This is a genomic window from Streptomyces sp. NPDC030840 (assembly GCF_055572015.1).
This window is the reverse complement of sequence record NZ_JBVIEE010000011.1, coordinates 57,672-115,042: the sequence shown is the minus strand read 5'-3', so window position 1 is coordinate 115,042 and position 57,371 is coordinate 57,672. Positions and strand designations below refer to the sequence as shown.

At 71.2% G+C, this 57,371-nt stretch carries 49 protein-coding genes, 1 tRNA gene, 1 pseudogene and 1 riboswitch (2 of these 52 cut by a window edge); of the genes and pseudogenes, 31 read left to right on the top strand and 20 right to left on the bottom strand.

What is annotated here, in order from left to right; translation table 11 throughout:
• The 12 genes from ACZ49J_RS23915 to ACZ49J_RS23860 form a co-directional block, all read left to right on the top strand.
• A protein-coding gene (locus tag ACZ49J_RS23915; RefSeq protein WP_467452638.1) for an N-6 DNA methylase crosses the window boundary here: on the top strand, positions 1-1,166 show its 3' portion. The gene continues 949 nt to the left of window position 1, outside the view; the window shows 1,166 of its 2,115 coding nt (coding positions 950-2,115); its start codon lies off the left edge, out of view; its stop codon occupies positions 1,164-1,166.
• A gap of 186 nt (positions 1,167-1,352) precedes the next feature.
• Positions 1,353-1,958, top strand: coding sequence for a hypothetical protein (locus ACZ49J_RS23910; RefSeq protein WP_467452639.1), 606 nt, complete (start codon positions 1,353-1,355; stop codon positions 1,956-1,958).
• A gap of 38 nt (positions 1,959-1,996) precedes the next feature.
• Positions 1,997-3,478, top strand: coding sequence for a protein kinase domain-containing protein (locus tag ACZ49J_RS23905; protein ID WP_467452770.1), 1,482 nt, complete (start codon positions 1,997-1,999; stop codon positions 3,476-3,478).
• A gap of 173 nt (positions 3,479-3,651) precedes the next feature.
• Positions 3,652-4,482 (top strand): glycoside hydrolase domain-containing protein, encoded by an 831-nt coding sequence (locus tag ACZ49J_RS23900; RefSeq protein ID WP_467452640.1) that lies wholly within the window; start codon positions 3,652-3,654, stop codon positions 4,480-4,482.
• Positions 4,483-4,665: 183 nt separating this feature from the next.
• Positions 4,666-5,325 carry a SurA N-terminal domain-containing protein gene (locus ACZ49J_RS23895; RefSeq protein WP_467452641.1) on the top strand — a complete coding sequence of 220 codons (660 nt, stop codon included), beginning with the start codon at positions 4,666-4,668 and terminating at the stop codon, positions 5,323-5,325.
• Between the two features lie 58 nt (positions 5,326-5,383).
• Positions 5,384-6,361, top strand: coding sequence for a nucleoside triphosphate pyrophosphohydrolase (locus ACZ49J_RS23890; protein WP_467452642.1), 978 nt, complete (start codon positions 5,384-5,386; stop codon positions 6,359-6,361).
• Between the two features lie 30 nt (positions 6,362-6,391).
• Positions 6,392-7,684 carry a cytochrome P450 family protein gene (locus ACZ49J_RS23885; RefSeq protein ID WP_467452643.1) on the top strand — a complete coding sequence of 431 codons (1,293 nt, stop codon included), beginning with the start codon at positions 6,392-6,394 and terminating at the stop codon, positions 7,682-7,684.
• 211 nt (positions 7,685-7,895) lie between these two features.
• A complete protein-coding gene (locus tag ACZ49J_RS23880) occupies positions 7,896-8,873 on the top strand; it encodes a transglycosylase family protein (protein ID WP_467452645.1) in 978 nt (325 codons plus the stop codon).
• Between the two features lie 182 nt (positions 8,874-9,055).
• A riboswitch (cyclic di-AMP (ydaO/yuaA leader) is annotated at positions 9,056-9,269 on the top strand.
• 3 nt (positions 9,270-9,272) lie between these two features.
• The gene (locus ACZ49J_RS23875) at positions 9,273-9,980 is read left to right on the top strand and encodes a transglycosylase family protein (protein ID WP_467452647.1); all 708 of its coding nucleotides are present in this window, start codon (positions 9,273-9,275) and stop codon (positions 9,978-9,980) included.
• Between the two features lie 376 nt (positions 9,981-10,356).
• A complete protein-coding gene (gene eno / locus ACZ49J_RS23870) occupies positions 10,357-11,637 on the top strand; it encodes a phosphopyruvate hydratase (RefSeq protein WP_467452650.1) in 1,281 nt (426 codons plus the stop codon).
• Positions 11,638-11,742: 105 nt separating this feature from the next.
• Positions 11,743-12,219, top strand: a complete 477-nt coding sequence (locus tag ACZ49J_RS23865) for an FtsB family cell division protein (RefSeq protein ID WP_467452652.1) — start codon at positions 11,743-11,745, stop codon at positions 12,217-12,219.
• Positions 12,220-12,274: 55 nt separating this feature from the next.
• Positions 12,275-12,796: a DUF501 domain-containing protein gene (locus ACZ49J_RS23860; protein WP_467452653.1), complete on the top strand. Its 522-nt coding sequence runs from the start codon at positions 12,275-12,277 to the stop codon at positions 12,794-12,796.
• Here the strand turns inward: ACZ49J_RS23860 and ACZ49J_RS23855 are convergent.
• Positions 12,747-12,916, bottom strand: a pseudogene (locus tag ACZ49J_RS23855) (cobyrinate a,c-diamide synthase); the annotation flags it as partial. The gene ACZ49J_RS23860 and the pseudogene ACZ49J_RS23855 overlap by 50 nt on opposite strands.
• A gap of 39 nt (positions 12,917-12,955) precedes the next feature.
• On the opposite strand from ACZ49J_RS23855, the gene ACZ49J_RS23850 reads away from it, so the two are divergent.
• The 3 genes from ACZ49J_RS23850 (at position 12,956) to ACZ49J_RS23840 (ending at position 17,279) form a co-directional block, all read left to right on the top strand.
• A complete protein-coding gene (locus tag ACZ49J_RS23850; RefSeq protein ID WP_467452656.1) occupies positions 12,956-13,897 on the top strand; it encodes a Ppx/GppA phosphatase family protein in 942 nt (313 codons plus the stop codon).
• Between the two features lie 460 nt (positions 13,898-14,357).
• Entirely contained in the window at positions 14,358-15,758 is a 1,401-nt protein-coding gene (locus ACZ49J_RS23845; protein ID WP_467452658.1) for an NAD(P)/FAD-dependent oxidoreductase, read from the top strand.
• A gap of 216 nt (positions 15,759-15,974) precedes the next feature.
• On the top strand, positions 15,975-17,279 hold the full coding sequence (locus tag ACZ49J_RS23840; RefSeq protein WP_467452659.1) for a class I SAM-dependent methyltransferase: 1,305 nt from the start codon (positions 15,975-15,977) through the stop codon (positions 17,277-17,279).
• 66 nt (positions 17,280-17,345) lie between these two features.
• Here the strand turns inward: ACZ49J_RS23840 and ACZ49J_RS23835 are convergent, their stop codons facing one another.
• Together ACZ49J_RS23835 and ACZ49J_RS23830 are read right to left on the bottom strand one after the other, a co-directional pair.
• Positions 17,346-19,877, bottom strand: a complete 2,532-nt coding sequence (locus tag ACZ49J_RS23835) for an ABC transporter permease (protein ID WP_467452661.1) — start codon at positions 19,875-19,877, stop codon at positions 17,346-17,348.
• Positions 19,877-20,647, bottom strand: a complete 771-nt coding sequence (locus ACZ49J_RS23830) for an ABC transporter ATP-binding protein (RefSeq protein WP_467452664.1) — start codon at positions 20,645-20,647, stop codon at positions 19,877-19,879. Before ACZ49J_RS23830 ends, ACZ49J_RS23835 begins: the two co-directional genes overlap by 1 nt.
• Before the next feature lie 441 nt (positions 20,648-21,088).
• Between ACZ49J_RS23830 and ACZ49J_RS23825 the strand changes: the two genes are divergently transcribed.
• The 3 genes from ACZ49J_RS23825 (at position 21,089) to ACZ49J_RS23815 (ending at position 24,790) form a co-directional block, all read left to right on the top strand.
• Positions 21,089-21,174 (top strand) — tRNA-Leu (locus tag ACZ49J_RS23825).
• A gap of 466 nt (positions 21,175-21,640) precedes the next feature.
• Positions 21,641-23,491, top strand: coding sequence for a serine/threonine-protein kinase (locus tag ACZ49J_RS23820; RefSeq protein ID WP_467452666.1), 1,851 nt, complete (start codon positions 21,641-21,643; stop codon positions 23,489-23,491).
• A gap of 417 nt (positions 23,492-23,908) precedes the next feature.
• Positions 23,909-24,790: a Bax inhibitor-1/YccA family protein gene (locus ACZ49J_RS23815; protein WP_467452668.1), complete on the top strand. Its 882-nt coding sequence runs from the start codon at positions 23,909-23,911 to the stop codon at positions 24,788-24,790.
• 125 nt (positions 24,791-24,915) lie between these two features.
• On the opposite strand, the gene ACZ49J_RS23810 is transcribed toward ACZ49J_RS23815, so the two are convergent.
• Entirely contained in the window at positions 24,916-25,146 is a 231-nt protein-coding gene (locus tag ACZ49J_RS23810; protein ID WP_467452669.1) for a DUF4287 domain-containing protein, read from the bottom strand.
• Positions 25,147-25,248: 102 nt separating this feature from the next.
• Here ACZ49J_RS23810 and ACZ49J_RS23805 point away from each other — a divergent pair, with 102 nt between their 5' ends.
• Positions 25,249-25,560, top strand: a complete 312-nt coding sequence (locus ACZ49J_RS23805) for a hypothetical protein (protein WP_467452670.1) — start codon at positions 25,249-25,251, stop codon at positions 25,558-25,560.
• 209 nt (positions 25,561-25,769) lie between these two features.
• On the opposite strand, the gene ACZ49J_RS23800 is transcribed toward ACZ49J_RS23805, so the two are convergent.
• From ACZ49J_RS23800 to ACZ49J_RS23790, 3 genes are all read right to left on the bottom strand, one after another.
• Positions 25,770-26,555, bottom strand: coding sequence for a hypothetical protein (locus tag ACZ49J_RS23800; protein WP_467452671.1), 786 nt, complete (start codon positions 26,553-26,555; stop codon positions 25,770-25,772).
• Positions 26,556-26,909: 354 nt separating this feature from the next.
• Positions 26,910-28,130 carry an acetyl-CoA C-acetyltransferase gene (locus ACZ49J_RS23795; RefSeq protein ID WP_467452672.1) on the bottom strand — a complete coding sequence of 407 codons (1,221 nt, stop codon included), beginning with the start codon at positions 28,128-28,130 and terminating at the stop codon, positions 26,910-26,912.
• A 293-nt stretch (positions 28,131-28,423) separates the two neighbouring features.
• Positions 28,424-29,455: an SGNH/GDSL hydrolase family protein gene (locus ACZ49J_RS23790; protein WP_467452673.1), complete on the bottom strand. Its 1,032-nt coding sequence runs from the start codon at positions 29,453-29,455 to the stop codon at positions 28,424-28,426.
• Positions 29,456-29,603: 148 nt separating this feature from the next.
• On the opposite strand from ACZ49J_RS23790, the gene ACZ49J_RS23785 reads away from it, so the two are divergent.
• Complete coding sequence (locus tag ACZ49J_RS23785; protein WP_467452675.1) at positions 29,604-30,998, top strand: cystathionine beta-synthase; 1,395 nt, start codon at positions 29,604-29,606, stop codon at positions 30,996-30,998.
• A 513-nt stretch (positions 30,999-31,511) separates the two neighbouring features.
• Here ACZ49J_RS23785 and ACZ49J_RS23780 read toward each other — a convergent pair.
• The 5 genes from ACZ49J_RS23780 to ACZ49J_RS23760 form a co-directional block, all read right to left on the bottom strand.
• On the bottom strand, positions 31,512-31,943 hold the full coding sequence (locus ACZ49J_RS23780) for a hypothetical protein (protein ID WP_467452676.1): 432 nt from the start codon (positions 31,941-31,943) through the stop codon (positions 31,512-31,514).
• A 110-nt stretch (positions 31,944-32,053) separates the two neighbouring features.
• On the bottom strand, positions 32,054-32,986 hold the full coding sequence (locus ACZ49J_RS23775) for an ABC transporter substrate-binding protein (RefSeq protein WP_467452678.1): 933 nt from the start codon (positions 32,984-32,986) through the stop codon (positions 32,054-32,056).
• 11 nt (positions 32,987-32,997) lie between these two features.
• Positions 32,998-33,660, bottom strand: coding sequence for an ABC transporter permease (locus ACZ49J_RS23770; protein ID WP_467452771.1), 663 nt, complete (start codon positions 33,658-33,660; stop codon positions 32,998-33,000).
• Positions 33,661-33,664: 4 nt separating this feature from the next.
• The gene (locus tag ACZ49J_RS23765; RefSeq protein WP_467452679.1) at positions 33,665-34,309 is read right to left on the bottom strand and encodes an ABC transporter permease; all 645 of its coding nucleotides are present in this window, start codon (positions 34,307-34,309) and stop codon (positions 33,665-33,667) included.
• Positions 34,306-35,487 (bottom strand): ABC transporter ATP-binding protein, encoded by a 1,182-nt coding sequence (locus ACZ49J_RS23760; RefSeq protein WP_467452773.1) that lies wholly within the window; start codon positions 35,485-35,487, stop codon positions 34,306-34,308. The genes ACZ49J_RS23765 and ACZ49J_RS23760 overlap by 4 nt, the downstream gene beginning before the upstream one ends.
• Before the next feature lie 142 nt (positions 35,488-35,629).
• On the opposite strand from ACZ49J_RS23760, the gene ACZ49J_RS23755 reads away from it, so the two are divergent.
• From ACZ49J_RS23755 to ACZ49J_RS23745, 3 genes are all read left to right on the top strand, one after another.
• A complete protein-coding gene (locus ACZ49J_RS23755) occupies positions 35,630-37,201 on the top strand; it encodes an aromatic amino acid ammonia-lyase (protein WP_467452681.1) in 1,572 nt (523 codons plus the stop codon).
• Positions 37,198-38,040 (top strand): MurR/RpiR family transcriptional regulator, encoded by an 843-nt coding sequence (locus ACZ49J_RS23750; protein WP_467452682.1) that lies wholly within the window; start codon positions 37,198-37,200, stop codon positions 38,038-38,040. Before ACZ49J_RS23755 ends, ACZ49J_RS23750 begins: the two co-directional genes overlap by 4 nt.
• A gap of 104 nt (positions 38,041-38,144) precedes the next feature.
• A complete protein-coding gene (locus tag ACZ49J_RS23745; protein ID WP_467452683.1) occupies positions 38,145-38,729 on the top strand; it encodes a hypothetical protein in 585 nt (194 codons plus the stop codon).
• Positions 38,730-38,854: 125 nt separating this feature from the next.
• Here the strand turns inward: ACZ49J_RS23745 and ACZ49J_RS23740 are convergent, their stop codons facing one another.
• From ACZ49J_RS23740 to ACZ49J_RS23715, 6 genes are all read right to left on the bottom strand, one after another.
• Positions 38,855-40,216 carry an APC family permease gene (locus ACZ49J_RS23740; protein ID WP_467452684.1) on the bottom strand — a complete coding sequence of 454 codons (1,362 nt, stop codon included), beginning with the start codon at positions 40,214-40,216 and terminating at the stop codon, positions 38,855-38,857.
• A gap of 289 nt (positions 40,217-40,505) precedes the next feature.
• Complete coding sequence (locus tag ACZ49J_RS23735) at positions 40,506-40,880, bottom strand: roadblock/LC7 domain-containing protein (RefSeq protein ID WP_467452685.1); 375 nt, start codon at positions 40,878-40,880, stop codon at positions 40,506-40,508.
• 16 nt (positions 40,881-40,896) lie between these two features.
• Entirely contained in the window at positions 40,897-41,532 is a 636-nt protein-coding gene (locus ACZ49J_RS23730) for a roadblock/LC7 domain-containing protein (protein WP_467452687.1), read from the bottom strand.
• Between the two features lie 38 nt (positions 41,533-41,570).
• Positions 41,571-42,527, bottom strand: coding sequence for a hypothetical protein (locus ACZ49J_RS23725; protein WP_467452688.1), 957 nt, complete (start codon positions 42,525-42,527; stop codon positions 41,571-41,573).
• Positions 42,524-42,922, bottom strand: a complete 399-nt coding sequence (locus ACZ49J_RS23720; protein ID WP_467452689.1) for a hypothetical protein — start codon at positions 42,920-42,922, stop codon at positions 42,524-42,526. The genes ACZ49J_RS23725 and ACZ49J_RS23720 overlap by 4 nt, the downstream gene beginning before the upstream one ends.
• A gap of 324 nt (positions 42,923-43,246) precedes the next feature.
• A complete protein-coding gene (locus ACZ49J_RS23715) occupies positions 43,247-44,653 on the bottom strand; it encodes a type III PLP-dependent enzyme domain-containing protein (RefSeq protein ID WP_467452690.1) in 1,407 nt (468 codons plus the stop codon).
• 242 nt (positions 44,654-44,895) lie between these two features.
• Between ACZ49J_RS23715 and hutU the strand changes: the two genes are divergently transcribed.
• The 4 genes from hutU (at position 44,896) to hutI (ending at position 50,523) form a co-directional block, all read left to right on the top strand.
• Entirely contained in the window at positions 44,896-46,560 is a 1,665-nt protein-coding gene (gene hutU, locus ACZ49J_RS23710) for a urocanate hydratase (RefSeq protein WP_467452691.1), read from the top strand.
• 233 nt (positions 46,561-46,793) lie between these two features.
• The gene (locus ACZ49J_RS23705) at positions 46,794-47,996 is read left to right on the top strand and encodes an allantoate amidohydrolase (RefSeq protein WP_467452692.1); all 1,203 of its coding nucleotides are present in this window, start codon (positions 46,794-46,796) and stop codon (positions 47,994-47,996) included.
• Positions 47,993-49,330: a formimidoylglutamate deiminase gene (locus ACZ49J_RS23700; RefSeq protein ID WP_467452694.1), complete on the top strand. Its 1,338-nt coding sequence runs from the start codon at positions 47,993-47,995 to the stop codon at positions 49,328-49,330. The genes ACZ49J_RS23705 and ACZ49J_RS23700 overlap by 4 nt, the downstream gene beginning before the upstream one ends.
• A 20-nt stretch (positions 49,331-49,350) precedes the next feature.
• On the top strand, positions 49,351-50,523 hold the full coding sequence (hutI, locus tag ACZ49J_RS23695; protein WP_467452696.1) for an imidazolonepropionase: 1,173 nt from the start codon (positions 49,351-49,353) through the stop codon (positions 50,521-50,523).
• Between the two features lie 19 nt (positions 50,524-50,542).
• Here the strand turns inward: hutI and ACZ49J_RS23690 are convergent, their stop codons facing one another.
• Positions 50,543-52,276 (bottom strand): ricin-type beta-trefoil lectin domain protein, encoded by a 1,734-nt coding sequence (locus ACZ49J_RS23690; RefSeq protein WP_467452697.1) that lies wholly within the window; start codon positions 52,274-52,276, stop codon positions 50,543-50,545.
• Positions 52,277-53,058: 782 nt separating this feature from the next.
• Positions 53,059-53,961, bottom strand: a complete 903-nt coding sequence (locus tag ACZ49J_RS23685; protein ID WP_467452698.1) for an RNA polymerase sigma factor SigF — start codon at positions 53,959-53,961, stop codon at positions 53,059-53,061.
• Between the two features lie 247 nt (positions 53,962-54,208).
• Between ACZ49J_RS23685 and ACZ49J_RS23680 the strand changes: the two genes are divergently transcribed.
• From ACZ49J_RS23680 to ACZ49J_RS23665, 4 genes are all read left to right on the top strand, one after another.
• On the top strand, positions 54,209-54,577 hold the full coding sequence (locus ACZ49J_RS23680; protein ID WP_467452699.1) for an STAS domain-containing protein: 369 nt from the start codon (positions 54,209-54,211) through the stop codon (positions 54,575-54,577).
• 264 nt (positions 54,578-54,841) lie between these two features.
• The gene (locus tag ACZ49J_RS23675) at positions 54,842-55,414 is read left to right on the top strand and encodes an ATP-binding protein (RefSeq protein ID WP_467452701.1); all 573 of its coding nucleotides are present in this window, start codon (positions 54,842-54,844) and stop codon (positions 55,412-55,414) included.
• Between the two features lie 277 nt (positions 55,415-55,691).
• Positions 55,692-56,459 (top strand): LPXTG cell wall anchor domain-containing protein, encoded by a 768-nt coding sequence (locus tag ACZ49J_RS23670; protein ID WP_467452702.1) that lies wholly within the window; start codon positions 55,692-55,694, stop codon positions 56,457-56,459.
• Positions 56,460-56,524: 65 nt separating this feature from the next.
• Positions 56,525-57,371, top strand: partial view of a COG1470 family protein gene (locus ACZ49J_RS23665; RefSeq protein WP_467452703.1) — the 5' portion only. 8 nt of this gene lie beyond the right edge of the window; only the first 847 of its 855 coding nucleotides appear in the window; its start codon is at positions 56,525-56,527; its stop codon lies beyond the right edge, outside the window.

Below are 57,371 nucleotides of genomic sequence, written 5' to 3'. Positions count from 1 at the left end.
TGCGAGAGGGCGGCACCGCCGTCCTGCTGATGCCTCCGGCCGCGGCCAGCCGCCGCTCCGGGCGCCGTATCCGCGCCGACCTGCTGCGCCGGGGCGCCCTGCGCGCGGTCGTCGCCCTGCCCGCGGGCGCGGCGCCCCCGCACAACCTCCCGCTGCACCTGTGGGTGCTGCGCAGGCCCGACAGGGCGCCCGCACAGCCCGAGGTGCTGCTCGTCGACGCCGGACAGCTCGTCGACGGAGGCGGCCCGGCCGCCCCGGCCGAGCGTGGCCGTGATGCCGGTGGCCGTGAACACGGCGGCCGGTGGGGGCACCTCCCACGCCCTCAAGGCAGTGGGGGAGTGCTCGACCGGGAGGAGGTACGCGCCGCCGTCCTGGAGACCTGGCGGTCCTTCGACCGCGACGGCACCGTGCCGGAACAGCCGGGCGTGAGCCGGTCCGTACCCGTCATCGAACTCCTGGACGACGACGTGGACCTGGCGCCGGCCCGCCATCTGCCGCCCCCGGCCTCGCCCGGCGGCACCGCGGACCTGCCGGAGGTCCGCGAACGCCTCAGCCGGACACTGCGCCTGACCGCCGATCTGACGCCCCCGGCCGTCGACGAGGCCCAGCCCGTGCGCTGGCCCCTGACCACCGTCGGTGAACTCGCGCGCGGGGGCGCCCTGTTGTTGCGGACGGGCGGACACGGGGCCCACGCGCGCGTGCTCACCGACCATGACGTCCTCTCCGGCACGGCGCCCTCGGGGACACTGCCCGAGACCGGGGAACCGCCCGTCCTCGTCGAGCGGGGGGACGTCGTCGTGCCCGTACTCGGCGGTGGCGCCGTCGCGCGCGTGGTCGACGAGGCGACCGCCGGCGCGGCCCTCGGCCGCAACCTCACCCTGTTGCGGCCCGACCCCGACGCCCTCGACCCGTGGTTCCTCGCCGGCTTCCTGCGCGGCACCGCCAACCATCGCCAGGCCAGCAGTCACGCCTCCACCGCCACCCGGCTCGACGTGCGGCGCCTGAACCTGCCCCGCCTCCCGCTCGACCAGCAGCGCCGCTACGGCGAACGGTTCCGCGCCCTGGCGGAGTTCGAGGACGCGCTGCGCCTCGCGGGCCGCCTCGGCGAGCGGCTCGTACGCGGCATGTACGACGGCCTGACCGAGGGGACGGTCGCACCGGACTGAACGGATGGTCTCCTTCCGCGCCCCGCCGCGCGCTGACCGACGTCCCCGGCGACCGGCGGCGCGAAAACGGCGGTGTGGAACGGTGCGGCAACGGTTGCCCACAACCCTGGACGGCCTGTCCGTGTCGACCTATACGCTCGACTACGACACAGCACGTCCGCCCTCATCAGGCCACCAGGAGCAGCCATGCACGGCCCCGGCTACGCGCCGCCACCGCCTCACCGCCCCACGCAGGGCGTACGGATCACCCTGCGGGTGGTCTTCGTGGCGCTGGCCGTCCTGAGCTGCGGTTTCTTCGCGTGGCCGAGCATGCTGAGGCTCGCTCTCGTGACCCGGAAGCCGCTCGACTGGGCCCTGCTCGTGCTGTCGATGGTGCACATCTCCGTCGTCATCACGCTGATCGCCCTCGACCCGGGCGACGAGGAGTTCACCTCGACCGGCAACACCGGGATGTGGCTGATGATCAGCGGCATGGTGTTCATCGTCGCGTACTACCTGTTCGCGGACATACGCCACTTCAGCGGGCCCGGTGCGATGGCGTACGCGCAGACCACGGGCGGCTACGCCCAGCCGCAGACGGGCTACGGCTACCCGGGCCCCCAGCCCTTCCCGCCCGCCCCGCCGGTCCAGCAGCAGACGCCCGCCCAGCCGCAACCGCCCGTACCACCCCAGCCGCAGCCGCAGCCGCAGCAGGCGCAGCCCCAGCGCCCGTCACCCGCGCGCATCGACCAGGTGCGCGCCGAGCTCGACGAGCTCAGTGACTACCTGCGCAAGCACGAGGGCGGCAGGTGAGCGGCGGGACGGGACGCGTCGTCGCGGGTCGCTACGAACTGTCCACGCTCATCGGCCAGGGCGGCATGGGCCAGGTCTGGACGGCCTACGACCAGCGCCTCGACCGCCGTGTGGCCGTCAAGCTGCTGCGCCCCGACAGGGTCGCGGGCCACGAGGCCGACGAGCTGCGCCGCCGCTTCCTGCGCGAGTGCCGGGTCACCGCGCAGGTCGACCACCCCGGTCTGGTCACGGTCCACGACGCGGGCAGCGAGGGCGAGGAGCTGTTCCTCGTCATGCAGTACATCGACGGCGCCGACCTCTCCGACCACCTCGCCGAGCACGACCCGTACCCCTGGCAGTGGACGGTCTCGGTGGCCGCCCAGCTGTGCGCCGTGCTGTCGGCCGTGCACGCGGTCCCCATCGTCCACCGCGACCTGAAACCGCGGAACGTGATGGTCAAGCAGGACGGCACGGTCACCGTCCTCGACCTGGGCGTCGCCTCCGTCATGGACACGGACACGACCCGCCTGACGCACACCGGCTCCCCCATCGGCAGCCCCGCCTACATGGCCCCCGAGCAAGCGATGGGCGGCGCCGTCGGCCCGTACACCGACCTCTACGCGCTGGGCGTGCTCATGCACGAACTGCTCAGCGGGAACGTTCCGTTCGCGGGCTCCACCGCCCTCGGCGTCCTCCACCGCCACCTCTACGAGCCCCCGGTCCCGGTCCGCCGCATGCGCCCCGAGGTGCCCGAGCCCCTGGAGGCGCTCGTGCTGCGCCTGCTGGCCAAGGACCCGCAGCACCGGCCCGGGTCCGCGCAGGAGACGTACGAGCAGCTCCTCCCGCTGCTCCCCGCGCGCGGGATGCCCACCGGCGCCCCGCTCGACCCCACCCGCCCGTTCCTGCGCCCGCACGCGCCCTGGCCGGACCGCGCCCGCACGCCCGCGCCGCAGCCCCAGGCCGCGCCCGCCGTCGACAGACCCGATGTCGCGGGCGCCGTCGACGAGGTCAAGCGGCTGCTCGGCGAGGGCCGCATCACCCAGGCCGTCGACATCCTCGGCCAGATCCTCCCGGCGGCGGCCTCCCAGCACGGCGAGCACTCACCCGTCGTCCGCACCCTGCGCAAGCAGTACGCGGCGACTCTCATGGACGACGGCCAGTACCGCCGCGCCCTGCCCGAGCTGCGCCGCCTCGCCGACGAGCGGGCCAAGGAGGCGGGCCAGGCCGACCCCCAGTCCCTGCGCTACCGCTACGACGCCGCCCAGTGCCTGGAGCAGCTCGGCGAGGCGGCCGCCGCGCTCGCCGAGTACCGCTCCCTGCTGCCGTACTACGAGAACCAGTACGTCGCCGGGGACCCCGAGCTCTCCCTGGACGTCCGCCGCCGCATCGGCCACCTCCTCCTCGCCCTCGGTGACCGCGCCGCGGCCCACGACACCCTGGCCCGCCTGCTGCACGACGTGGAACGGCTCAGGGGACCCGGCCACCCCCTGGCCACGGAGGTACGGCGGACGCTCCAGTGGCTGGGCCAGGTGCGCGGCTGAGCGGTTTTTGCGTCACCTTGGCCGAATCTTGTCGTGATCACGGTGCGGGGTTTCCCTGACCCAGGACGGCCGCCGGTTAGCTTACGGTGCGTTGTGCGGCGTTCCCGTTGTCCAACGTTCCGCGTCAAGCCAACAGGCGTACCAAGCCAACAGGCGTACCAAGGGGTGGGGTCATGGCCGGCCATCGGCAGTCGAAGAAGCGCAGATACGCGGCGTGGGCCGCGGCCGGGGCCGTCGTGCTCGCCGGCGCCGGCGTCGCCGCGCAGAACTCCCTCGCCACGACCACGAGCTGGCCGGCCGCCAAGATCTACACGGGCCGCGCCTTCGACACCTGCACGGCACCGTCCCTGTCCGCGATGAAGGCCTGGCACACCGGCTTCTACGGCGCGGCCGCCGTCTACGTCGGCGGGAAGAACCGCGGCTGCTCCCAGCCCAACCTCACCGCCTCCTGGGTGAAGTCCGTCAGCTCCGTCGGCTGGAAGCTCGTCCCGCTCTACGTCGGCGCCCAGCCGCCCTGCCAGAGCGGCTCCAGTCCCGAGGTGATCAGCGCCTCCACCGCCGCCTCCCAGGGCTCCGCGGACGGAACCGACGCCGTGACGAAGGCCTCCGCGCTCGGCATGAAGCCGGGCAGCGCGCTCTACCTCGACATGGAGGCGTACGACATCACGAACGCGGCCTGCGACGACGCGGTCCTCACGTACGTCCGGGCCTGGCAGAAGGCGGTCCACGCCAAGCTGTACCGCACCGGGTTCTACGGCTTCAGCAGCTCCAGCGCCAAGGCCGTCGCCACCGCGACCGACCGCACCAACCTGCCGGGCAACCTCTGGTACGCCAAGTGGGACAAGGTCAACACCACGACCACCGACTGGCCGTTCGACCCGGCGCTGTACACCGGGCACCACCGCGCGCACCAGTACATGGTCAACAGCAGGGAGTCGCGCGGCGGCTACACCATCACCGTGGACCGGGACGCCTGGGACGCACCGGTGGCGGTCACGGGCTGAGAACGGCAGCGGCGGAGCGGCCGAGCGACAGGCGGCGGTGCCCGAAGCCGCGGTGAATCGTTGGTCCTGGGGCATCCCGCGCACGAAGTGCCGGGGGAAGGCTGGCCTGGAGCACGGTCACTGCCTACCATCGATCACCGCAAGACTTTGTGCACCGTCGCACAATCTCCTCGGGAGGCCAACTTGCACCGCCGCCGTCGTACCGCGTTCGTCCTCTCCGCCGTGATCGTCGCCGCGGCGCCCCTTCTCACCGCCTGCGGGAACGACGCGCATCCCGGCGCGGCGGCCGTCGTCGGCGGCCAGCGGATCACCGTCGCGCAACTGGAGACCCGGGTGAACGAGGTGCGCGAGGCACAGCGGGCCGCCACCGTGGACGAGGCCCAGTACGAGCAGATCATCGCCCGCACGGGCGGTCTCACCCGCGACACCCTGCACAGCATGGTCCTGGACAGGGTCCTGGCGGGCGCGGCCGAGGACGCCGGGGCCGACGTCAGCCGCAGGGACGTCCAGGACTTCCGCGCCTCCCTGGAGCAGCAGGCGGGCGGAGCGAAGGCCCTGGAGACGACCTGGCTGCAGCAGTACGGTGTGGCCCCTCAGCGCCTCGACGACAGCCTCCGCACCGAGGTCCTGGCCCAGAAGCTGGCCGCCGCCCTCGGCGCCGACATGAGCACCGACGCGGGCAAGGCCACCTTCTGGAAGGCCCTCTCCGACGCCTCGAAGAAACTCGACGTCGACCTCAACCCGCGCTACGGCGCCTGGGACGTGCAGAAGAGCAGCCGCGTGGACGCGAAGACGCCCTGGGTACGGGAGATCACGGCGGCGGCACAGCCGCAGTCGGCGTGAACCACGCTGCCTGTGGACAACTTCTGGTGGCGGCGGTGGCGTGGGTTACGTTCGATCCGTGAACGCAACCAGCCCAGACGGCGCCACCGGCCGCATCGTCCTGCTCACCACCAGCCACCGCGTAGCACCGGGCCTGCTCTCCTGGCCGGCCTGGCAGGCTCTGCACGGCGCGGACCGCGTCCTGTGCGCCGACGGTGAGCACCCGCAGCTGCCCTACCTCCGTGAGGCGGGCATAGCGGTCGAGGTGGCGGCCCCGACCGCCCAGGAGCTGGTCGACGCCTGCGCGGGCGGCCGCACGCTGGTCGTGGTGGCCGTGGGCGAGGGCGAGCCGCACCTCACCGACGGCCTGGCCCGCCTCGCCGGTTCGGGCCGCGTGGCGATGCCCGAGCTGGAGCTGCTCCCCGCCTCGTACGACCTGCCGGGCGCCCGCCTCCTCGACCTCGTCCAGGTCATGGACCGCATCCGCGCCGAGTGCCCCTGGTCGTCCCAGCAGACCCACAAGGGCCTGGCGAAGTACGGCATCGAGGAGGCGTACGAGCTGGTGGAGGCGATCGAGGAGGGCGATCGCGACGAACTCCGCGAGGAACTGGGCGACGTCCTCCTCCAGGTCGTCTTCCACGCCCGTATCGCCGAGGAGGACCCCGAGGCACCCTTCTCCATCGACGACGTCGCCGGTGGCATCGTCGCCAAGCTCATCCACCGCCACCCCCATGTCTTCGGCGACGAGACGGCCACCACCCCGGAGGAGGTCAAGGCGCACTGGCTGCGCACGAAGGCCTTGGAGAAGCGGCGCGAGTCGGTGACGGACGGCATACCCCTGGGCCAGCCGGGCCTGGCCCTCGCGGCCAAGCTCGCGTCGCGCGTACGGACGGCGGGCCTGGACGTTCCGCTGCCGGCGGGTGAGGGCATCGGGTACGCACTGCTGGCGACAGCCGTCGAGGCCGAGGCGGCAGGCGTCGACCCGGAGGCGGCACTGCGGGTGGCCGCGCGGGCCTACCGGGACGCGGTGCGGGCCGCCGAGGGACTGGAGGCCTAGGAGCCCCCTTGCTGCGGCTACCGTCGAGGAGTGACCAACCAGCCCCACCACCCCGCGATCGACACCGCTCCCGAACTGTTCACCTGGGAGTTCGCCACCGATCCCTACCCCGCCTACGCCTGGCTCCGTGAGCACGCCCCCGTGCACAGGACCCGGCTGCCCAGCGGCGTGGAGGCCTGGCTGGTCACCCGGTACGCCGACGCGAAACAGGCGCTGGCGGACGCGAGGCTGTCCAAGAACCCGGCCCACCACGACGAACCGGCCCACGCCAAGGGCAAGACCGGAATCCCCGGTGAGCGCAAGGCCGAGCTGATGACGCATCTGCTCAACATCGACCCGCCGGACCACACCCGGCTGCGGCGGCTCGTCAGCAAGGCCTTCACTCCCCGGCGCGTCGCCGAGTTCGCGCCGCGCGTCCAGCAGCTCACCGACCACCTCATCGACCAGTTCTCCGGCCGGGGCCAGGCCGACCTCATCCACGAGTTCGCCTTCCCGCTGCCCATCTACGCCATCTGCGACCTGCTCGGCGTCCCCCGGGAGGACCAGGACGACTTCCGGGACTGGGCGGGGATGATGATCCGACACGGGGGAGGGCCCCGGGGCGGGGTCGCGCGGTCCGTGAAGAAGATGCGGGGCTACCTCGCCGACCTCATCCACCGCAAGCGCGAGGCGCTCCCCGACACCCCCGCACCCGGAGAGGACCTCATCTCGGGACTCATCCGGGCCTCCGACCACGGCGAGCACCTCACCGAGAACGAGGCCGCCGCGATGGCGTTCATCCTTCTGTTCGCGGGGTTCGAGACGACGGTCAACCTCATCGGTAACGGGACGTACGCGCTCCTCACCCACCCCGAGCAGCTCATACGGCTCCAGAAGTCCCTCGCCGCCCAGGACAGGGAACTCCTGGAGACCGGTGTCGAGGAACTCCTGCGGTACGACGGCCCCGTGGAGCTCGCCACCTGGCGCTTCGCCACCCGGCCGCTGACCATCGGCGGGCAGGACATCGCCCCCGGCGATCCCGTCCTCGTGGTGCTCGCCGCGGCCGACCGGGACCCCGAGCGGTTCGCCGACCCCGACGTCCTCGACCTCGGCCGCCGCGACAACCAGCACCTCGGTTACGGCCACGGCATCCACTACTGCCTCGGCGCGCCCCTCGCCCGCCTGGAGGGGCAGACCGCGCTCGCGACTCTCCTCACCCGCCTCCCCGACCTCCGACTCGCGGTGGATCCGGCTGATTTGCGCTGGCGCGGCGGGCTCATTATGAGGGGATTGCGCACGCTTCCCGTGGAGTTCGCACCGGTTCGGCCGACAGGTCGGGCATGACACCCGGCGCTCCCCGGTGGAACCGTCAAGCATTCCCGCTCATACGCCGAACGACCCTCTGAGCTGACACTTTCTCAACTCTGTGATCTTCACGTGATCTGCGCTGCATTAACTTGTGACAAGAGTTCGACTGCGGATACGTTCACGCATCAGCGTCACGGCTCGCCACAGCCGTCGCGTTGGTCCCTGCTGTCGCGTGAAAGGCAACCGCATGCTCTCCGGGAACGGTCGTCACCGTCGGCCCCGTCAGGCTCCGGCCCTCCTCGTCGCCGCCGGAGTGACCGGCTCGGCCATCGCCATCCCGCTCCTGGGCGCGACCGGTGCGAGCGCGGCCACCGGGACGACCTGGGACAAGGTCGCGGACTGCGAGAGCGGCGGCTCCTGGAGCGCCAACACCGGCAACGGGTACTACGGCGGGCTGCAGTTGTCCCAGATCGACTGGGAGAAGTACGGAGGCCTCGACTACGCGCCCAGCGCCGACCAGGCCAGCCGTTCCCAGCAGATAGCCGTCGCCGAGAAGATCCTCGACGACCAGGGCGTCGGTGCCTGGCCCACCTGCGGGCTCCTCTCCGGGCTGGGCGATGACTCCGGATCCGCCGACGTGGACACCGGCCTGGCGGGCGATTTGCTCGGCTCGCCCGATTCGTCTGATTCATCCGGTTCTTCTTCCTCCGGCACCTCCGACCGCGGGCTGAGCGACTCCAGTGAGAGCACCTCCCGGGACGCCGACGGTCAGCGCACGGATGCGGCAAGAAGCGGAGAATCGGCTGATTCCGGCCGGACTGACGACTCTTCGGCGAACGCCGACGCCGGCGCCGCCTCCGGTTCCGCCTCCGCCTCCGGTTCTGATTCCGGCTCCGAGGACGCGGCCCCGGGGACCGGCCGCCATCGTGGCGAGACCGCCGACGAGGACGCCTCTGGCGGCCGTACGGACGCGGCCACCGGCTCCACCGGGCGGCACGCCTCGCGGAGCGGTGACTCGGCCCGGGAGGTCGAGCTGCCGGAGGACCCGTACGCCCCGTATCTCGTCCACACCGGGGACAGTCTGTGGGCCATCGCCGACTCCCTTGGCCTGCCGGGAGGATGGGGCGAGCTGTACGCCGAGAACAAGGACACGGTCGGCACTGACCCTGACCTTGTCCGCCCCGGTCAGAGGCTGAACGTCAGTGACGAATCGGACGAAAAGTAGCGAGAGTTAGCGCTACCTTTCGGGGTGAATGCCCGTTTTGATCTCGGTGGGAGATGAGTCACAGAAGCCCTGATCGTCTTTGTAAATCCCCGGATCGCGTGTTTACGGTCGTGATCGCTCGCCACAGCGGGCCCCTGCGGTCGGTACGCCGAATCCTGCCAACCGCCGTACGGGAACAGTCGTCGCGTCAAGCGCCGTAGGCAGGAGCGGGGGACCCAAGGTAGGCGCCGGGCCCGGGAGTCGGGAGACGACCGGGAACGGCTTGGGGTGAAGCCGTGCGGAAGCGGCGGAGGCGGAAGCCATCCGCGGCACAGGCCGAAAGGCCGACCGCGCGGCCGGGCAACTCAACCGGCCCGAACCCGACAGCTCACCTCGCAGGCGTCGGTGAGGGGATACTTCATGCTGTCTTCCTGCAAGGGCAAGCACCGTCGTTCGTCCACGACGTCCAAGGCCGGCCGCATCGTCGCGATGGCCGGCGTCACCGGTGCCGCCATCGCCGCCCCGCTGCTTGCGTCCGGCACCGCCTCCGCCGCCACCGCCTCCGAGTGGGACGCGGTCGCCCAGTGCGAGTCCGGCGGCAACTGGTCGATCAACACGGGCAACGGCTACTACGGCGGCCTGCAGTTCTCCGCCTCGACCTGGGCCGCGTACGGCGGCACGCAGTACGCCTCCACCGCCGACCAGGCGAGCAAGGCCCAGCAGATCGAGATCGGCGAGAAGGTCCTCGCGGCTCAGGGCAAGGGCGCTTGGCCGAACTGCGGCACGGGTCTGTCCGGCGCCGCGTACGACGGTGGGGCGGCCACCTCGGACTCGGGCTCCTCGGGTTCGCAGGCGAGCTCCGGCTCCGCCGAGCAGGGCACCCAGAGCTCCGGCGGCCAGGAGCAGCGCGCCTCGCGTTCCTCGGAGCGGGCCACCGTCGAGACCCCGACCGGCAAGAAGGTCAAGAAGGGCGACGGCGAGTACAAGGTCGTCAAGGGTGACACCCTCAGCAGCATCGCCGAGAAGAAGAACGTCAAGGGTGGCTGGCAGAAGCTCTTCGAGCTGAACAAGGACATCATCGACGACGCCGACTTCATCTTCCCCGGTCAGCAGCTGCACCTGAGCTGAGAACAAGCCGGTTCCCAGCTGAACCACAGCGCCCTCACATCCGTGTCCTCCAGAGTGGAGGTCTCGTGAGGGCCGCCCCCCGTCCCCCACGGGCTCCCCGCCCCGGTGCGTGTTCCCCCGTACGCACCGGGGCGGGGTTTTTCGCGCGCCGCCCCCCTGTCCTGGCGCTGCCGAGTGCTGCCGTGGTGCGTCCTGGCGTTGCCCGGCGGTGTCCCGGCGCCTTTTGGCGGCCTCTTTTTGTTCAGTTCAGGAACAATTTACTCTCGGTTTGGTCCACAGGTCGGGCAGGAGACTGGCCGATCCCCCGGAGACGGTTAGGCTCGTCCCGCAGGGCCACGGCCCGCGTACCCGCGTCACATCCCAGAAGGAGATGCTCGTGCCGTCCATCGACGTCGTCGTAGCCCGGGAAATCCTGGACTCCCGAGGCAACCCCACGGTCGAGGTCGAGGTCGGCCTCGACGACGGCAGCACCGGTCGTGCCGCCGTCCCGTCCGGCGCCTCCACGGGCGCCTTCGAGGCCATCGAGCTCCGCGACGGCGACTCGAACCGCTACCTCGGCAAGGGTGTCGAGAAGGCCGTCCTCGCCGTGATCGAGCAGATCGGCCCGGAGCTCGTCGGCTACGACGCCACCGAGCAGCGCCTGATCGACCAGGCGATGTTCGATCTGGACGCCACCGACAACAAGGGCTCCCTCGGCGCCAACGCCATCCTCGGCGTCTCGCTCGCCGTCGCCCACGCCGCGTCCGAGGCGTCCGACCTCCCCCTCTTCCGCTACCTGGGCGGCCCGAACGCGCACCTGCTGCCGGTGCCGATGATGAACATCCTGAACGGCGGCTCGCACGCCGACTCCAACGTGGACATCCAGGAGTTCATGATCGCCCCGATCGGCGCGGAGACCTTCTCCGAGGCCCTGCGCTGGGGCGCCGAGGTCTACCACACCCTGAAGAAGGTCCTGAAGAGCAAGGGCCTGGCCACCGGTCTCGGCGACGAGGGCGGTTTCGCCCCGAACCTCGGCTCCAACCGCGAGGCCCTCGACCTCATCCTCGAGGCCGTCAAGGAGGCCGGCTACACCCCGGGCGAGCAGATCGCCCTCGCGCTCGACGTCGCCGCGTCCGAGTTCTACAAGGACGGCGTCTACGTCTTCGAGGGCAAGGAGCGCTCGGCGGCCGAGATGACGGAGTACTACGCCGAGCTCGTCGAGGCCTACCCGCTGGTCTCCATCGAGGACCCGCTGTTCGAGGACGACTGGGACGGCTGGAAGACGATCACCGACAAGCTCGGTGACAAGGTCCAGCTCGTCGGCGACGACCTGTTCGTCACCAACCCCGAGCGCCTCGCCCGCGGCATCGAGGAGGGCGCCGCCAACGCCCTGCTGGTGAAGGTGAACCAGATCGGCTCGCTCACCGAGACCCTGGACGCCGTCGAGCTCGCCCAGCGCAACGGCTTCAAGTGCATGATGTCCCACCGCTCCGGCGAGACCGAGGACGTCACCATCGCCGACCTCGCCGTCGCCACCAACTGCGGCCAGATCAAGACCGGCGCCCCGGCCCGCTCCGAGCGCGTCGCCAAGTACAACCAGCTGCTGCGCATCGAGGAGATCCTCGACGACGCGGCGGTGTACGCGGGCCGCAGCGCGTTCCCTCGCTTCAAGGGCTGATCCGATCCGCAACGGGTCCATGCTGAGCCCGTCGTACGTACGTCCCCGTACCGGTCCCGTACCGTGTGCGGGGACGTACGCGCGTGTGGAACGAGAGGCGGGGACATGGCTGTGAAGGACCGGGACCGTTTCTCCACCGCGACCAGGCTCCGGCTGCTCGGTGAGCAGACGGCGGCCCGCGTCTACCGCTCCCAGACCAAACGCCAGGCCCGCCGCTCCCGGCTGACCGGGCGGGCGGCCCTGCTCGCGCTCGTGCTCTGCTCGCTGATCGTGGCGCTGGCGTACCCGATAAGGCAGTACGTCTCCCAGCGCGCCGAGATCGCCGAGCTGGAGCAGCGGCGTGAGGAGGCCCGTGAGCGGGTCGAGCAGCTGCGCGACCTCAAGGCCCGGTGGCAGGACGACGCGTACGCGGAGCAGCAGATCCGGGAGCGGCTGCACTATGTGATGCCCGGCGAGACCGGCTACACCGTGATCGACCCGAAGACGGCGAAGCAGTCGCGTACGACGCGGGGGGCGGCGGACCGTCCCTGGTACGCCAACGTCTGGGACGGGGTCGACAAGGCCGACGCCGCGGGCCGGTGAGACTTCCCCGAGCAGTGGAACCCAGGAACTGACGAGAGAGACGTAAGCAGCAGGTATGGAAACACCCCCGCCTTCCACCGAGCGCACCGAGCCGACCGACGCGGACGTCGAGGCCTTCAAGCAGCAGCTCGGCCGGCCGCCGCGCGGATTGCGCGCGATCGCGCACCGTTGCCCGTGCGGGCAGCCCGACGTGGTCGAGACGGCGCCCCGGCTGCCGGACGGTACGCCGTTCCCGACGACGTACTACCTGACGTGTCCGCGGGCCGCGTCCGCGATCGGCACGCTGGAGGCGAACGGGGTGATGAAGGAGATGACCGAGCGGCTGGGGTCCGATCCCGAGCTGGCCGCCGCGTACCGCTCCGCGCACGAGGACTACATTCGGCGCCGCGACGAGATCGAGGAGCTGAAGGGGTTCCCGAGTGCCGGGGGCATGCCGGACCGGGTGAAGTGCCTGCACGTGCTGGTGGCGCACTCGCTGGCGGCGGGGCCGGGGGTGAATCCGCTCGGGGACGAGGCGATCGCGATGCTGCCGGAGTGGTGGCGCAAGGGTCCGTGTGTGGCCCCGCACGAGGAGTGAACGCCCCCGGAGTTTTCAGCCCGTCCGGCGTTTGAGGACGAGGCCGAAGGCCGATACGCGGGGGTCTGGGGGCGCAGCCCCCGGGGATGGGACGGGTAGGGGCGGCGGGGGCGATCCAACTCCACCCCCCAACCACCACGACAGGAGACCGGAGAACGCATGACCAGGGTCGCCGCCATCGACTGTGGCACCAATTCCATCCGCCTGCTCGTCGCGGACGCGAACCCGCACACCGGCGAACTCACCGACCTCGACCGCCGGATGACCATCGTCCGCCTCGGCCAGGGAGTCGACCGCACGGGCCGCCTCGCCCCCGAGGCCCTGGAGCGCACGTTCGCGGCCTGCCGCGAGTACGCGGCGGTCATCAAGGAGCACGGCGCGGAGCGCACCCGCTTCGTCGCCACCTCCGCCTCCCGCGACGCCGAGAACCGCGACGAGTTCGTCCGCGGGGTACTGGACATCCTCGGCGTCGAACCGGAGGTCATCAGCGGCGACCAGGAGGCCGAGTTCTCCTTCACGGGAGCGACCAGGGAACTGATGGGGCGGGAGGAACTCCGGACGCCCTATCTCGTCGTCGACATCGGTGGCGGGTCGACGGAGTTCGTCGTCGGTGACGGCCACGTGCGCGGAGCGCTGTCCGTGGACATCGGGTGCGTACGGATGACCGAGCGTCACCTCGTACGGGACGGTGAGGTCGTCGATCCGCCGGAGCCGCGGCAGGTCGAGGCCATCCGGGGCGACATCGAGGCCGCTCTGGACCGCGTGGAACGGACCGTCCCACTGCGCGAGGCGCACACGCTCGTCGGGCTCGCGGGGTCCGTGACGACCGTGTCGGCGATCGCGCAGGACCTCCCGGAGTACGACTCGACCGCGATCCACCACTCCCGGGTCGCGTACGACCGCGTGCGGGAGATCACCGAGTGGCTGCTCGCCTCCACGCACGCCGAGCGGGCCGCCGTCCCCTCCATGCACCCGGGCCGGGTCGACGTCATCGCCTCGGGCGCGCTGGTGCTGCTGGCGATCATGGAGCGCATCGGTGCGAGCGAGGTCGTGGTGAGCGAGCACGACATCCTGGACGGCATCGCCTGGTCCATCGCCTAGGCCGGCGCCGGGAACGGGCCTGTGGTGAGCACGATTTTGCTACCCGCCGGCATCCTCGCTTGAGCGTCTTGGGTAACGTATGAGCGCCTCTCGGAGGTCCTGGCGAACCCCTCGTTGACGCACCGCCGAGAAAGTTCGTGAAGTTCTTCACAAGGAAATCGGCCCTGCTGAGGGACGATGCGGCCCTCTAGTGGGTGCTGGAGGGTCACTGCGGCCCCGGGGGGCCTTCTCCGAGGGCTTCCGGGGGAGCCGCGGACGCTTCGGAAAGGTGAGTGGTTCGGCCGGTCGCGAGAGCGGAAGGGCAGTTCACGCGGCATTGACAACGGCCCGTACCGCACGGTGGTTCCCCCGCCGCGCCATGACCTGCGTCACGCGGGCCGCGCAGTGTAGCAGAAGGCCCGCCGAAGCTTGTGAAGGGGCGCACGAGCACCCCCCGGATGGCGGGTACATACTCGATGGCATGAGCACCACGGAGCGTCCCAGGATCCTCGTAGTAGGCGGTGGGTACGTAGGCCTGTACGCAGCTCGGCGTATCCAGAAGAAGATGCGCTACGGAGAGGCGACCGTCACGGTCGTCGACCCCCGGTCGTACATGACCTACCAGCCCTTCCTTCCCGAAGCCGCCGCCGGAAGCATTTCGCCCCGCCACGTCGTCGTCCCGCTGCGACGCGTGCTGCCGAAGGCCGAAGTCCTCACCGGCCGGGTCACCACCATCGACCAGGACCGCAAGGTCGCCACGATCTCCCCGCTGGTCGGCGAGTCGTACGAGCTGCCCTTCGACTACCTGGTCATCGCGATGGGCGCGGTCTCCCGCACCTTCCCGATCCCCGGCCTCGCCGAGCAGGGCATCGGCATGAAGGGCATCGAGGAGTCCATCGGCCTGCGCAACCACGTCCTCGAGCAGCTCGACAAGGCCGACTCCACGCACGACGAGGAGATCCGCCGCAAGGCGCTCACCTTCGTCTTCATCGGCGGCGGTTTCGCCGGCGCGGAGACCATCGGTGAGGTCGAGGACATGGCCCGGGACGCGGCCAAGTACTACACCAACGTGTCCCGTGAGGACATGCGGTTCATCCTCGTCGACGCCGCCGACAAGATCCTCCCCGAGGTCGGCCCCAAGCTCGGCCAGTACGGCAAGGAGCACCTGGAGAGCCGCGGGGTCGAGGTCTACCTCTCCACCTCCATGGACTCCTGCGTCGACGGCCACGTGGTCCTGAAGAACGGACTAGAGGTCGACTCCAACACGATCGTGTGGACGGCCGGCGTCAAGCCGAACCCGGTGCTCTCCCGCTTCGGCCTTCCCCTCGGCCCGCGCGGCCACGTGGACTGCGAGCCCACCCTGCAGGTCAAGGGCACGGACTACATCTGGGCCGCGGGCGACAACGCCCAGGTGCCGGACGTCGCCGCCCGCAAGGCCGGTGTGGAGAACGCCTGGTGCCCGCCGAACGCCCAGCACGCGCTGCGCCAGGCCAAGGTCCTCGGCGACAACGTGGTCTCCGGCATGCGGGGCTTCCCGCAGAAGGAGTACAGCCACGCCAACAAGGGCGCGGTGGCCGGTCTCGGCCTCCACAAGGGCGTCGCGATGATCGTCATGGGCAAGATGAAGATCAAGCTCAAGGGCCGTCTCGCCTGGTACATGCACCGCGGCTACCACGGCCTGGCGATGCCGACGTGGAACCGTAAGATCCGCGTCTTCGCCGACTGGACGCTCGCCATGTTCCTCAAGCGCGAGGTCGTCTCGCTCGGTGCCATGGAGAACCCGCGCGAGGAGTTCTACGAGGCCGCCAAGCCGGCGCCGGTCGCCGCCGCGCCGAAGGAGAAGACCGAGGCGAAGACCGAGGAGAAGGCCAAGGCCTCCTGACCCGGCCCTGACCTCAAGGTCACCAGCACGCCCCGAAGGGGCCGCCCGCCATCCGTGGTGCGGGCGGCCCCTTCGGCGTTGCCGAACCCGCGACCGCCCGTGGACTGCGTAAACGTTTTGCCCAGCCGTAACGCGAATGGGGGACTGGGCCCGAGTTCTTCAGGCGTTTACGTGGTATTGGACATTCCGGGATTCCTCGTCACGGAGGTGTGCGCCATGGCCGACGTCGCGTCACGGCTTAACAGATTCGCCGAGCAGTTGCTGGGAGAGCCGCTCCGGTTGCGCATCCGCGCCTGGGACGGTTCGCAGGCAGGGCCCCCCGGCGCGCCGGCGCTCGTCGTACGCAACCGCCGCGCCCTGCGCCGACTCCTGTGGAAGCCGGGCGAGCTGGGCCTGGCGCGGGCCTGGGTCGCCGGGGACCTGGACATCGAGGGAGACCTCTACGTCGCGCTCGACCTGCTGGCGGGGAGCGTGTGGGAGCGCGGGGAGGACGCCCGCGGGCTCGCGGAGGCCCTCCGCGACCCGGAGGTGCGTGCCGCCGTCCGGGGCCTCGTCAAGCTCGCCGGGCTGCCGCTGCCGCCCGCCCCGCCCCGCGAGGAGGTCCGCAGAGGCCGCCACCTGCACACCAGGCGCACCGACAGACGCGCCATCAGCCACCACTACGACGTGGGCAACGACTTCTACGAGATCGTCCTCGGCCCGTCGATGGTCTACTCGTGCGCCTACTGGGAATCCCCGGACGGCACCCTCGAAGCCGCGCAGGCCGACAAGCTCGACCTCATCTGCCGCAAGCTCGGCCTGGCACCCGGCGGTCGGCTCCTCGACGTCGGCTGCGGCTGGGGCTCCATGGCCATCCACGCGGCCCGCGAATACGGCGTCCAGGTCGTCGGCGTCACCCTCTCCCAGGAGCAGGCCGCGTACGCCCGCAAACGCGTCGCCGACGAGGGGCTCACTGACAAGGTCGAGATCCGCGTCCAGGACTACCGGGACGTCACGGACGGCCCCTTCGACGCGATCTCCTCCATCGGCATGGCCGAACACGTCGGCGCCGAGCGGTACCTGGAGTACGCCGACCAGCTGTACCGCCTGCTGAAGCCCGGCGGCCGGCTCCTCAACCACCAGATCGCCCGCCGCCCGCAGCGCGACGAATCGACGTACGAGATCGACGAGTTCATCGACGCGTACGTCTTCCCTGACGGTGAGCTCGCCCCCATCGGCACCACGGTCACCCAGCTGGAGCGCGCCGGGTTCGAGGTGCGCGACGTCGAGTCGATCCGCGAGCACTACGCCCTCACCCTGCGCCGCTGGGTCGCCAACCTGGAGGCCGACTGGGCCCGCGCGGTACGGCTCACCAGCCCCGGCCGCGCCCGCGTCTGGCGCCTCTACATGGCGGCCTCCGCCGTGTCCTTCGAGCGCAACCGGATCGGCGTGAACCAGGTGCTCGCGGTGCGAACCCCCGGATCCGGTGACTCCGGGATGGCGCTGCGCGCCCGCAAGTGGAACGAACCCGAGGGCCGTTGAGCCGGACGCAAGCCGAAGGGCCGGGCCTCCGCGGTGGGGGACCCGGCCCTTCGGTGCGTCGAGGCGCTACTCGGCCTTGATCGCGTTCAGCATGTTGAGCTTCGCGGCGTTGCGGGCCGGCCACATCGCGGCCAGGACGCCCACCAGACCGGCCAGCACCAGGAAGATCCCGATCCGGTCCCAGGGCAGGACCAGCGCGTAGCCCGGGATCTCCTCCTTGATGGTCTCGCCGATCGCCCAGCCGAGGAACGAGCCGAGACCGATGCCGACCACCGCGCCGAACACCGAGATGACCACGGCCTCCAGCCGGACCATCCGCTTCACGCGGCGCCGGTCGAGACCGATCGCCCGCAGCATGCCGATCTCCTGCTGCCGCTCGAAGACCGACATCGCGAGGGTGTTGACGACGCCCAGCACCGCGATGATCAGGGCCATCGCCAGCAGGCCGTACATGATGTTCAGCAGGGTGTTGATGGCGCCGCCGAACTCGTTGCGGATGTCCTGCCGGTCCATGACGGTGATCGCGGGGTTGTCGCCCAGCGCGTCGATGAGGACCTTCTCGTTCGCCGAGGACTGGCCGCCGTCGACCTTCACGAAGATCTGCCGGATGTACGGCTTCGCCTCGTGCTCGTTCACCACCTTGGTGTCGATGAGGACGGGGGAGAGGAACTCGCTGTCCTTGTAGACGGCGCCGACCGTCAGCGTGGCCTTCTTCTCGTCGGCGAAGGTGAAGGGGATGCTGTCGCCGGGCTTCCAGCCCTTGCTCTTCGCCGTCTTCTCGGCGACCGCGATCTGTCCCTTCGCGAGCGAGTCGACGTTGCCGCTGACGACGTCGACGTTCAGGACCCGCTGGATGTCGCCCGGGGTGACCGCGGAGGCGGACACATAGTCGTCCTTGACCTGGAGGTAGGCGTCCTGCTGCGGGGAGACCGCGGAGACGCCCTTGGCCTTCTCCAGCGCCGTCAGCGCGGACTGGTCGAGGTCCCCGCCGTTCGCCATCGAGACCATGTAGTCGGCCTTGATGTTGTCCGTGGTCATCTTGTCGATGGCGGTGCCGACGGTGATGCCGATCACCGACAGACCGGTCACCAGCGTCAGTCCGATCGCCAGCGCCGAGGCGGTGGCTCCGGTACGGCGCGGGTTGCGGACCGCGTTCTGGCCGGCCAGTTTGCCGGCCACTCCGAAGGGGCCGACGAGCAGCGGGCGGACGAGCGCGATCACGGGCCGGGACAGCAGCGGGATCAGGATGATCACGCCGACCAGCGCGAAGAACGCGCCCGCCCCGATGTACGTCCGGCCGTCGCCGCCGCCGGTCGAGGCGCCCAGCACGATCCCGGCGGCGCCGAGTGCGGTGATGGCCGCGCCGATGGAGTTGCGCAGCACCAGCGACTTGGTGGTGGCCACCGCGTGGAGGCTGTTCATGGCCGCCACCGGCGGGATCTTCGCGGCCCGGCGGCCGGGCAGCCAGGCGGCGAACATCGTGATCAGCACGCCGACCACGATCGCGGCGATCACCGGCGTGACGGACACGACCAGCGGACCGTCCGGGATCTTCATCTCGAACGCGGCCATGCCGGAGCGCAGTCCGACCGCGAGACCGATGCCGAGGACGAAGCCGATCAGGGAGGCGACCAGGCCGACCACCGCGGCCTCGGCGAGCACCGAGCGGGTGATCTGCTTGCGCGACGCACCGACGGCGCGCATCAGGGCGATCTCCTTGGTGCGTTGGGCGACCAGCATCGTGAAGGTGTTGGAGATCAGGAAGATCCCGACGAACAGCGCGATACCGGCGAACCCGAGCAGGACCTGCTTGAGGTTGCCCATTTCCTGCTCGATCTGCCCGGCCTGCTCGTCCGCGAGCGCCTTACCGGTCTGGGCCTCGGCGGTGTCGGGCAGCAGCGGCTTGACCGCGTCCAGGATCTTCGCGTCGGACGCGCCGGGGGCGGCGGTGACGGTGACGCTCTCGAAGTAACCGGGCTTGAGGTACTGCTTCTGGGCGACCGCAGTGTCGAAGAGGACGAGGCTGCCGCCGGCGTTCACGGCGCCGTCCTCGGTGGTGAAGACACCGCTGAGGGTGTACTCCTTCACCGGGCCGTTGGTGGCGACGCGCACCCGGTCGCCGACCTGGTACTCGCCCTTGGTCGCGGACTCCTCGTCCAGGGCGATCTGATCGTCCTTCACCGGGCCGGAGCCGTCGGTGAAGGTGTAGGCGCTGTCCTTGCCGTCCTTGCCGGGGGCGAAGTTGGAGCCCTTGTTGGACCAGCCGACGCCGATCAGCTTCCCGTCGGGGTCGGCGACCCCGGCGAAGCCCTCGACGCGGCCGTACGCACCGGCGACGCCGTCGACGGCGGTGATCTCGTCGAGGGTCTTCCGGGAGAGGCCGGGCTCTTCCTTGGGGTTGTCGGGGTCGGCGTGCGAGGTGACGGAGACGGCGACGTCGTCGTAGCTCTTCGCCGACTGGTTGCGGAAGGCGTTGGAGAGGGTGTCGGCGAAGACCAGGGTGCCGGAGACGAAGGCGACGCCGAGCATGACGGCGAGCACGGTCATCAGGAGCCGGGCCTTGTGCGCGAGAACGTTGCGCAGGGCGGTGCGGAACATCAGCTGGTGCGGCCCTTCGCGTCGAACTGCTTCATGAAGTCGAGGACGTTGTCCGCCGTCGGCTGGTACATCTCGTCGACGATCCGCCCGTCGGCAAGGAAGATCACACGGTCGGCGTACGCGGCGGCGACCGGATCGTGGGTCACCATGACGACGGTCTGGCCGAGTTCGCGGACCGAGTTGCGCAGGAACCCCAGCACCTCCGCGCCGGAACGGGAGTCGAGGTTGCCGGTGGGCTCGTCGCCGAAGATGATGTCCGGCTTCGAGGCGAGCGCACGGGCCACCGCGACACGCTGCTGCTGCCCGCCGGAGAGCTGGGCGGGACGGTGGGACAGACGATCGGAGAGACCGACCATCCGGATGACGGTGTCGAGCCACTGCTTGTCCGGTTTACGGCCCGCGATGTCCATCGGGAGCGTGATGTTCTCCAGCGCGGTCAGGGTCGGCAGCAGGTTGAACGCCTGGAAGATGAAGCCGATCTTGTCCCGGCGCAACTTGGTGAGCTGCTTGTCCTTCAGGGACCCCAATTCGGTGTCCCCGATGCGCACGGAGCCGGAGGAGAAGGAGTCCAGTCCCGCCACACAGTGCATCAGCGTGGACTTTCCGGAGCCCGACGGGCCCATGATCGCGGTGAACCGTGCCTGCCCGAAGTCGACACTGACCCGGTCCAGGGCGACCACCTGGGTCTCGGCCTGTCCGTAGACCTTGGAGAGGTCCGTGGCGCGAGCGGCCACGGCGGTGGTCCGGTCGGCGATGGGAGTGGTGGTCACGAGAGGAGCTCCTGTCGGAACGACGGCGTTCGGGCAACGGGTTCCATCGTCCGGGCCGCCGGACGCCGTGTAGTCAGCCGCTGTTCCGGTTCCGGAGGCAGTCTGTGGGCGGACAGGCCGACGCCGTGTCATACCTGGGTATGACGGGCACAGCTGAGGAAGCGACGGCGCGGTGCGCCGGAGGACGGGGTTTTGGCGACACGAGTCACCTCGTCAGCACGGCGGGCGCTGTGGAGACCCCTCGTTCGGGCGGTGAAATTCCGTCATTCCGCATACGAGGGGTCACGTGGTCCGAAAGGCTATTGGCAAGTGCGGATGGCGCGTACCGGGTGCTGATGCACCCTCAGACGTCAATAAAATAAGACAACATCGGTCCGCTCTTCCGCTGTTCGGGGGATGGGTCCCGATAGGCTCGGAACCTCGATGCGGAGCCCATGGCCTGCCCGGATGGTGGAATGCAGACACGGCGAGCTTAAACCTCGCTGCCCCTCGCGGGCGTACCGGTTCAAGTCCGGTTCCGGGCACCAACCGCCTCACGGCGCCTCGCCGGCCAGGACGGTCGGAAGGCGCCGCACCTCTTTCCCGGCAAGGGAACACCGCGAGAACGCTCCCCAACCCTGCTCGGCGCTTCGGTTCGGTGAAAAAGGTTCTGCTGCGTAAACCGCGCGTTCAGGAACAAAACCGGCACTGGTGGGCGCCCCGCGTGAAGCGGAGGTGGCCGCTTCCCGGCATGCGGGCACCGGCCGGCTGGGGTAGGCCCGCACGAACGCCGGCGCTGACAGCGAGGTGAGCGCCGTGATGCGGGAGGCCCGCAGGGGCCGCGCAGGAGCGGTGGGGCTCCTCTCGTCCACACGTCAACTAAATGCGATTTGCAGCCATTTAACGTCAAATCTAAGGTCGAATGAAGGGCGGGCCTTCGGTGGCTTGGCCGCCGGTCCGTGGTCAGCGTCCTGGGAGGCGACGATGGCAGCGACGGGCGAAGGAGCCGGACGTGTGATCGCCGGGCGTTACCGGCTGATCCACAGCCTCGGGGCGGGCGGAATGGGTCAGGTGTGGCTCGCCTACGACTTGGAGCTGGCCTGCGAGGTCGCACTGAAGGAGATCGCCCAGCCGGTCGGTGCGAACGAGGAGGACATCGCCGCCCGGATCGCGCGAGCTCGCAGCGAGGCCCGGCATGCCGCCCGTCTGCGGGATCATCCGCATGTGGCCACGGTCCACGATGTCGTGGAGGAGGACGGGTTGCCGTGGATCGTCATGGAGTTCGTGCCTCATGCGACGGATCTGGACAAGGTCGTACGTGAACAGGGGCCACTGCCTCCCGCTGAGGTGGCCCGCATTGGTGCGGCTGTCGCTGACGCCCTCGTGGAAGGTCACCGGCTCGGCATCCTCCACAGAGATGTCAAACCCGCCAACATCCTGCTCACACGCCCTGAGCCGCGCGCCGCGCGTTACAAAGAGAGCGCCGGAAAGGTGATGCTCGCCGACTACGGAATCGCTCTGCAGCCGGAGTCGGGGCAGCCACGTCTGACCGGTACCTCGGGCATTGTCGGCACTCCTGGTTTCCTGGCTCCGGAACGGGCCAGAGGCGCACCGCCCAGTCCCGCATCCGATCTTTTCTCCCTTGGTTCGACGCTTTACTTCGCCGTCGAGGGCAGGGGTCCGTTCGACCGCGACTTGGAATCCGCCACCCTGACAGCATTGCTCTTCGAGGAACCTCCGCCGGCGGAACGGGCGGATGAGCTGAGGCCCGTCCTGCTCGGCCTGTTGGAGAAGGATCCCGCTCACCGCATCGACGGGGAGGAAGCGGCCCGCAGGCTGGAGGAGATCAGCGCAACGCATCGGCGGGGTACGCCCGAAAAGGTGCCCACCGTCGCAGTCGGAGCCGATGAGGGCAAGGCGGAGAGGGTTCTTGGCGCGCGGGGTGGGGCCGGAGGCGGGGGAGCGTTCAGGGAGGGGCGAGACGGCGGCAACTGGTGGCACCGGCGGAAGAAGGGGCCGGTGATCCTGGTCGGCGCCGTGCTCGCCGTGCTCCTTGTCGCCGGTGCCGCGCTGTGGGCGGGAGCGTCCCTGCTCGACGGTGATGAGACCGCGCGGCAGGCACCGGCACCCACCACGACCAGCGCTACGGAGACGGGCCCCGTCGGGCCGTACGGCGGGAGGGTCGGCCTGGAACGGGCCCTGAAACGTGGGGAGTGCGTCTCGGCGTCCTGGAACTCCGGCAGGTTCCAGGGCCAGCCCGAACTCGGCGTGGTGGACTGCGGCAAGGCATCTCCGGACGGGCAGGTCGTCGACGTTGTCGAGCAGACCTCGCTGGAGAACGCGAGGGCGGACGGTCAGGCGTTCTGTGAGGGGGCGATTCGCGATGTCGTCGACAAGATGGCCGACGCCCGCGCCTACGCGCTCCCGCCGAGCCGGGCCGGGTGGGACAGCGGTCTCCACCACATGGCATGCCTTGTCTTCAACAAGTCCGGTCCTCTGATGGGGCCGGTGGGGTCTTTCCGCACGTATGGCGATGAATTCCGCATGAGCAACAGCATGATCGGTGATTGCTTCGACACCGAGGACAGGGGAGATTTCTTCGTATGGATTCTCCAGTCATGCAAGCGTGCCCACGAGCAGCAGGTCGTAGGTTTCGTGGAAGCGCCGAAAGGTATCAGTTTCGAGGAGTTGACCGGTCGGGCCTATGGGCTGTGCTCGAACGAGTTCGGTGTCAAATACAAAAACGAGGAACATGACCTCTGGGCATGGTATGACGATCAGCTGTGGAATTCCGGTTACCGGTACCTCATGTGTGGGGTGATCGCCGCGGAAGAGGGCGAGAAGCTGCCGCCCGGTAGTCTCTAGCGCTCAATTCGCTCCGCTCAAGCCGTTCAAGCCGTTCAAGCCGTTCGCGCCGTGCGGACGACGTCCGGCGGGTCGGCCAGGGCCGGGCCGACCCGCCGGACGTCGTGCCCGTGCGGCGCGAACGTGAGCGGCGGACGGCGCGATCTCCGTCCGTTCGGACGGACCGTCCTGGAACGCGTGTGGAGCAGTCCCGGCCGACTTGGTCCCGTCGGGCGACGTACCGTTGATCTCCGGACGGTTCCGGACACGTACCGGGTTGGTCATGGATGAGGACGGCCAGTGTGGGGAATCACGCAGACGCGTAGCGTGTTTGGGGTCACGACGAGGGAAAGATCCTCCCCAAGCACTAGGGTCAATCCTTTGCCTACCTATTACTCTTGAGGCCAAGGCCACGCAGGGTGGCCATGGAGGAGTGAAATGAGGAGCAGCAACCCGGTCTTCTCGCGACGGGGGTTCAGCCGCGACAACGGCTACGCGGGCTTCAACACCGCGCCGCAGGCCGGGGGAGCAGCTGTCGGCACCCAGGGCAACCCCTACGCCCAGCAGGGCGGCAACCCCTACGCGACGAACCCGTACGCCCAGCAGGACCAGCAGTACGGCGCCCCGCCGCAGGCCCCGGTCCGTACCGGCGGCATGACGATGGACGACGTCGTCGTCCGCTCGGCCATGACGCTCGGCACGGTCGTCGTCGGCGCCGTCCTGGCGTGGGCCCTCCTGCCGGTGTCGCCCAGCAGCTGGGGCCTGGCCATCGGCGCCGCGCTCGTCGCGATGGTCCTCGCCCTCGTGCAGAGCTTCAAGCGCAAGGCCTCTCCCGCGCTGATCCTGTCGTACGCCGCCTTCGAGGGCGTCTTCCTCGGCGTGATCAGCGAGATGTTCAACTCGCAGTGGTCCGGCGCGCCCTTCCAGGCGGTGCTCGGCACGATGGCCGTGACCGGCGCCACTCTGCTGGTCTACAAGGCGGGCTGGGTCCGTGTCACCGCGCGGTACGCGCGCATCGGCATGACCATCGCCATCGCCTTCGTGCTGGTCATGGCGGTCAACCTGCTGCTGGTCGTGTTCGGCGTCGCCGAGGACGGCGGCCTGCGCAGCATGGGTCCGCTCGGCGCGATCGTCGGCATCCTCGCGATCCTGCTGGGTGCCTTCTTCCTCACCCTCGACTTCAAGCAGATCGAGGACGGCATCGCCTACGGCGCCCCGCGCGAGGAGGCCTGGCTGGCCGCGTTCGGCCTGACCATGACCCTCGTGTGGATCTACATCGAGATGCTGCGGCTGGTCGCCATCTTCAGCGGCGACGACTGATCCGGTCCGCGGCGGTCCGGCGTCCTGGTGAGCCCGGTGACGTCGTAGCGCAGTGAAGGGCCCCGGGAGTGCCACTCCCGGGGCCCTTCGTCTTGTCCGGTGCTCGGCGTGCCGGTGGAGCGCGCTCAGAGCAGTTTCCGCGCGGCCCTCCTCAGGTCGTACTCGTGGATGATCGCCTTGGCGTGGCCGTACGCGAGGTTGTGCTCGTGCCGGAGCCAGCTGACCTTCTCCTCGAAATTGAAGAGAGCGGGGCCTTCGTCGACAGCGCGAAGCCAGTCGGAGACTTCACGACCGGTGCAGTGGGGGATGCGGGCGAGCAGATTGCGATGGGTCTCCTCGGAGAAGACTTGGGACATCGGCGCCTCCGGACGCATGGAATGTAAGCCGGTCCTTCAGGTCACGGTGCCTGAGCGTTGGCGTGTTGGCAACACTCCGGTGGGGACGCGTAGTCTCGCGGCGTGCTTGATACGACGCCTCTGACCCGCGCGGTGGACCATTTCGCCGATCGTTTGAGGGCTGCTCCCCAGAGCCGGCTGCAGCGGGGCGCTGCCGCTGAGGCACTGGCGCTGGCCAGGGAATTGGCACTGCGTGCCCAGCGGCTGGAGGACCCGGACGCGCAGCCGCGGGAGATGCCGGACGCGGGGATGTTCGCGGTGGCCGATCAGATCATGGTCGCGGGGAACGATCTCGCGGTTGTGCTGAGAAGTGAGGGTGAGCTGGCGGAGGCGGTGGGGTTGGTCGAGCAGGCGCAGAAGCGGGCCGGAGTGTGAGTGGGCGACGGGCGGCCTGCGGGCCGCTTGTTCGCCGTAGGGCGCCTGGTGTGTTCGCGGGTGCGGGCTGTCCGTGGCTGGTCGCGCGGTTCCCCGCGCCACTGGAAACTCGTGCGGTTCCCCGCGCCCCTGGACACCTCGCGCCCCGCGCGCCATGAGAAGCACGGACTACTCACCCGAGCGGCCCTGGAAGGCGCCCTGAAGCGGCCCTAAAGCGACGCGATGACCCTGTCCGCCAGGATGTAGACGCTTTCCTCGCCGCACCGGAACGTCAGCGTGTAGGCGCCCGAGATGCCCGAGCCGCCCAGGAGGACGGGGGTGTGGCCGGCGCGCAGGGCCGCGGCCAGGCGTTCGGCGGTCTCGCGGTGGCCCGGGGTCATGCACAGGGTGGTGCCGTCGGCGAAGACGTACACGTCGAGGGTGCCCAGCGGGCCCGGGCGCACGTCGGTCAGTTCGGTGCGCGAGGAGGCGAGCTCCTCCAGACAGGAAACCGTGCGCTCGTGGTCGTTCCCGACCGGCGGCGGGGACGGAACGAAGTCCGGGTGGGAGGGGTGACGGCGGCGGGCCGCGGCCAGCTCCGGGGAGTCGCCGGGGAACTCGTCGCCCTCCATGCTCGGCTCGGGCACCGGCTCCAGGTGCTCCAGACCCGCGAAGTCCGACTGGCGCGCCAGGTACGGCTCGCTGTCGGGGAGGCCCAGCAGTGAGGAGGGCGCGTCGGAGGCGTCACGTGCCTCCTGGGCGGCCCAGAACGCCCTCGCCTCGGCCAGCTCCCGCTCCCGCTCCTCCGCGAGCGCCTCGGCCACGGCAGCGCGTATCTCGTCCGTGTCCGAGGCCGGGCGGGCGGCGGGTACGACGGGCCGCGCGCTCGTGGCACGGCTCGCGACGAGCTCGGTGTGCAGGGCCGCGACCTGTCGGCGCAGCCCCCGCAGGCCGCGCAGCACGGCGACGCCCACGACCGTGGCGGCGGCCGTGGTGAGCAGCAGGGCAATCGGCATGGCGCTCACTGACGTACTCCCGGTTCAAAGTCGACCCCCGACTTCCTACATCAGCTTGAAGGGCGGACTAACCCGCTGTCAGTGCGTAACGTCACGAAACGGACAGGGAGACTGGTCCGATGCCCGGCGGTGAAACGGCTCTGACCTGCTGCATCACTCTTCCGGGGGAGATAGGTCACATCCTGAGGGAGATTGGGTCACAAAACGGCCCGGAATCCCGGCGGTGCCGAGGTCCCGGGCCAGGGGGTCACGCTGGGTCCAGCAGGAGTGACCGAGGGGTCCGGCCGAGGGGTTGGTCCGGCCGAGAGGCTGGCTCGCCGACGGCTTGGTTCGCCGACGGCTTCAGCCGTGGCTTCAGCTGAGGCGCTCGATGACCATGGCCATGCCCTGGCCGCCACCGACGCACATCGTCTCCAGGCCGAACTGCTTGTCGTGGAACTGGAGCGAGTTGATCAGCGTGGCGGTGATGCGGGCGCCGGTCATGCCGAAGGGGTGGCCGACGGCGATGGCGCCGCCGTTCACGTTCAGCTTGTCCAGCGGGATGTTCAGGTCGCGGTAGGAGGGGATCACCTGGGCGGCGAAGGCCTCGTTGATCTCGACCAGGTCGATGTCGTCGATGGTGAGGCCCGCGCGGGACAGGGCCTGGCGGCTGGCCTCGACCGGGCCGTAGCCCATGATCTCGGGGGAGAGGCCGGAGACACCCGTGGAGACGATCCGGGCGAGCGGGGTCAGGCCGAGCTCGCGCGCCTTCGTGTCGGACATGATGACGAGGGCGGCGGCGCCGTCGTTGAGGGGGCAGCAGTTGCCGGCCGTGACCAGTCCGTCCGGGCGGAAGACCGGCTTGAGGCCCTGGACGCCCTCCAGGGTGACGCCCGGGCGGGGGCCGTCGTCCTTGCTCACCACCGTGCCGTCGGGGAGCGTCACCGGGGTGATCTCGCGCTCCCAGAAGCCCTTCTTGATGGCCTCCTCGGCGAGGTTCTGCGAGCGGACGCCGAACTCGTCCATGTCCTGGCGGGTGACGCCCCAGGAGCGGGCCAGGTTCTCGGCGGTCTGGCCCATCGCGATGTACGGGTCGGGGAGCAGGCCGTCCTCGCGCGGGTCGTGCCAGGTCGCGCCCTCGGACTCGGCGACCTGCGCGGTGCGGGCCTCGGCGTCGGCGAAGAGCGGGTTGTGGGTGTCGGGCATGCCGTCGGAGGTGCCCTTCACGCTGCGGCTGACCATCTCCACGCCCGCAGAGATGAAGACGTCGCCCTCGCCCGCCTTGATGGCGTGCAGGGCCATACGGGACGTCTGGAGCGACGAGGAGCAGTAGCGGGTGATGGTGCAGCCCGGGAGGTGGTCCATGCCCATCTGCACGGCGACGACGCGGCCGAGGTTGTGGCCCTGCTCGCCGCCGGGGAGGCCGCAGCCGAGCATCAGGTCGTCGATGTCCTTCGGGTCCAGTGAGGGGACCTTGTCGAGCGCGGCCTGGATGATCGTGGCGGTGAGGTCGTCGGGGCGCAGGTCCTTCAGGGAGCCCTTGAAAGCGCGGCCGATGGGGGAGCGGGCGGCTGAGACGATGACGGCTTCGGGCATCACGGCTCCATTGGCGTTTCGTAGTACGGGTGGGCAGGGCTGTGTGGGAAGTTACCCGTACGTACGGTCAAGGTCACGGGCGTGGCGGTGTGAGCCCCGACGCATTTTTCTAAGCGCTTGCTTTTCTCGCCCCCGCCGCCCCTGCCCGTCCCATGCCGGGGGCCCCGCCCCCATGCCCCCCCGGTCGGGTCAGCTGAATGTCAGACCCTCCGGCGTTCGAGGAGCGGGGTCCGGGGCGGAGCCCCGGGGACGGGACGGGTAGGGGCGGCGGGGGCGAAACCAATCCCCGGGGCTCAGGCGGACGGCTCCGAGGCCGGGGCCGGGGTCGGGTCCGTTGCCGGGACGCGGCGCCGGCGGCGGCGCTTGAGGAGGGCCCACGGGCCCCGTGGCCCCGTGGGCATCGCCGCGGCGACCTCCGTACCCGCCTCCGACGCGGCCTCCGCCGCGGCCCGGGCCACCGGCAGGAACCCCTCGCGGCGGGACACGTCCGGCCGCTCCTCCTCCGGCCACAGGCCCAGCGCCGCGCAGACCGTGGGCAGGACGGCCATCGCCGCCGTCGCGTAGCCCTCGGCGGAGGGGTGGTAGCTGTCGGGGCCGAAGAGCTCCCGCGGGTTCGCCGCGAACTCCGGACCCAGCAGGTCGCCGAGCGAAACGGTTCGCCCGCCCTGCTCGACCGTGCCGATCGTCTGGGCCGCGGCCAGCTGGCGCGACGCCCGCCTGGCCAGCCAGCGCAACGGCTGCTGGACCGGCTCGATCGTGCCCAGGTCGGGACAGGTGCCCACGACCACCTCCGCGCCCGCCGTGCGCAGGCGCCGTACCGCGCTCGAAAGGTGGCGGACCGAGCGGGTCGGCGGCATCCGGTGGGTGACGTCGTTCGCGCCGATCATGATGACGCAGATGTCGGGGACCTGGTCCGACTCCGTCAGGACCAGCGACACCTGCCGGTCCAGGTCGTCCGACTGGGCCCCGGACAGCGCCACGTTCCGCAACCGCACCGGCCGTTCCGCCACCGCCGCGAGCCCCGAGGCCAGCAGGGCGCCCGGAGTCTGGCGTGCCCGGTGCACGCCCTGCCCGGCCGCCGTGGAGTCGCCGAGCATGGTGAGCAGGATCGGGGGGTCGTCAGGAGTTTCGTACGCGCGTCCGTAGAGACCCTCCGCGCTGGGCGGCTGCGGACTGTGGCCGTTGCCCACGACGCGCTTGGCCATCTGCACCTCGGCCAGCACCACTCCCACGGCCGCCGCGCCCAGCAGCCCGATCCCACCGCCGCCGTACGCCGCTCCCGCGGCGATGCGCCGGGCCACCCGCGCCCTCGACATGCTCGTCATGCGACGCCGCCACCTCCTCGTAGCCGTACACCCCCTCCATGCCCCGCACAGGGCGTGGGCCAATCTCAACAGGGCGTGAACGGACGCCGAGGGGGCTTACGCTGGCGGAACCATACAACCCGTCCTTTGTGCAGCTCCGGAGACAACGGTGCAATTCCACGACTCGATGATCAGCCTCGTCGGCAACACCCCGCTGGTGAGGCTCAACAGCGTGACCACGGGCATCCAGGCGACCGTCCTGGCCAAGGTGGAGTACTTCAACCCCGGCGGTTCGGTGAAGGACCGCATCGCCCTGCGCATGATCGAGGCGGCCGAGCAGAGCGGCGAGCTGAAGCCGGGCGGGACCATCGTCGAACCGACCAGCGGAAACACCGGCGTCGGGCTCGCGATCGTCGCCCAGCAGAAGGGGTACAAGTGCATCTTCGTGTGCCCCGACAAGGTGAGCACCGACAAGATCAACGTACTGCGCGCCTACGGTGCCGAGGTCGTCGTGTGCCCGACGGCCGTGGACCCCGAGCACCCCGACTCGTACTACAACGTCTCCGACCGGCTGGTGCGGGAGACCCCGGGGGCGTGGAAGCCCGACCAGTACTCCAACCCCAACAACCCGCTCTCCCACTACCACTCCACCGGCCCCGAGCTGTGGGAGCAGACGGAAGGGAAGATCACGCACTTCGTGGCGGGAGTCGGCACCGGAGGCACCATTTCCGGTACCGGGCGGTACCTGAAGGACGTCAGTGAGGGCAGGGTGCGGGTCGTCGGCGCCGACCCCGAGGGGTCCGTGTACTCCGGCGGGTCCGGGCGGCCGTACCTCGTGGAGGGCGTCGGCGAGGACTTCTGGCCGACCGCGTACGACCGGACCGTCGCCGACGAGATCGTCGCCGTGTCCGACAAGGACTCCTTCCAGATGACCCGGCGGCTCGCCAAGGAGGAGGGCCTGCTGGTGGGCGGTTCGTGCGGCATGGCCGTCGTCGCCGCGCTGCGCGTCGCCGAGCGGCTCGGCCCGGACGACGTCGTGGTCGTGCTGCTGCCCGACAGCGGGCGCGGGTACCTCAGCAAGATCTTCAACGACGAGTGGATGGCCGACTACGGGTTCCTGGAGGACGAGGGGCCGAGCGCGCGCGTCGGTGACGTCCTGGACGACAAGGAGGGCGGTTCCATCCCCTCGCTCGTCCACATGCACCCCGACGAGACGGTCGGTCAGGCGATCGAGGTGCTGCGGGAGTACGGCGTCTCCCAGATGCCGATCGTGAAGCCGGGCGCCGGTCACCCGGACGTGATGGCCGCGGAGGTCGTCGGGTCCGTCGTCGAACGGGAACTGCTCGACGCGCTGTTCACGAAGCGGGCCTCCCTCGACGACCCGCTGGAGAAGCACATGTCGGCGCCGCTGCCGCAGGTCGGTTCCGGTGAGCCGGTGGCGGACCTGATGTCGGTGCTGGGCGGCGCCGACGCGGCGATCGTCCTCGTCGAGGGCAAGCCGACCGGGGTCGTCAGCAGGCAGGACCTGCTCGCGTTCCTCGCCAAGGGGGGCGGCAAGCAGTAGGGGCGTCCGGCGGGGCGGAGGCCGGTGCCGGCTCGTGACGGGGGCGGATTCGCTGCCGCGGCCGGGTGGTTCCGGTGGTTTGCCCGTGTGCGGTGGGTCTGTCCGCGCCTCGCGAGTCTGCCCGCGTAGAACTTCGCGGAAGTGGTACGCGCGCGTCACGTTCGCGCAGCACACGCTTAACACGGGTCCGGCACATTAGTGGCTGTCGGCAGGGCGGGAGCGGCTCCCCGCCCCAGCCGGCGCCGAACGGCGCCAAGGACCTCCGGAGCGGCTCCCGGACCTCCATGGACGCCAACGGACGCGCAAGCCCGGCCCTGACCCGGCCCGCGTCCCTCGCGGGGACCGCCGTCGTCCCGCCCCCCGGCAACGGGGGTGCGGCGGTCCCCGCGCACAAGCCTCTTTGCGCCTGAGCCGGCGCCGCTTTCGCGGACCTGGTGGGGCGCCGTCGTGGTTCCTCAATTGATGGTTGCGGTCGTCGTCGGTTGAAGACCGGGGCCCGGCCTACGGGCGGAGTTACTCTTCCCAGTCGCTGCCGCTCGGCTTCTTCCCGCGGCGGCCGAAGCCGGGGCTGTTGCGGAAAGCCCAGGCCGCGTTGACGCCGACGATGCCCGCCCAGGCCACCAGCAGGCCGGACAGGCCCGCCACGCCGCCGCCGATGCCCGACAGCGGGACGGCCAGGACGAGGGAGACGGCGCCGAAGCCGAAGCGCTCCCCCCAGGAGTCGGTGGACTGCGGTGCACGCGCGCCGCGGGCCATGACCACCTGCTGTTCGGCGAGCTGGCGCCGCACCCGGCGGTCCACCGCGCCGTCGAGGCGCTGTTCGACCTTCTCCAGGAACGAGTCGACCAGCGCCGCCTCGTAATCGTCGCCCAGCTCCCTGCGCGCGTGCAGGGTGGCGGCGAGTTCCTTGTCGAGTTCGGCGTCGCGGGCTCCGTTGCCAGTCATGGCGTCCACGGTAGGCAGCCGCGGGCGCGGTGGCACTGGGGTTAGCCCCCCTGTCGGAAGGGGAGGGAGCCACCGGACCCCGCCGGGAACGCCACCGGGGCCCGGTGGGGTCATTCCGTCAGGCCCCGCTGCTTCGCGTACGCGTCCGCCACGTCCTCCGGGTCCTTCTTGTCCTTGTCCACCTGGCGGTTGAGCTCGGTGAGGTCCTTCGTGGTCAGGACGTTGCCGAGTCCGGCGAGGGCCCTGCGGACCCGCGTGTCGGACTTGCGGTCGGCGATCAGGGGGACGATGTGCTGGCCGGGGATGAGGTTCTTCGGGTCGGCGAGGACGACCCAGTCGTTGGCCTGGATGTCGGTGTCGGTGGTGAAGAGGTTCGCCACGTCCACGTCCCCCTTCTTCAGGGCGCCCTTGACGAGCGGCCCGGAGGAGTCGAGCGACTTGAACTCCTTGAACTCCACCCCGTACACCTCCTTGAGGCCGACCACACCGACCTGGCGGGTCTTCACCTCGGCTGCTGCGCCGAGGATCAACTTGCCGTTGTGCTCGGCGAGGTCGGCGAGGCTCCGCAGGCCGTACCTGTCCGCGGTCTCCCGGGTGACGACGAAGGCGTCGGAGTCCTCCGCCATGCCGTACGGCAGCACCTGGAGGCCCGACGGGAGCGCGACGGTGAGGGCGTTCTGCATCTCGCCCTCCTCGGTGGCCGTCGACTTCGGGTCGACGTAGTGGAGCAGGGCGCCCTGGTACTCGGGGAGCAGGTCGATGTCGCCGCCCTTGAGCGCGGGGATGAGGATCTCGCGGGTGCCGAGGTTGGGGCGCACGGTCGTCTTGACGCCGGCGGCGCCGAGGACCGCCGCGTAGAGGTACCCGAGGACCTGGTTCTCGGTGAAGTTGGCGGTGCCGATGGTGATGCCGTCCTTGCTGGATCCTGAGCCGCCGCCGACGGTGCCCTCGCCTTCGAGGGAGGTTATGCCGCTGCTGCACGCGGCGAGGGCGGGCACGGAGGCGGCGGTCAGGAGGCCGCCGAGGAGCGTACGACGATTCATGTGTCGGTTCCCTACGCAGTGCGGTGTCGGAAGAGGAAGCGCTGGCAGCCGGCGAGGGCCAGGTCGAGGACCACGGCGACCACGGCCACGAGGACCGCGCCGCCGAGCACCTGTACGAGGTCGCGCTGGGCGAGTCCGTCGAAGACGTAGCGGCCGAGGCCGCCGAAGGAGACGTACGCGGCGATCGTCGCCGTGGCCACCACCTGGATCAGGGCCAGGCGCAGGCCCGTCATGATCAGGGGAAGGGCGAGGGGGAGTTCGACCTGGAGGAGGACCTGGTGCGCGCGCATGCCCTGGCCGCGGGCCGCGTCCCGCACGTCCGGGTCGACGGCGGTCATGCCCGCGTAGGTGTTGGTGACGATCGCCGGGACCGCCAGGGCGACCAGGGCGACGTAGACCGGCCACATCGACAGGCCGCTGGCCAGGAACACCAGGACGACCAGGCCCACGGTCGGCAGGGCACGGCCGAACGAGGACAGGTTGATGGCGAGGAAGGCGCCCTTGCCGGTGTGGCCGATGAGCAGGCCGAGCGGGAGGCCGATGGCCGCCGCGATGAGGGTGGCGAGGAGCGAGTACTGGAGGTGCTCGGCGAGGCGGTGGGCGATACCGTCGGGGCCGGACCACTGCTCGCCGCTGGTCAGCCACTCGCCGAGGTTCTTGAAGAGCTCGTACACGGTCTCAGGCACCCCGCTTCCGGGTCCACGGGGTCAGGACGTACTGGACGGCGACCAGCATCGCGTCGGCCACCAGGGCCAGCAGGAGCGTGAGGGCCACTCCGGCGATCACCGGGGTCGGGAAGTTGCGCTGGAAGCCGTCGGTGAAGAGCTGGCCGAGGCCGCCGTCGCCGATGTACGTGGCGACCGAGACCAGCGAGATCGACATGACCGTCGCGATCCGCACACCGGCCATGATCACCGGGAGGGCGAGCGGGAGTTCGACGGTGAGGAGGGTGCGCAGGGGGCGGGTGCCCATGGCCTTCGCGGCCTCCTTCGTCTTCGCGGGCACGGAGTCGAGGCCCTCGACCGTGTTCCGGAGCAGCACGACCAGGGTGTAGATCGTCAGGCCGATGACGGTCGTCGTGCGGGTCAGCCCGCTCACCGGCAGGAGCAGCACGAAGACCGCGATCGACGGGATCGTGAACAGGACGTTGGACAGGCCGAGGAGCAGGCCGCGCAACGGGCGGATCCGGTGCGCGACCACGGCCAGGGGGAGGGAGATCAGCAGGCCGAGGAGGACGGCGGAGAGGGCGGCCTGGAGGTGGGAGAGGGAGAGTGTCGTCAGGTCGTCGGTGTGGTCGCCGATCCACGACCAGTCGATGGTCATGAGGGGCGCTCCGTGGCGGTGGCGGTGGCGGGCGCGGGCCTGTCGGAGCCCGCCATGCCCGTACCCGTACGCGCGGAAGCGGCGCCGGCCGCGGTGTGTGCGGCGTTCGCGCGGGCGTGGATCTCCTCGGCGGCGGTGACCCCGGTGACCGTGCCGTCCGCGTCGACGCGCACGACGAATCCGCTCGGCGAGGCGATGGTCTCGTTGAGCGCGGACAGGAGTGAGTCGGTGTCGGCCAGGGCCCGGGCGGGACGCAGGGGCGCGTCACCGGCGGTGCCGGTGGCGGGCAGCGTGTCGGTGTCGAGCCAGCCCAGCGGCCGGCCCGCGGCCGAGGTGACCAGCCGCCAGCGGCCGTCGGACCGGGACACGGCGGAGACCGGCTCGTCGGCGCGCAGGGGCGCGGCGGGCGTCCGCGGCAGGTCCTCGACCGGCGTCAGCGACAGCAGCTTGAGCTCCCGCTCGGAGCCGAGGAAGTCCATGACGAAGTCGTCCGCGGGGCGGGCGAGCAGTTCGGCCGGGGACGCGCACTGGACGAGGTGGCCGCCCGTGCGGAAGATCGCGATCCGGTCGCCCAGCCGGACCGCCTCGTCGACGTCGTGGGTGACGAAGACGATGGTCTTGCTCAGCTCCTTCTGCAGCCGCAGGAGCTCGTCCTGGAGCTGGGCGCGGACGACGGGGTCGACGGCTCCGAAGGGTTCGTCCATGAGGAGGACGGGCGGGTCGGCGGCGAGTGCGCGGGCCACGCCGACCCGCTGCTGCTGGCCGCCGGAGAGCTGGTGCGGGTACCGCTTGCCCGTGTCCGCGGCCAGGCCGACGGTTTCGAGGAGCTCGGCCGCGCGTGCCCTGGCCTTGCGGCGGCCCCAGCCCAGCAGGACCGGGACGGTGGCGATGTTGTCGAGGACCGTGCGGTGCGGGAAGAGGCCCGCCTGCTGGATGACGTAGCCGATGGAGCGGCGCAGCTCGGCGGCGTCCTGCCGCAGGACGTCCCTGCCGCCGACCCGGACGGTGCCCGAGGTCGGCTCGACCATACGGTTCACCATTCTGAGGGTGGTCGTCTTGCCGCAGCCCGAAGATCCCACGAGGACGGTCACGCCGCCTTCGGGCATCTCCAGGGAGAGGTCGTGGACCGCTGTCGTGCCGTTCGGGAAGCGCTTGTGGACCGCGTCGAACTGGATCATGAGGAGTCCCTTGCCCGGCCTGTATAACGTCATGCAGAGTTCTAGGTGTGTGAATAGGTTGTCAACGCCTGGGTGTTAATCGCTGGTTACGAATGATCGCCAGGCGAGATCTCCTGTCCGGTTCAAGGAGTGTTTGCGAGTGATGTCGTCTCGAATTCTGGACGCTCCGGGTGTCGTACCGGCCCGGACCGTGGTCCTGGACGGCAGCCGTGTCGGCGTCGAGGACGTCGTACGGCTCGCCGACGGAGCCGCGCGGCCCGTGCCCGGCGAGGACGCGATGAAGCGGATGGAGACGTCCTGGGACGCCGCCCGGCGGATAGCGGCGACCGGCAGGGTGTACGGCCGCTCCACCGGCGTGGGTGCCAACCGGACCGAGGACCTGCCGACCGAGGCCGCCGCGGGGCACGGGCTGCGGCTGCTGCGCAGCCACGCCGGGGCCGTCGGCGCGGAACTGCCCGCCCGGCAGGTGCGCGCCATGCTCGCCGTACGGGCCAACCAGCTGGTCGCCGGCGGTGCCGGACTGCGGCCCAGCGTGGTCACGGCACTGTGCGAGGCGCTGGAGATCGGGGCGTACCCGGTGGTGAACGAGTTCGGCTCGGTGGGCACCGGCGACATCGCGGCACTCGCCCAGATGGGGCTCGCCCTGGCGGGAGAGCATCCCTGGCGGGGGACGGACGCCCCCCGGCCGCAGCCCCTCGACAACAACGACGCGCTCGCCCTGATCAGCAGCAACGCCCTCACCATCGGTCAGTCCGCCCTTGCCCTGCACGAGTTGCGCCGGGTCCTCGCCGCCACGCAGGTGGTCGCCGCGCTGTCACTGCTCGCCGTCGACGGGTCGTACGAGGCGTACGCGGCACCCGTGCACGAGGCGCGCCCGCACCGGGGATCACGCGAAGTGGCACGCCGTATGCGGCAGTTGCTCGGCGCCGACGACCGGCCGACACCACCGCTCGGGCGGATCCAGGACCCGTACGGCTTCCGCTGCCTGCCGCAGATCCACGGGCCCGCCCTCGACGCGGCGGACGCCCTGGAACGGGTGCTGGAGGTGGAGATCAACGCCGCCGCCGAGAACCCCCTGATCTGCCCGGAGGACATGGCCGCCTACCACCACGGCGGCTTCTACCAGGCCCAGCTCGCCCTGGCCCTGGACCACTTCCGGCTCGCGATCACCCAGGTGGCGCGGCTGTCGACGTCCCGCCTGTCGACCCTGAACGAGCCCGCCTACACCCGGCTGCGCCCCTTCCTCGCCGATCAGGAGCCCGCCTCCTCGGGCGTGATGATCCTGGAGTACGCCGCCGGAGCCGCCCTCGGCGATCTGCGGGCCTTCTCGGCGCCCGCGTCGCTCGGCCACGCTGTACTCTCCCGGGGCGTCGAGGAGCAGGCCAGCTTCGCGTCGCTGGCCGCACGGCAGACGCTGCGGGCGTGCGACGCGTTCCGGCTCGTCGTCGGCTGCGAGCTCGTCGCCGCCGTGCGGGCCCTGCGCCAGCGCGGCCTGCGGCCCGACCCGGGGCTGCCGGCCGAGCGGGCGCTGGAGCTGGCCGAGGCGGTGCTCGACGCGGACCAGGCCGACCGGCCGCTCACGGACGACGTGAGCACGGCGGCCGCACTGCTCGACCGGTTCACGGACATCGGGACGGATGCCCGTGACGATCGGGACGTTCCCCAGAACCTCGGGGACGTCCGTCAGGACATTGGGAGGGGAAGCACGCAATGAGCGTGACCGACAGCCCTGCGGCGCGCCTTCAGGCGCTCTTCGAGGGGCACCGGCTGACGCCGACGCAGCGGCGCATCGCGCACAGCATGGTGCGGCGCGCCGCGGACGTGCCGTTCCTGTCCAGCGTGGAGCTGGCCGAGCTGGCCGGGGTCAGCCAGCCGTCGGTGACGCGGTTCGCGGTGGCCCTCGGCTTCGACGGGTACCCGGCGCTGCGGCGGCACCTGCGCGAGGTCGCGCCCGCGGAGCCGGCCGCGGACACGGCGTCGTACAACGAGTACCAGCAGGCCGTCGAGGCCGAGATCGAGAACCTGCGGCACCTGGCGGAGCTGCTGGCCGATCCGCGGCCGGTGGAGCGGGCGGGGCGGCTGCTCGCGGCCTCGCGCCCCCTGCCGGTGCTCGGGCTGCGGGCCGCCGCCGCTCAGGCGTACGGGTTCGCGTACTTCGCCGCGAAGGTCCACCCGGACGTGCGGCTGCTGAACGAGGGCGGCAGCATGCTGCACGACCGGATCGACGCGGCGGTGTCGGCCGGGGCGAGCGCGCTGCTGTGCTTCGCGCTGCCGCGGCATCCACGCGAGGTCGTGGACGGGCTGACGTACGCCAGGCAGTCCGGGCTGACGGTGGTGACGGTGGCCGACTCGGCCTTCGCGCCCGTGGCCAAGGTGTCGGATCTCCTACTGCCCGCCGCCGTGGGGACGGGCCTCGCCTTCGACACCGCGTGCTCGCCGATGCTGCTGGGGCGGGTCCTGCTGGAGGCGATGTGCGACGGGCTGCCGGGCGCTCAGGCACGCTTGGAGGAGTTCGACGCGCGGGCCGCCGCGCGGGGTCTGTTCGTGGAGTGAACGGCTCCGGCTCCTGGACGAGGGTTTCTCAGGAACGTCTCACGTTCGCTGGCTAGCGTGCGCCTCGACAGCCGTACACCTTCACGAGCCGAGGAGGCGGGGACGTGACGCGCGGAGGGCAGGGACTGGCACGGGTGGCCGTCGTGGTGAGGGCCGGGGCCGCACCGTTGTGGTGGCTCGGAGTGCCGGCGGCGGGGATCGGGGTGCTGGTGCCGGGCGTGACCGGGCGGCGGATCGGAGTCATGGCCGGGGCCGTGCTGTTCCTCATGGCGGTGGCCCTGGTGGGCGGGGCGCGGCGCAAGCGGTACGACGGCCTCGCGCGCGGCGCCGTCCGGGCGGGCAGGCAGGACGTCCTCCAGGACCGGCGGGTGACCGTACGGAACTGGCGGCGCGGGCACCGGTGGTGGCTGGCACTGGGCTTTCTGGCCGCCGTGGGCAGCGCGTTCCTGGTGCCCGCGGCCGGTGGCATGCTGCTGGCCGGGGCGGGCGCCGGGCTGTGGCTGAAGGCCGGGTGGATCGGCCGCGTCGAGCGGACCGGCGACGCGCTGCTGTGGGTCCGGGTCGACTGGCTGTCGGGTCGTGGCGGAGCGCCGGCGGGCAAGCGGGTGAAGGCGTACCGGTCGACCGGGGTGGCCGCGGGGGACGCGGCGCCCGGGGGTGGACGCAGGGTCGTGGCCGGGCGTGTGTAGAGCCGCCCAGGGGATGGTCCGGGCGACGCGGGAACCGGTGTTCCCGCTGGAGCTGCCCGGGCTGTGTCTGTGCTGATGACGGCGGTTTCCTTCAGCCCGCCGCCGGGCTGAAGGAAACCGGGACGCTACTCGCCGCGCACCCTCAGCACCAGCTTGTTCACCGCCCACAGGCCGATGCCGATGGCCAGGAGGACGCCGGCGCGGATGTAGACGTCGGCCGGGCGGTCGGCGAGGGGGCTGGCGAGGATCAGGGCGGTGATGGCGCCCAGGACCGGGAGGGCCGTGGGGGTGCGGAAGTGGGCGTGGTCGACCCGGTCGCGGCGCAGCACCAGGACCGCGATGTTGACCACGGCGAAGACACAGAGGAGGAGGAAGGCGGTGGTGTCGCCCAGGCCCTCGATCTCCCCCGTGGACACCAGGCCGATGGCCAGCAGCGTGACGAAGACGATGCCGACGACCGGCGTGCGGCGGTGGGGCAGGACGCGGGCCATGCCACGCGGCAGGATGCGCTCGTTGGCCATGCCGTAGCAGAGGCGGGACGCCATCATGATGTTGATGAGCGCCGAGTTGGTCACCGCGAACAGCGCGATCAGGGCGAAGAGCTTGTGCGGGAAGTCCACGCCGCCCGCCTTGACGACCTCCAGGAGCGGGCCGCTCGACCCTTCCAGCGTCCTGTAGTCGACGAGGAGGGACGAGACCAGCGCGACCAGGACGTAGATGGTGCCCGTGACCGCCACGCCGATGAAGATCGCCCGCGGGAAGGTCCTGACCGGGTCCTTCGTCTCCTCCGCCATGTTCACCGAGTCCTCGAAGCCCACGAACGCGAAGAAGCCGAGAGCCGTGGCGCCCAGGACACCCGTGATCAGGGCGTATCCCGTGCCGCTCGCCTCGAACTCGGTCAGGCGGGACGGTTCGCCGTCGCCCGTCATGACCGCCCACGCGCCGATCGTGAGGATGATCAGCAGGCCGGTGAGCTCGACGAGGGTCAGGACGACGTTCGTCTTGACCGACTCCGAGACCCCCCGCAGGTTCAGCGCGGCGAGGGCGACGATGAAGAGGATCGCGATCAGGGTCGGCGGCAGCGCGCCGCTCGTGAGCTCGCTCAGGTAGTCACCGCTGAAGGCGCGGGCCGCGGCGCTCGCGGACGACAGGCCCGAGCACATCACCATGAACGCGATGATGAAGGTGAGGAACGGCAGCTTGAAGGCCCTCTGCGTGTAGAGGGCCGCGCCCGCCGCCTTCGGGTACTTGCCGACCAGTTCCACGTACGAGGCCGCCGTCAGGATCGCCACGACGAACCCGATGACGAAGGGCAGCCATAGCGCGCCCCCTACTTTCCCGGCGACCTTGCCGGTGGTCGCGTAGATGCCGGTTCCGAGGATGTCGCCGATCACGAAGAGGATCAGCAACTTGGGGCCGAGGACGCGTTTGAGGCCTGACTCCTCGGCGGGCGTCGACGCCCCGGTCGTGGTTTCGGTGGTGGACAAGAGAACCTCCCCCGATCGGTGATCCGTCCGGGGATGTTCTGCCCGGCCGTACGCCATGGATGCGTGCTCCGGGCATTCTCAGAGCTTCACCAGAGGTTTCCGGCCGAGGACACGCCGCCCGTACACGGCTGGGCGGTGCGTCCCCCTGGGTGGGGGCGCACCGCCGCGTCGGCCGAGCCTTTCGTGCTCTCGGCTGATTATCGGTTGGTCCTCGGTTGGTCGCTTGGTCTCGGTTGGTTGCTTGGGCCTCGGACGCTGCTTGGTTGCTTCCCGGCCGCTTCCCGGGTCGCTAGACCTCGAGTTCCGCCTCGATCCTCTTCAACTGGTGGCGGGCCATCGCCAGGTTGGCCCGCTTGGCGTCGAGCACCAGGTAGAGGAACAGGCCGTTGCCGCCGCGGCCCGTGAGCAGGCGGATCAGGTGGTACTGGTCGCTCAGGGTGATCAGGATGTCCTCGATGTCGCCCTTCAGTCCCAGGTGCTCCATGGTGCGCAGCTTGGCCCGTACGACGTCGGTGTTGCCGGCCGCCGCGACGTTCAGGTCGAAGCTCTTGCTGCCGCCGATCGTGCCCAGCGCCATGCCGCTGGTGTAGTCGACGAGGGCGGCTCCGGTCGCGCCCTCGATGGAAGCGAGGGCCTCTTTCAGCGCGGTCTCGGTGTTGGCCATGGTGTGGTGGGTCCTTTCAACTTTCGCTGGTGGTTGCGGTGTTCGGAGTCGGTCGGGCGGTGGCCCGCACGGCCCGGGTGGTTCGTGTCCGGGTGGGGGCCGGACGCGCGGTGGTCGGGGGCGAGGATGCGGGGGTGGATGGGGGGTCGGGCGTGGGAGCGGGCGTGGGCGTGGACTTCGGATCGGCCTCGCCGTCGGTTTCCCGGTCCGGTCGGGCGGTGGCCCTGGACTGGTTCCTGGCCCGCGCTCCGGCGGTTCGCTGGGCGGGTTCGGCGCGGGCCGCCGCGGCGTCGACCAGCTCGCCGATACGGGCGCCGGCGCGGCGGCCCTCCAGGTGCAGCCGGCCGACGTTGACCCGGTCCTCGGCCAGCAGCGTCAGCACGGCGGAGGAGCCCGCCGCGTACGTCGCCACGTAGCCCTGCTCGCCGCGGACGAGCAGCTCACGGAAGCCGCCCTGGCCGGTGGCGTCCGTCATGCGGACGGCCACGCCCAGGACCGCCGCGGTGAGCGCGGCCACACCCTCCGGTTCCACGCCGGGGGTGTCCTGGGCGAGCACCAGGCCGTCGACGCTGGCCGCGAGCGCGCCGGTCAGCTGGGGCACACGGGCCCGCAACCGATGGAGTTCGCCGAGGACTTCGGCCTCCGCCGCCATGAGCAGTCTCCTCTCGGCACGCTGTCGAAGCGCGCGGATCACAGGGCCTCCAGGGCGTCTCGGAGCCGACGCAACAGGGCGACATCGGGGTCCGCCGTGGAGGGGGCCAGCAGGGCGGACACGGGGTCTGTGTGTGGGGTTCGCGGTGCGGGTTCTGCGTGCTCTGTGTGTTCTGCGTGCTCTGTGCGTTCCGCGTGCTCCGGGGGTGTGCCGGGCTCGTCGGCCGGGTGCGTCGGGTACGCCGGGGGCATGGGGCCGGGGGCGGGCCGGCGGGGGAGGAGCGGGGCCGTGGACACGATCCCGGCGGCGGCGAGTCTGCGCAGGTCGACGAGAGTGTGGAAGGCCGGGCGGCCCAGCGTCCGGGAGATGTCCGCGGCCGTGCGCACCCCGTCCACCTGGTAGAGCACGGCCTCCTGGCGGGCCGGGACCGGCGGCTCGGTCCGGCGGCCGGCCCGGATCAGCGGTGCGCTGTCCGTCGCCGGGTCGGGCCATATGCGGTGCAGCAGTGCACGGCGGCGCACGGTCTCGCGCTCCAGCACGGCCACCGGTACGGGGCGCACCGTACCGAGCCAGTGCGCGGCCCCGTACTGGAAGCGGGCGGGCGCGCTGGACGAGCCGAGCACGAAGTAGGCCGCGTCGAACAGCGCCCCCGTGTGGCACAGCTCCAGCGCGCCCTCCGTGACCCGGCCGCTGTCGACCAGGTACCGGCCGACCCGCCGCCGGGCTCCCGCCTGAGCGACCGCCTCCCGCCACCCTTCGGCGTCCAGGACACCGCCGGCGGTGAGGAGCACGTCGAGGCCCGGGGTCTCGGGACTCTCGGCGTGCACGACCTGGCCGTCGCAGAGGTAGAGGCTGCCGCGCTCGCGGAGCAGGACACCGGTGGCGCGCTCGGCGGCGAGCCGGTGGAGCATGGGCGACAGGGCGGGACCGCCGACCGGCCGGGGGCGTACGGGCAGCCGGGGACCGGGCGTGCGCGGTGTGCTGACCACGGTCATCCCAGCACCAGCCGTCCGGCCATCTCGCCCAGCCGGATGCGGGCGAGCGCGAGGTTGCCGTCGGTGCGGGCGAGCCACAGGTGGAGGAAGACGCTGCTGTCGAAGGTCGTCCGGACGAAGCGGAGGACGTGGTAGGTGTCGCGGTTGCTGACGATGAGGTCCTCGACGGGTGGGTCCTCGCCGTCCCAGCCGGTGCCCTCTCCGGGCGCGAACGCGCGGTGTTCGGCGGCGAGCCGGGCCAGCTCCGCCGCTTCGGCGGCGGTCGTCTCGTGGTCACCGCCCGGTGCGTCACCGACCGTGCCCAGCGCCAGGCCGCTGGTCCAGTCGACCACCGCGGCGCCCAGGGCACCGGGCAGCCTCATGGCTTCCACCAGACACTCGTCGATTCCGGGCACCGTGGCTCCCCTCCCGCCTCGGGTACGGCTGAGTGACCACGAAGCTACGCAACGTGTGCGCGAGGAGTGAGAGTTCTGGCATTTTCCAGTGGAACATGCGGCGCGTGACTAAGGTGGGTCAACTGTCCACGTTTTATGGGGCGTTGGCGGCCGTTCGGGGACATCTGCGCTGAACTGCGGTGATGGGTCCGGAGGTTGCCCCGGTGTGCCCGGTGAGGGGCGTCAAGCCGGCACCAGCGGGCGCACGTGTTGAAGCACGGGGTGCCGCGTGCGCCCCTGCCGTGCGGGTGGGGCGGGAGCGGAGGTGCCCGCGGGGCCCGGCGGCTACAGGGCCAGGAGGGCCGTCGGGTGATCGCCGCCCGACTCGGCCACGATCTCGGCCGGAGTCTGCGCCTTCCGCACGAGGGCGAAGCGGATCTCCCCCCGCTCGGTCGGAGCGAAGCCGTGGATCGCGGGGCGGGGGAGGGAGTTGTAGGCGTAGTGGTGGGCGAAGTAGTAGGCACCGGTGTCCAGGGCGGCCGCGTAGTCGCCCTGGTCCAGCAGCGGCAGGGACTGGCCCTCGGCCAGCAGGTCGCCGGAGAAGCAGGCGGGGCCGGCGATGTCCTGGACGACGGCGGGCCCCTCCTTGGGGCGCCCCTTCGGGTCGTAGGCGGCGATGCGCAGGGGCCACGAGGCCGGCGCGTAGACCGTCCGGGTCGCCACCTGGACCCCGGCGTGGGTGACCGCGATGGGGCGGCCGCCCGCCCGCTTCGCGTACTCCACCCGGGCGACCACCGTGCCGTGCTTGGCCAGCAGTGACCGGCCGAACTCGGTGACCAGGCCGTACCGTCCGTCGAACAGTCCCGGTACGGCCTCGGCCAGCAGCCGGGCGTACTGCGCGTACGTCGGGGTCGTGGCGTCGGAGCCGAAGTTGACCGGCAGGCCGCCGCCGATGTCGACCGTGTCGATCTGGCGCCGCCCGACGCGGTGGTTGATCTCCTCCGCGAGCGCGTACGTCTCCTCCACGCCCCGCGCCATCAGGGAGAGCGGAACGCCCTGCGAGCCGGCGTGCGCGTGCAGCCGGGTCAGCCACGGGCGCTCCGCGTAAGCGCGGACCACCCACTCCCGGGCTCCCTCGTCCTGGAGGGCCACGCCGAACTTCGACGTGGCTGTCGCGGTGGACGTCGCGTCGATGGTGCCGCCGCCGACCTGCGGGTTGACCCGGAGACCGATGGGCGAGCGGGTCGGTGCCGAGCGGACCAGGGTGTCGATGCGGTCGAGTTCCTGGGGGTTGTCCGCGTTGACCGCGATCCCGAGGGCCAGCGCCTCGCGCAGCTCGGCTCCCGTCTTGGCCGGGGAGTCGAGCACCGTCTGGGCGGGGGTGACGCCCGCCGCCCGCGCGAGCGCCAGCTCACCGGGGCTGGCCACCTCCGCGCCGATGCCCGCCTCGTGGAGCAGGCGCAGTACGGGAACGAGGGGCGTCGCCTTCACCGCGAAGGCATGCAGAACCGGCGTGCCCGGTGCGGTGACCTCGTCGAACGCCGCCCGCAACGCCGCCGCCGAGGCGCGGATGCCCGCCACGTCGAGCAGCCCGATCACGGGGCTGTCCGGCCCCACCAGCCCCTGCTCCACGGCCGCGCGGATCGCCTCGTCCCGCCGCGCGGTGCGCTCCGTGTCGCCTCCCAGGTCGATGGTGTCGGCCTCGCGTGCGGCGCGCCCCTCGTCGGCGCGGTGTGCGAATCCGTGCTCCATGTTGCCCATGGTGTCCCCCGTCGCCGTGTGTCGTGGTGAGACGTGCTCGTGGACCGGTGTCCGTGTTGTGTCCGGGTGGTGTGTCCAGTGTCCCGCGTGCCCAGCCAAACACCCGTCGTGCGTCCCCGCTGGCGCAAAGCCGTATTGACTAGTTCTATTCAGCAGTTCAGGATGTGAATAGTCAGCGCAACATGCCGTAGCCGGCCAGACCACCGGCCCGCCAGACCGCCAGGAGGCAGACCGTGTCAGGACCACGCCCCGTACGAGCCCCGCGCGGTACGGAAACGAGCGCCCTGGGATGGCAGCAGGAAGCCGCGCTGCGCATGCTGCAGAACAACCTCGACCCGGAGGTCGCCGAGCACCCCGACAAGCTCGTCGTCTACGGCGGCACCGGGAAGGCCGCCCGTGACTGGCGCTCCTTCGACGCGATGGTGCGGACCCTGCGGACCCTGAAGCAGGACGAGACCATGCTCGTGCAGTCGGGCCGTCCCGTCGGTGTCATGCAGACCCACGAGTGGGCGCCGCGCGTGCTGATCGCCAACTCCAACCTGGTGGGCGACTGGGCCAACTGGGAGGAGTTCCGGCGGCTGGAGCAGCTCGGCCTCACGATGTACGGGCAGATGACCGCCGGTTCGTGGATCTACATCGGCACCCAGGGCATCCTGCAGGGCACCTACGAGACGTTCGCCGCCGTGGCCGCCAAGCGGTTCGGCGGGTCGCTCGCCGGGACGATCACCCTGACGGCCGGGCTCGGCGGCATGGGCGGCGCCCAGCCGCTCGCCGTGACGATGAACGACGGCGTCGCGATCTGTATCGACTGCGACCCGCGCGCGATCGAGCGCCGGATCGAGCACCGCTACCTGGACGTGCGGGCCGACTCCCTGGAACACGCCCTCCAGCTCGCCGTCGAGGCCCGTGACGCCCGTCGGCCCCTGTCCATCGGGCTGCTCGGCAACGCGGCGGAGCTGCTGCCCCGCATGCTCGCCGAGGGCGCGCCCGTAGACATCGTCACCGACCAGACCTCCGCGCACGACCCGCTGGCGTACCTGCCGCTGGGCGTCGACTTCGACGACATGGCCTCCTACGCGGCCAAGGACCCCGCCGGCTTCACCGCCCGCGCGCGCGAGTCGATGGCCCGGCACGTCGAGGCCATGGTCGGCTTCATGGACGCCGGCGCCGAGGTCTTCGACTACGGCAACTCGATCCGGGGAGAGGCCCGACTCGCCGGGTACGAGCGGGCCTTCGCCTTCCCCGGCTTCGTGCCCGCCTACATCCGGCCCCTGTTCTGCGAGGGCAAGGGCCCCTTCCGCTGGGCCGCCCTCTCCGGTGAGGCGTCGGACATCGCGAAGACCGACCGGGCGATCCTCGACCTCTTCCCGGAGAACGAGTCCCTCGCCCGCTGGATCCGGATGGCGGGGGAACGGGTCCACTTCCAGGGCCTTCCCGCGCGCATCTGCTGGCTGGGGTACGGGGAGCGGGACCGTGCGGGTGAGCGGTTCAACGACATGGTGGCGAGCGGTGAGCTGACCGCGCCGCTGGCCATCGGGCGGGACCACCTCGACTGCGGGTCCGTGGCCTCGCCGTACCGCGAGACCGAGGCCATGCTCGACGGCTCCGACGCGATCGCCGACTGGCCGCTGCTCAACGCCATGGTCAACGTGGCTTCGGGCGCGTCGTGGGTGTCCATCCACCACGGGGGCGGGGTCGGGATGGGCCGGTCCATCCACGCAGGGCAGGTGACGGTGGCCGACGGGACCAGGCTCGGCGGGGAGAAGATCCGGCGGGTGCTGACGAACGACCCGGGCATGGGGGTCATCCGGCATGTGGACGCCGGGTACGAACGCGCCGACGAGGTGGCTTCCGAGCGGGGGGTTCGGGTGCCCATGCGTGAGGGTGACGAGTCTTGAGCCGTACGGGTGAGAGGGGCGGCGACTCCCCAGTGAGGGGTGATGTCTCGTCGCTGTCCGCCGGTCCGGCTGTGCCCACCCGTTCCGCGCTGCGGAACGACTGCCCACAGCCTGGGGCGGGTAGCGCGTGCCAGCCGCCTGGGGCAGCTGGCGGTGCCCGTTGGTCCGGGGCGGAGCCCGGGGCGGGCAGTGGTGCCCCGCACGCCGCCCGTGGTGCTTCCGCCTTCCAGGACATGTGGCGTGAGCTCCTGCCCATCGGGCGGGATGACGAGACCCGTGGCTACCGTCGGTTCGCCTGGACCGGGGCCGACGCCGAGTGCCGGGCCTGGTTCAAGGGGCAGGCCGAAGCCCGCGGGCTGACGTACGAGGTCGACCGGAACGGCAATCAGTGGGCCTGGCTGGGGGACCCCGCGGCCGGCGACGCCGTGGTCACCGGGTCGCATCTCGACTCCGTGCCCGACGGAGGGGCCTTCGACGGGCCCCTCGGAGTCGTGTCGTCCTTCGCCGCCCTCGACGAACTGCGGAGCAGGAACGCTCGGTTCACCAAGCCCCTCGCCATCGTGAACTTCGGTGACGAGGAAGGCGCCCGGTTCGGACTGGCCTGTGTGGGGTCGCGGCTCACCGCAGGGCAGCTCACCGTGGAACAGGCGCACCGCCTCACCGACGCCGACGGGGTCACCCTGCCCCGCGCGATGGAGGCCGCCGGACACGACCCGGACGCCATCGGGCCGGACCCGGAGCGCCTGTCCCGTATCGGGGCCTTCGTCGAACTGCACGTCGAGCAGGGACGCGCGCTCGACCTGACCGGCGACCGGGTCGGCGTCGCCAGCGCCATCTGGCCCCACGGCCGGTGGCGGTTCGACTTCCGCGGCGAGGCCAACCACGCGGGGACCACCCGGCTGGCCGACCGGCGGGACCCCATGCTGTCGTACGCCGAGACCGTGCTCGCGGCCCGGCGCGAGGCGCGGCTCGCCGGAGCCGTCGCCACGTTCGGCAAGATCTCCGTCGAGCCGAACGGGGTGAACGCCGTCCCGTCCCTCGTGCGCGGCTGGCTGGACTCCCGCGCGGAGGACCAGGCCACCCTCGACACCGTCGTCGGCGGCATCGAGAAGGCCGCACGCGAGTACGCCGAGGCACACGGCATCGACCTCGACGTCGTCCGGGAGTCCTTCACCCCGGTCGTCCGGTTCGATCACGCCCTGCGGGACGAGATCGCCCGCCTTCTCGGCAAGGACACCGACATCACCGTCCCCGTGCTGGGTACCGGAGCCGGACACGACGCCGGGATCCTGTCCGGGAGCATCCCGACCGCCATGCTGTTCGTGCGCAACCCCACGGGCGTCTCGCACTCCCCGGCCGAGCACGCCGCCGAGGACGACTGCGTGGCCGGGGTGATCGCACTCGCCGACGTACTGGAAGGGCTGGCCTGCAGGTGACGCGGAGCACGTACTGGCTGGAGCACGCCTGGCTCGGCACCCACGTCGAGCCGGGCGTGGCCGTCGACGTCGCGGACGGGCGCATCACCGCCGTGCGCGAGGACGTCGGATCCCCGCCGCCCGGCGCCGAGGTGCTGCGCGGTCTCACCCTTCCCGGGCTCGCCAACGCCCACAGCCACGCCTTCCACCGGGCCCTGCGCGGCACCGTCCAGGTCGGGTCCGGCACCTTCTGGACCTGGCGCGAGGTCATGTACGCCACGGCCGACCGGCTCACCCCGGACACCTATCACGCCCTCGCCCGCGCCGTGTACGCCGAGATGGCGCTGGCGGGCATCACGTCGGTCGGCGAGTTCCACTACGTCCACCACGCCCCCGGCGGCACCCCCTACTCCGACCGCAACGCGATGGGTGAGGCCCTCATCGCGGCCGCCGCCGAAGCCGGCATCCGCATCACCCTCCTCGACACCGCGTACCTTTCCTCCGGCTTCGGGCAGCCGCCCAACACCCACCAGCGCCGCTTCTCCGACGGCGACGCGGACGCGTGGGCCGATCGCTGTTCAGTTCTCAAGGAACGGGATCACGCGCGGATCGGCGCCGCCATCCACTCCGTACGGGCCGTGCCCGCGGACCAGTTGGAGACCGTGGCCCGCTGGGCCGAGGAGCGGCGGGCCCCGCTGCATGTGCACCTGTCCGAGCAGACCGCCGAGAACGAGGCCTGCCTGGAGGTCCACGGGTGCACTCCGGCGCAGCTGCTCGCCGTGCACGGCGTCCTCGGGCCGCGTACGACCGGAGTCCACAACACCCACCTCACCGCCGAGGACATCTCCCTGATCGGCGGAAGCGGCACCGGCACCTGCATGTGCCCCACCACCGAGCGCGACCTGGCCGACGGCATCGGGCCCGCGGCCGCCCTGCAGAACGAGGGCTCCCCGCTCTCCCTCGGCTCCGACAGCCACGCCGTCATCGACCTGCTGGAAGAGGCCCGCGCGATGGAGCTCGACGAGCGTCTGCGCACCCGCGCCCGCGGCCACTGGACCGCCGCCGCCCTGCTGCGGGCCGCCTCCGCCGGCGGTCATGCCGCCCTCGGCTGGGACGACGCGGGCACCCTGGAGCCCGGCGCGCTCGCCGACCTCACGACGATCGCGCTCGACTCGGTCAGAACAGCGGGGCCACTGCCGCGGCTCGGCGCCGAGACGGCCGTATTCGCCGCGACGGCAGCGGACGTACGGCACACGGTCGTCGCAGGGCGGCACGTCGTGCGCGACGCGGTCCACACGCTCGTGCCGGACGTGCCGCAAGCCCTCGCGCGGGCAGTCGAAGCCCTCCGCGCCTGACGACCACCCACGAGGACACGATGAGCAGCACCGTCATCACCAACATCGCCACGCTGGTCACCAACGACCCCTCCCTCGGTGACAACTCCCCCCTCGGTCTGATCCAGGACGCGGCCGTCGTCATCGACGGCGACCGCGTCGCGTGGACCGGTGAATCAAGCAAAGCACCCGCCACTGACAACCGGGTCGACGCCGAGGGCCGCGCGGTGATCCCGGGCTTCGTGGACTCCCACTCCCACCTGGTCTTCGCGGGCGACCGCACCCAGGAGTTCAACGCCCGCATGTCCGGCCGGGCCTACAGCGCGGGCGGCATCCGCACCACCGTCGCCGCCACCCGCGCCGCGACCGACGCCGAACTGGAGGCCAACCTCACCCGCTACCTCGCCGAGGCCCTCCGCCAGGGCACGACCACCTTCGAGACCAAGTCCGGCTACGGCCTCACCGTCGAGGACGAGGCCCGCGCCCTGCGCATCGCCGCCGCCCACACCGACGAGGTCACCTGCCTCGGCGCGCACATCGTGCCGCCCGAATACGCCGAGGACCCGGCCGGCTACGTCGCCCTGGTCACCGGCGAGATGCTCGACGCCTGCGCCCCGTACGCCCGCTGGGTCGACGTCTTCTGCGAGAAGGGCGCCTTCGACGGCGACCAGGCCCGCGCGATCCTCACCGCGGGGAAGGCGAAGGGCCTCCACCCCCGCGTCCACGCCAACCAGCTGTCCTACGGGCCCGGCGTCCAGCTCGCCGTCGAACTCGACGCGGCCAGCGCGGACCACTGCACCCACCTGACCGACGCCGACGTCGACGCCCTCGCGCACAGCCGTACGGTCGCCACCCTGCTCCCCGGCGCCGAGTTCTCGACCCGCGCCGAGTGGCCGGACGCCCGCCGCCTCCTCGACGCGGGCGTGACCGTCGCCCTGTCGACGGACTGCAATCCGGGATCGTCCTTCACCTCGTCCGTCCCGTTCTGCGTCGCCCTCGCCGTACGGGACATGCGGATGACGCCCGACGAGGCGGTGTGGTCGGCCACGGCGGGCGGCGCCGCGGCCCTGCGCCGCACCGACGTCGGCCGCCTCACCCCCGGCGCCTACGCCGACCTGGCCCTCCTCGACGCCCCGAGCCACGTCCACCTGGCCTACCGGCCGGGAGTGCCCCTCGTCTCACGGGTGTGGCGGCGCGGGGTACCCGTCACGTAGCGGCCCGCGCGGAGGCCGGTCACCCGGCCTCCGCCCCCGCCCGCCACCGCTGCTCCGCGCGCCCCTGGTCAGGGATCAGGAACAGCGTGCCGGCTCCGAGCGGCGTGACCGCGTGGCGGGGGGCGATGGCCGGGGCGATCGTGCCGTCGGCGTCGACCGTGAAGCGGAGGTTGCGGCCGTTGGGGCCGTCGACCGAGACGCACTCCCAGATGCCGACGCCCCGGGAGGTGGAGCCGCGGCTGTCGAGGCAGTAGCCGGGATCGGCGAAGGACTGGAGGACGTCCCGGCCGGTGTCGAAGCGCCAGAACTGGGTGCGGGAGGAGGAACAGCGGGCCGTGACGACGTCCGTGCCCTTCTCCGGTTCGCCGCCCCGGATGTCCAGGCACAGGCCGGTGGAGACGTTCACGACCTGGGCGTAGGTGCCGTTCGGTGGGCCGGGCTCGTCCTTCGTCGGGGTCGGTTTCGGGGTCGGCCTCGGCTTCGGTTCCGCGGTGGTCGTGGTGGGCGTCGGGCTGGGGGACTTCGACGGGCGTGAACTCCTCGTCGGGCTCGGCGACTCGCCGGTGGGAGTAGGGCTGGGAGCGGGCGCCGGCGTGTCCGTCACCGCCGGTGGACGCGTCGAGGGCTGTGTGGCCGCGGCCTGTTGCTGGTCGGAGCCCGCCGAGGTGAGCAGGTACACCAGCAGCGGTGCCACCGCGACGCCCAGCGCGGCCGAGGCGAGCGCGAGGCGGCGCGCGGGCAGCCGTGCGGGCCACCGGGTGCCGGCGGCCGCGGCGGTGGACGCGGTGGACGCCGCGCCCGCCGTACCGGTCGCACCGTTCCCCGTACCCGCGTGCTCACCCGTACCAGCGCCCGTACTCGCGTGCGCGTCCGCGGTACGCGCCCCGGCCCGGCCGTCCAGGACGTACGCCGTGCCGCCCCACGCCAGCAGGCCCTCCGCCAGCGCGGTGCGCGGGGTGTCGCGCAGGGCGGCCAGTTCCCGGTACGCGCCCGCGCAGTGCCCGCACGTCGCCATGTGGTCCTGGAGGTCGGGGCTGTGGCGGGGGTTCTCGGGGTGGGCCGCCTCCTCGATGAGACGCCGGAAGTCCTGGCAGTGCGGGTCGGCCGAACGGGCCAGGAGGGCGCCGAGCACGGCGTGGCGCAGGGCCTGGAACGCCGGTTCCGCACCGTAGGACACGTCCTCGCGCGTGCAGCCCATGAACCTGGCGGTGCGTTCGTCGGGCTCCCCGTCCACGACGCCGTACCAGACCAGGCCCTGGACGCGCGTCGGCAGCGACTGGAAGGCGGCGAGGAGCCGGGGCTCGGTGGCGGGCCCGGGCTCGCTCAGGCGGGACAGCATGCCGGGGGCGAGGTGCACGGCGCGGTCGTCCGTCGCCCAGGAGGCGGCCGTGCGGGCCGTCAGGAGAAGCAGGTGGTGGCGCCACGGGCTCTTCGGGTCGAGTCCGCGCAGTGTCTCGTGGGCGGCCGACACGAAGGCCTGGTCGGTGAGTTGGCGCGCGGCCGGTTCACCGGCGGTGTAGAGACGGGCGTACGCCAGGACCGCGGCCCTGTGGCGGGCCCGGAGTTCCTCCAGAGCGTGCTGTGCCACCGAGGTGTTCCCGCGGAGGAAGTCGGTGAGGCGGTCGTCGGGCACCGTGGCGTGGAGGCCCGTCTCGTCACCGTCCGCCGCCCGCTCCGTTGTCCGATCCCCCGCCTCTTCCCCCGCCTCGTCCTCCGGGCCGGCATCACCGTCGTACTGTTCGCCCCGTGTCATCCCCCGGCCTCCTAGCCCCCCGTGGGCTCCGTCGCCGCCGTGCCGGCGTGCGGGCCCATAGTGATGGAAGTCGACCAGTGGGGAAAGGGGCTGTCAGCTGATCGCTGTGGAGCGTGCATATCGTCGCTTAGCTCGATCGTGTGATGGCCGGCTTCTGGGCTTGCGGCGCGATGGGCTGGTCGGGCTACGGTGATCGTGCGATCTGGGACGCCGGGTACGGCGCCTGGGGGTACCCCCAGCGGTAGCTGGGGGAGTGCGGGGCCCCCGCTCCACCAGCGAGATGGTTCGGGGCCTCCCCGTCACCTTTGGCCGTATCCATATGGCCAGGTCGTGAGGGAGCTGGCCTCCCGGGATCGGACCACGCACAGGATGCGTGTCGCGCCCCGGGGTTGAGTACGCCGGGGACCTGGGGGTACCTCCCACGCCCTTAAGGCAGTGGGGGAGCGCCCAAGACCGTTCGGGGCGTGCGGCTGAGCAGGACTCACTTCTGCTCAGTCCACAGGAACGGTGTCTGTGGGTAACGCCGCACGGGGGGGGCAGGCCGGTTGGGGCGGCGGACCAGGCCTTACGGCCCTGCGCGTACGGCAGAACTTTTTCGCGCCCGCGAGCCGAGCCCCGTACGGCGAAGGGGCCCCGTATGGCGAAAGGTCCCGTACGGCGAAGGGGCCCCGTATGGCGAAAGGTCCCGTACGGCGAAGGCCCCGGTACGGCGAACGCCCGGTGTTCCGGCTTCGGCCGGAACACCGGGCGTTCGCACCCGCGCGGGTGCTCAGCCGGGAGGATCACTCCTCGACGGTCAGACCCTTGCGCAACCGTACGAGCGTGCGGGACAGGAGCCGGGACACGTGCATCTGGGAGATGCCGAGCTCGTCCCCGATCTCGGACTGCGTCATGTTGGCGACGAACCGCAGCGACAGGATCTTCCGGTCGCGCGGCGGGAGTTCGGCGATCAGCGGCTTCAACGACTCGACGTACTCGATGCCTTCGAGCCCGTGGTCCTCGTAACCGATCCGGTCCGCCAGCGCGCCCTCGGAGTCGTCCTCCTCCGGCTGTGCGTCCAGCGACGAGGCGGTGTACGCGTTCGACGCCGCCATGCCCTCGACGACCTCTTCGTTCGAGAGGCCCAGACGCTCCGCCAGCTCTCCCACTGTCGGAGCACGATCGAGCTTCTGGGCGAGTTCGTCGCCGGCCTTCGCCAGGTCCAGGCGCAACTCCTGCAGTCTGCGCGGGACGCGCACCGACCAGCTCGTGTCACGGAAGAAGCGCTTGATCTCGCCGATGATGGTCGGCATCGCGAAGGTGGGGAACTCGACGCCACGGCTGAGTTCGAAGCGGTCGATCGCCTTGATGAGACCGATCGTGCCGACCTGGATGATGTCCTCCATCGGTTCGCTGCGGGAGCGGAACCGGGAGGCGGCGAACTTCACGAGCGCGAGGTTCAGTTCGACAAGGGTGTTGCGGACGTACGAGTACTCGTGCGTGCCCTCCTCGAGGGACTCCAGCCGCTCGAAGAGAGTCTTGGACAAGGCCCGTGCGTCTGCCGGCGCCACCTCGTCGTACGGGGGGATCTCCGGAAGTCCCTCGAGCCCGTCCGTCAGTTCGTGGGCGAGCTCGTCCTGAGTGTCTTCCAGAGAGGGTGTCGACGTCGCCCTCTGGGTATGCGATGCGTCGAGCCGGGGTGACATGATGTCCTCCATCGTTCTCGGCATATGGCCGCCGATGCCTGTACGTGCACTGCGGTGTGCGGCGCCTCCAAAGCCGGCCGTGTTGTTGGGTGTCCCTACTAGGCCTACCCGGTTTCGTGACGCCGCCGCAAGTGCGCTCCATGGTGAAATGTCCCTTTCTGGGCGATTGTTCGGCTGTCGGAGCGCGTGAGGAAGGCGTAGTGTTCGAGGTCGGGTCAACAGCCACGACGGTCGGGAGAGGGACGGGATGGACCGCGGGACGCTCGGCAGCGCACAGTCGGGCCGACTTCTTGTCGAAGTGCGGGAAGAGGGCGCCAGCGCCGTCGTGATCCCCGCGGGTGAACTGGACCACCACACCGCCGATCTCTTGCGTGAACCACTCGACGAATGCCTCGAAAAGGGATTCTCACGTCTGGTTGTCGACTGCTCGCGCCTGGAGTTCTGTGATTCCACCGGGCTCAACGTCCTGCTGGGGGCTCGTCTGAAGGCCGAGGCGGCCGGTGGCGGGGTTCATCTCGCGGGCATGCAGCCGGTGGTGGCCCGAGTGTTCGAAATCACCGGGGCCGACGCCGTCTTCACCGTCCACGAGACGCTCGAAGCCGCACTCGGCGGCTAGCTCCGTCGCTCGCTCCCCGGCCGGGCTGGACCGGCCGGACCGCTCGCGAAGGCGGCTCCTCTGCCCCAGCGTGAGCGGCGCGTTACTCCTGTCACATGTTCCGTGCCGAATAGGTGGGTGTCCGGACGGTTCGGTCGGGCAGGAGACATCCTGAATATGTCGGCAGCCAACACGGCGGGTGCGCCGCGGGGATCCGGGGGGATCCCCGGATCCACGTACTGAGTCTTGAATCGTGAACTGGTGAATCGGTGAGGTGAAGCGCTGATGAGCACCACCCGGCCTTGTTCGCCGGGCGACCGCGGCCCGGAACCGGGCGCCGGCGGCGCTTCCGGGGCGTCCGGAGGGGGCGCGCCCCGAGAGGGTGCGATCGCGGAAGGTGTACCCGAGGGTGCGCCCGCCTCCGCGACTGCCGGCGGGGGGCAGTCCCGCAGGATGAGTTTCGACGGCGAGAGCGGTGTCGTGCCGCTCGCCCGTGACTTCACCCGCCAGGCGTTGTACGCGTGGGGCTGGTTGCCCGCCGCGAACGCCGACCAGCGGGCCGCGGCGGAGGACGTCCTGCTGGTCGTCTCCGAACTGGTCACCAACGCCTGTCTGCACGCCGGGGGGCCCGACGAGCTGTGGATCGCCTGCGACAACAAGGTGCTCCGTATCGAGGTCTCCGACCGGGGAGCGGGGCAGCCCGCGCCGCGTACTCCGCATCGGGCGGGGCGGCCCGGGGGGCACGGAATGTTCATCGTGCAGCGGCTGTGTCTGGACTGGGGGATCATACGTACGCCCGGGGTCGCGGGGAAGACGGTGTGGGCGGAGGTCGGGGGGCCGGGCGCTTCGCTGGGCTGAACGGGTCGCTCCGCGCGTTCGCTCCGCTGGGTTGAGCCGGGTGACTGACTGTCTGTCGTTCGTCGACGGCGGGTCCGTCGTGGCTGGTCGCGCCCACGCGGCGGAGCCGCATATTGACACAGCCCCGCGCCCCTGACGGGGCGCAGCCCCCTGCCCTGACGGGGAGTCTCTCGCGTCCGCGGGGCACCGCTTATCGCCATGAAACCGCCACACACTTTGTCTTCCCTCTACAAGGGGCTGGGCGTACCTTGAGGCGCCAATCTGATGTTCCGTCAGAATGTGGGGTCCCGAGGTGTCGTACCGGACGTACCAGAAACGAACCGCCGCGCTCGCGTTCGCCGCGGCACTGGCCGGCTCGGCGGTGCTGATGGCCGCCCCCGCGGCCCAGGCCGACGTCGTGGAAGTCGAGTACAACTGCAAGACGCCCATCGGTGACAAGTCAGCCGTCTCGCCGATCGACATCAAGGGTGTCAAGAGCGGCAGCGGCTACAAGATCACCATGTCGTGGCAGAAGGGCGTCTCGTCCAGCCCGGTGGAGCTGGGCAAGGGCTCGATGAAACCGAGCGCCACCATCAAGCTGGGCGGTGCCGAGAGCGGCACGCTCAACGTGACCGGTCCCGCCAACGCGGAGGCCATCCCCGCCGAAACACCCATCAAGATCAGCGACCTGAGCGGCACGTACACCCCGAAGAAGACCGGCAAGGTCACCTTCACCCCGGGTGTGCTCACCATCAAGGCGCTCGGCACGACCACGACCTGCACACCCGGCAACAGCCCCGGACCCGCGCTCACTCTCGACGTCACCGCGGCCGGCGGGGGTTCGGGCTCGTCGAGCGGGACCCAGGGCGTTTCCGCGTCGGTCGGCTCGGGAGGTTCGGCGGGCTCGGGAGGTTCGGGCGGTACCGGCGGCTCGGGGAGCGAGCTCCCGCAGACCGGGCCCGAGGACTCGGCCGTCGCCCTCGGCACCCTCGGCGGCACGGTGCTGCTCGCGGGCGCGGCGGGCGTGCTGTGGCTGACCCGCAGGAACCAGACCGTGCGTCGCTGACCGGCGACCCGCCACCCGCCGGAAGCCGCCGCGGAGCCGTACGACTCGTCGCGCTGGAGCCGCCGATGCGTGTTCTGTCTCTCGTAGCACTCCTGCTGGCCGCCACATCGCCCGTCGCCGTGGCCGACGACGGCTGGTCCGTCGCGCCGTCGGGCGGCGGGCGGCCCTCCTTCTACGCGGAGGGCGCGCCCGGAGCGGTCCTCCAGGACGCGGTGGCGGTGCGCAATCCGACCGCCGAGCCGCTCAGGGTGCGGCTCGGCGGAGGGAGTTGGGTGGTCTTCGCCCACGAGGGCACGCCCGTGCGGACGGTCTCGGTCGAGGTGCCCGCCCGTACCCGTGCGGAGGTGCCGTTCACGGTGAACGTCCCGGCCGGCGCCGCTCCGGGCGACCACGCGGACACCCTCACCGCCCGCGCGTCCGACGGCCGGTCGGCCACCGTACGGCTCCGGCTCCGGGTGGGCGGACCGAAGGTGCCCGCACTCACCGTCGAGCGCGTCACGGTGCGCGGCGAGAGCGTCTCGTACGAGCTGGTCAACCGCGGTACCACCACGCTGACCCCGAGCCTCGCCGTGCGCGCCGAGGGGCTCTTCGGCCGCCGTGTCCTGGACCGGGCGCCCCGCACCCTGCCGGTCGAACTGGCGCCGGGGCGTCGTGTGCGGCTCAGCGAACCGTGGCCCGGCCGGCCCGTGCTGGACGTGGTGGACGTACGGCTGACGGTCACGGCGGACGGCGGGGCGGTGCGCGACGAGGGCGCGGTGACCGTGCGGTGCGTGCCGTGGGACGCGGTGGCCGGGATCTCGGGCGGGGCCGCGGCAGGGGGCGCCTTTCTCCTCGTACGGCGGTCGAGGCGCCGTGGGACACAGGCGCGGTCGGAGGAAGTGCCGGGCAGGGAGGTCGAGTTGACGGGAGCGG

Coding starts and splice junctions, on each gene's coding strand:
- ACZ49J_RS23910 (WP_467452639.1), top strand. CDS start 1,353: ATGCACGGCCCCGGCTACGCGCCGCCACCGCCTCACCGCCCCACGCAG.
- ACZ49J_RS23900 (WP_467452640.1), top strand. CDS start 3,652: ATGGCCGGCCATCGGCAGTCGAAGAAGCGCAGATACGCGGCGTGGGCC.
- ACZ49J_RS23880 (WP_467452645.1), top strand. CDS start 7,896: ATGCTCTCCGGGAACGGTCGTCACCGTCGGCCCCGTCAGGCTCCGGCC.
- ACZ49J_RS23875 (WP_467452647.1), top strand. CDS start 9,273: ATGCTGTCTTCCTGCAAGGGCAAGCACCGTCGTTCGTCCACGACGTCC.
- ACZ49J_RS23865 (WP_467452652.1), top strand. CDS start 11,743: ATGGCTGTGAAGGACCGGGACCGTTTCTCCACCGCGACCAGGCTCCGG.
- ACZ49J_RS23860 (WP_467452653.1), top strand. CDS start 12,275: ATGGAAACACCCCCGCCTTCCACCGAGCGCACCGAGCCGACCGACGCG.
- ACZ49J_RS23850 (WP_467452656.1), top strand. CDS start 12,956: ATGACCAGGGTCGCCGCCATCGACTGTGGCACCAATTCCATCCGCCTG.
- ACZ49J_RS23845 (WP_467452658.1), top strand. CDS start 14,358: ATGAGCACCACGGAGCGTCCCAGGATCCTCGTAGTAGGCGGTGGGTAC.
- ACZ49J_RS23840 (WP_467452659.1), top strand. CDS start 15,975: ATGGCCGACGTCGCGTCACGGCTTAACAGATTCGCCGAGCAGTTGCTG.
- ACZ49J_RS23835 (WP_467452661.1), bottom strand. CDS start 19,877: ATGTTCCGCACCGCCCTGCGCAACGTTCTCGCGCACAAGGCCCGGCTC.
- ACZ49J_RS23815 (WP_467452668.1), top strand. CDS start 23,909: ATGAGGAGCAGCAACCCGGTCTTCTCGCGACGGGGGTTCAGCCGCGAC.
- ACZ49J_RS23810 (WP_467452669.1), bottom strand. CDS start 25,146: ATGTCCCAAGTCTTCTCCGAGGAGACCCATCGCAATCTGCTCGCCCGC.
- ACZ49J_RS23800 (WP_467452671.1), bottom strand. CDS start 26,555: ATGCCGATTGCCCTGCTGCTCACCACGGCCGCCGCCACGGTCGTGGGC.
- ACZ49J_RS23795 (WP_467452672.1), bottom strand. CDS start 28,130: ATGCCCGAAGCCGTCATCGTCTCAGCCGCCCGCTCCCCCATCGGCCGC.
- ACZ49J_RS23790 (WP_467452673.1), bottom strand. CDS start 29,455: ATGACGAGCATGTCGAGGGCGCGGGTGGCCCGGCGCATCGCCGCGGGA.
- ACZ49J_RS23780 (WP_467452676.1), bottom strand. CDS start 31,943: ATGACTGGCAACGGAGCCCGCGACGCCGAACTCGACAAGGAACTCGCC.
- ACZ49J_RS23775 (WP_467452678.1), bottom strand. CDS start 32,986: ATGAATCGTCGTACGCTCCTCGGCGGCCTCCTGACCGCCGCCTCCGTG.
- ACZ49J_RS23765 (WP_467452679.1), bottom strand. CDS start 34,309: ATGACCATCGACTGGTCGTGGATCGGCGACCACACCGACGACCTGACG.
- ACZ49J_RS23760 (WP_467452773.1), bottom strand. CDS start 35,487: ATGATCCAGTTCGACGCGGTCCACAAGCGCTTCCCGAACGGCACGACA.
- ACZ49J_RS23755 (WP_467452681.1), top strand. CDS start 35,630: ATGTCGTCTCGAATTCTGGACGCTCCGGGTGTCGTACCGGCCCGGACC.
- ACZ49J_RS23750 (WP_467452682.1), top strand. CDS start 37,198: ATGAGCGTGACCGACAGCCCTGCGGCGCGCCTTCAGGCGCTCTTCGAG.
- ACZ49J_RS23735 (WP_467452685.1), bottom strand. CDS start 40,880: ATGGCCAACACCGAGACCGCGCTGAAAGAGGCCCTCGCTTCCATCGAG.
- ACZ49J_RS23730 (WP_467452687.1), bottom strand. CDS start 41,532: ATGGCGGCGGAGGCCGAAGTCCTCGGCGAACTCCATCGGTTGCGGGCC.
- ACZ49J_RS23725 (WP_467452688.1), bottom strand. CDS start 42,527: ATGACCGTGGTCAGCACACCGCGCACGCCCGGTCCCCGGCTGCCCGTA.
- ACZ49J_RS23715 (WP_467452690.1), bottom strand. CDS start 44,653: ATGGAGCACGGATTCGCACACCGCGCCGACGAGGGGCGCGCCGCACGC.
- ACZ49J_RS23705 (WP_467452692.1), top strand. CDS start 46,794: ATGTGGCGTGAGCTCCTGCCCATCGGGCGGGATGACGAGACCCGTGGC.
- hutI (WP_467452696.1), top strand. CDS start 49,351: ATGAGCAGCACCGTCATCACCAACATCGCCACGCTGGTCACCAACGAC.
- ACZ49J_RS23690 (WP_467452697.1), bottom strand. CDS start 52,276: ATGACACGGGGCGAACAGTACGACGGTGATGCCGGCCCGGAGGACGAG.
- ACZ49J_RS23685 (WP_467452698.1), bottom strand. CDS start 53,961: ATGTCACCCCGGCTCGACGCATCGCATACCCAGAGGGCGACGTCGACA.
- ACZ49J_RS23680 (WP_467452699.1), top strand. CDS start 54,209: ATGGACCGCGGGACGCTCGGCAGCGCACAGTCGGGCCGACTTCTTGTC.
- ACZ49J_RS23675 (WP_467452701.1), top strand. CDS start 54,842: ATGAGCACCACCCGGCCTTGTTCGCCGGGCGACCGCGGCCCGGAACCG.
- ACZ49J_RS23670 (WP_467452702.1), top strand. CDS start 55,692: ATGTGGGGTCCCGAGGTGTCGTACCGGACGTACCAGAAACGAACCGCC.